The sequence below is a fragment of the Stenotrophomonas sp. YJH_SMC_4 genome, assembly GCF_059371575.1.
In genome coordinates this window covers 1-54,910 of record NZ_JCAFUR010000014.1, presented here as the reverse complement: position 1 = coordinate 54,910, position 54,910 = coordinate 1, and the positions used below count along the sequence as shown (strand labels likewise).

The 54,910-nt window shown below is 67.7% G+C and carries 55 protein-coding genes; 32 read left to right on the top strand and 23 right to left on the bottom strand.

The window, feature by feature from the left end:
- Positions 1–221 precede the first annotated feature (221 nt).
- The 9 genes from rpoE to recO all read left to right on the top strand — a co-directional run bounded on the left by rpoE (position 222) and on the right by recO (position 8,890).
- Positions 222–842: an RNA polymerase sigma factor RpoE gene (rpoE, locus tag AC5P9F_RS16490; RefSeq protein WP_005414197.1), complete on the top strand. Its 621-nt coding sequence runs from the start codon at positions 222–224 to the stop codon at positions 840–842.
- The gene (locus AC5P9F_RS16485; protein WP_076739745.1) at positions 839–1,720 is read left to right on the top strand and encodes a sigma-E factor negative regulatory protein; all 882 of its coding nucleotides are present in this window, start codon (positions 839–841) and stop codon (positions 1,718–1,720) included. Before rpoE ends, AC5P9F_RS16485 begins: the two co-directional genes overlap by 4 nt.
- Before the next feature lie 74 nt (positions 1,721–1,794).
- Positions 1,795–3,330 (top strand): DegQ family serine endoprotease, encoded by a 1,536-nt coding sequence (locus tag AC5P9F_RS16480; RefSeq protein ID WP_005410604.1) that lies wholly within the window; start codon positions 1,795–1,797, stop codon positions 3,328–3,330.
- Between the two features lie 180 nt (positions 3,331–3,510).
- Positions 3,511–5,304: a translation elongation factor 4 gene (gene lepA / locus AC5P9F_RS16475; protein ID WP_005410603.1), complete on the top strand. Its 1,794-nt coding sequence runs from the start codon at positions 3,511–3,513 to the stop codon at positions 5,302–5,304.
- A gap of 54 nt (positions 5,305–5,358) precedes the next feature.
- Positions 5,359–6,153, top strand: coding sequence for a signal peptidase I (lepB, locus tag AC5P9F_RS16470; protein WP_005410602.1), 795 nt, complete (start codon positions 5,359–5,361; stop codon positions 6,151–6,153).
- 52 nt (positions 6,154–6,205) lie between these two features.
- Positions 6,206–6,589, top strand: a complete 384-nt coding sequence (locus AC5P9F_RS16465; protein ID WP_005410601.1) for a DUF4845 domain-containing protein — start codon at positions 6,206–6,208, stop codon at positions 6,587–6,589.
- Positions 6,579–7,259 (top strand): ribonuclease III, encoded by a 681-nt coding sequence (rnc, locus tag AC5P9F_RS16460; RefSeq protein ID WP_005410600.1) that lies wholly within the window; start codon positions 6,579–6,581, stop codon positions 7,257–7,259. Before AC5P9F_RS16465 ends, rnc begins: the two co-directional genes overlap by 11 nt.
- On the top strand, positions 7,256–8,152 hold the full coding sequence (gene era / locus AC5P9F_RS16455) for a GTPase Era (RefSeq protein WP_005410599.1): 897 nt from the start codon (positions 7,256–7,258) through the stop codon (positions 8,150–8,152). Before rnc ends, era begins: the two co-directional genes overlap by 4 nt.
- An 18-nt stretch (positions 8,153–8,170) precedes the next feature.
- Positions 8,171–8,890, top strand: coding sequence for a DNA repair protein RecO (gene recO, locus AC5P9F_RS16450; RefSeq protein WP_005410598.1), 720 nt, complete (start codon positions 8,171–8,173; stop codon positions 8,888–8,890).
- A 672-nt stretch (positions 8,891–9,562) separates the two neighbouring features.
- Here recO and AC5P9F_RS16445 read toward each other — a convergent pair.
- A complete protein-coding gene (locus AC5P9F_RS16445; RefSeq protein WP_005410597.1) occupies positions 9,563–10,291 on the bottom strand; it encodes a response regulator in 729 nt (242 codons plus the stop codon).
- Positions 10,292–10,418: 127 nt separating this feature from the next.
- On the opposite strand from AC5P9F_RS16445, the gene rlmD reads away from it, so the two are divergent.
- The 9 genes from rlmD to AC5P9F_RS16400 all read left to right on the top strand — a co-directional run bounded on the left by rlmD (position 10,419) and on the right by AC5P9F_RS16400 (position 17,747).
- Positions 10,419–11,753: a 23S rRNA (uracil(1939)-C(5))-methyltransferase RlmD gene (rlmD, locus tag AC5P9F_RS16440; RefSeq protein WP_043035433.1), complete on the top strand. Its 1,335-nt coding sequence runs from the start codon at positions 10,419–10,421 to the stop codon at positions 11,751–11,753.
- Positions 11,754–11,787: 34 nt separating this feature from the next.
- Positions 11,788–12,273, top strand: a complete 486-nt coding sequence (locus tag AC5P9F_RS16435) for a CYTH domain-containing protein (protein ID WP_005414202.1) — start codon at positions 11,788–11,790, stop codon at positions 12,271–12,273.
- 113 nt (positions 12,274–12,386) lie between these two features.
- Positions 12,387–13,082, top strand: a complete 696-nt coding sequence (locus tag AC5P9F_RS16430) for a DsbA family oxidoreductase (protein WP_495231999.1) — start codon at positions 12,387–12,389, stop codon at positions 13,080–13,082.
- Positions 13,083–13,242: 160 nt separating this feature from the next.
- Positions 13,243–14,250 (top strand): beta-N-acetylhexosaminidase, encoded by a 1,008-nt coding sequence (gene nagZ, locus AC5P9F_RS16425; protein ID WP_005414204.1) that lies wholly within the window; start codon positions 13,243–13,245, stop codon positions 14,248–14,250.
- Positions 14,250–14,804: a hypoxanthine-guanine phosphoribosyltransferase gene (locus AC5P9F_RS16420; protein WP_005410592.1), complete on the top strand. Its 555-nt coding sequence runs from the start codon at positions 14,250–14,252 to the stop codon at positions 14,802–14,804. The genes nagZ and AC5P9F_RS16420 overlap by 1 nt, the downstream gene beginning before the upstream one ends.
- A gap of 82 nt (positions 14,805–14,886) precedes the next feature.
- Entirely contained in the window at positions 14,887–15,633 is a 747-nt protein-coding gene (locus tag AC5P9F_RS16415; protein ID WP_043035434.1) for an S-methyl-5'-thioinosine phosphorylase, read from the top strand.
- A gap of 88 nt (positions 15,634–15,721) precedes the next feature.
- Entirely contained in the window at positions 15,722–15,928 is a 207-nt protein-coding gene (locus AC5P9F_RS16410; protein ID WP_005410590.1) for a cold-shock protein, read from the top strand.
- Between the two features lie 103 nt (positions 15,929–16,031).
- Positions 16,032–17,300: an FAD-dependent oxidoreductase gene (locus tag AC5P9F_RS16405; protein WP_043035435.1), complete on the top strand. Its 1,269-nt coding sequence runs from the start codon at positions 16,032–16,034 to the stop codon at positions 17,298–17,300.
- Positions 17,301–17,477: 177 nt separating this feature from the next.
- Positions 17,478–17,747 (top strand): hypothetical protein, encoded by a 270-nt coding sequence (locus tag AC5P9F_RS16400; protein WP_024958257.1) that lies wholly within the window; start codon positions 17,478–17,480, stop codon positions 17,745–17,747.
- Position 17,748: 1 nt separating this feature from the next.
- Here the strand turns inward: AC5P9F_RS16400 and pdeM are convergent, their stop codons facing one another.
- From pdeM to AC5P9F_RS16380, 4 genes are read right to left on the bottom strand one after another with little or no spacing between them, the layout of a single operon-like run.
- Positions 17,749–18,390, bottom strand: a complete 642-nt coding sequence (pdeM, locus tag AC5P9F_RS16395) for a ligase-associated DNA damage response endonuclease PdeM (protein WP_012480965.1) — start codon at positions 18,388–18,390, stop codon at positions 17,749–17,751.
- The gene (locus AC5P9F_RS16390; protein ID WP_076739748.1) at positions 18,380–20,839 is read right to left on the bottom strand and encodes a ligase-associated DNA damage response DEXH box helicase; all 2,460 of its coding nucleotides are present in this window, start codon (positions 20,837–20,839) and stop codon (positions 18,380–18,382) included. Before AC5P9F_RS16390 ends, pdeM begins: the two co-directional genes overlap by 11 nt.
- Entirely contained in the window at positions 20,836–22,443 is a 1,608-nt protein-coding gene (locus tag AC5P9F_RS16385) for an ATP-dependent DNA ligase (protein ID WP_076739749.1), read from the bottom strand. The genes AC5P9F_RS16390 and AC5P9F_RS16385 overlap by 4 nt, the downstream gene beginning before the upstream one ends.
- Complete coding sequence (locus AC5P9F_RS16380; protein WP_005414211.1) at positions 22,440–23,438, bottom strand: ligase-associated DNA damage response exonuclease; 999 nt, start codon at positions 23,436–23,438, stop codon at positions 22,440–22,442. The genes AC5P9F_RS16385 and AC5P9F_RS16380 overlap by 4 nt, the downstream gene beginning before the upstream one ends.
- 113 nt (positions 23,439–23,551) lie before the next feature.
- Between AC5P9F_RS16380 and AC5P9F_RS16375 the strand changes: the two genes are divergently transcribed.
- A complete protein-coding gene (locus AC5P9F_RS16375; RefSeq protein WP_076739751.1) occupies positions 23,552–25,189 on the top strand; it encodes an acyl-CoA dehydrogenase family protein in 1,638 nt (545 codons plus the stop codon).
- A gap of 236 nt (positions 25,190–25,425) precedes the next feature.
- Here the strand turns inward: AC5P9F_RS16375 and AC5P9F_RS16370 are convergent, their stop codons facing one another.
- The 3 genes from AC5P9F_RS16370 to AC5P9F_RS16360 form a co-directional block, all read right to left on the bottom strand.
- Positions 25,426–25,836 carry a hypothetical protein gene (locus tag AC5P9F_RS16370; RefSeq protein WP_005410582.1) on the bottom strand — a complete coding sequence of 137 codons (411 nt, stop codon included), beginning with the start codon at positions 25,834–25,836 and terminating at the stop codon, positions 25,426–25,428.
- Between the two features lie 157 nt (positions 25,837–25,993).
- On the bottom strand, positions 25,994–26,335 hold the full coding sequence (locus tag AC5P9F_RS16365) for a hypothetical protein (protein WP_005410581.1): 342 nt from the start codon (positions 26,333–26,335) through the stop codon (positions 25,994–25,996).
- 124 nt (positions 26,336–26,459) lie between these two features.
- Positions 26,460–27,635, bottom strand: coding sequence for a thiolase family protein (locus tag AC5P9F_RS16360; protein ID WP_005410580.1), 1,176 nt, complete (start codon positions 27,633–27,635; stop codon positions 26,460–26,462).
- 183 nt (positions 27,636–27,818) lie between these two features.
- On the opposite strand from AC5P9F_RS16360, the gene AC5P9F_RS16355 reads away from it, so the two are divergent.
- Positions 27,819–30,665: an autotransporter serine protease gene (locus AC5P9F_RS16355; RefSeq protein ID WP_012480961.1), complete on the top strand. Its 2,847-nt coding sequence runs from the start codon at positions 27,819–27,821 to the stop codon at positions 30,663–30,665.
- 45 nt (positions 30,666–30,710) lie between these two features.
- Here the strand turns inward: AC5P9F_RS16355 and AC5P9F_RS16350 are convergent, their stop codons facing one another.
- Positions 30,711–31,808 carry a Glu/Leu/Phe/Val dehydrogenase dimerization domain-containing protein gene (locus AC5P9F_RS16350; RefSeq protein WP_005410578.1) on the bottom strand — a complete coding sequence of 366 codons (1,098 nt, stop codon included), beginning with the start codon at positions 31,806–31,808 and terminating at the stop codon, positions 30,711–30,713.
- Between the two features lie 279 nt (positions 31,809–32,087).
- Here AC5P9F_RS16350 and AC5P9F_RS16345 point away from each other — a divergent pair, with 279 nt between their 5' ends.
- Positions 32,088–33,164 carry an HDOD domain-containing protein gene (locus AC5P9F_RS16345; RefSeq protein ID WP_049396637.1) on the top strand — a complete coding sequence of 359 codons (1,077 nt, stop codon included), beginning with the start codon at positions 32,088–32,090 and terminating at the stop codon, positions 33,162–33,164.
- A 3-nt stretch (positions 33,165–33,167) separates the two neighbouring features.
- On the opposite strand, the gene AC5P9F_RS16340 is transcribed toward AC5P9F_RS16345, so the two are convergent.
- The 3 genes from AC5P9F_RS16340 to AC5P9F_RS16330 form a co-directional block, all read right to left on the bottom strand.
- On the bottom strand, positions 33,168–34,760 hold the full coding sequence (locus tag AC5P9F_RS16340; protein WP_043035441.1) for a phospholipase D family protein: 1,593 nt from the start codon (positions 34,758–34,760) through the stop codon (positions 33,168–33,170).
- 130 nt (positions 34,761–34,890) lie between these two features.
- Positions 34,891–35,589 carry an RNA pseudouridine synthase gene (locus AC5P9F_RS16335; RefSeq protein ID WP_043035442.1) on the bottom strand — a complete coding sequence of 233 codons (699 nt, stop codon included), beginning with the start codon at positions 35,587–35,589 and terminating at the stop codon, positions 34,891–34,893.
- 47 nt (positions 35,590–35,636) lie between these two features.
- Positions 35,637–36,137, bottom strand: a complete 501-nt coding sequence (locus tag AC5P9F_RS16330; protein WP_043035443.1) for a M48 metallopeptidase family protein — start codon at positions 36,135–36,137, stop codon at positions 35,637–35,639.
- A 62-nt stretch (positions 36,138–36,199) separates the two neighbouring features.
- On the opposite strand from AC5P9F_RS16330, the gene AC5P9F_RS16325 reads away from it, so the two are divergent.
- Together AC5P9F_RS16325 and AC5P9F_RS16320 are read left to right on the top strand one after the other, a co-directional pair.
- Positions 36,200–36,757 (top strand): DUF2058 domain-containing protein, encoded by a 558-nt coding sequence (locus tag AC5P9F_RS16325; protein WP_043035444.1) that lies wholly within the window; start codon positions 36,200–36,202, stop codon positions 36,755–36,757.
- 170 nt (positions 36,758–36,927) lie between these two features.
- Positions 36,928–37,194: a DksA/TraR family C4-type zinc finger protein gene (locus AC5P9F_RS16320; RefSeq protein WP_043035454.1), complete on the top strand. Its 267-nt coding sequence runs from the start codon at positions 36,928–36,930 to the stop codon at positions 37,192–37,194.
- Positions 37,195–37,705: 511 nt separating this feature from the next.
- Here AC5P9F_RS16320 and AC5P9F_RS16315 read toward each other — a convergent pair.
- Both AC5P9F_RS16315 and AC5P9F_RS16310 read right to left on the bottom strand, forming a co-directional pair.
- Positions 37,706–38,299, bottom strand: a complete 594-nt coding sequence (locus AC5P9F_RS16315) for a mechanosensitive ion channel family protein (protein WP_005410571.1) — start codon at positions 38,297–38,299, stop codon at positions 37,706–37,708.
- A 36-nt stretch (positions 38,300–38,335) separates the two neighbouring features.
- Complete coding sequence (locus AC5P9F_RS16310) at positions 38,336–38,515, bottom strand: hypothetical protein (RefSeq protein WP_005410570.1); 180 nt, start codon at positions 38,513–38,515, stop codon at positions 38,336–38,338.
- A 126-nt stretch (positions 38,516–38,641) separates the two neighbouring features.
- Between AC5P9F_RS16310 and AC5P9F_RS16305 the strand changes: the two genes are divergently transcribed.
- Genes AC5P9F_RS16305 through AC5P9F_RS16295 form a run of 3 tightly spaced genes read left to right on the top strand, consistent with a single transcriptional unit; the run spans position 38,642 to position 40,642 of the window.
- Positions 38,642–39,220, top strand: a complete 579-nt coding sequence (locus tag AC5P9F_RS16305; RefSeq protein WP_033834331.1) for an RNA polymerase sigma factor — start codon at positions 38,642–38,644, stop codon at positions 39,218–39,220.
- Positions 39,217–39,750, top strand: coding sequence for a hypothetical protein (locus tag AC5P9F_RS16300; protein WP_005414222.1), 534 nt, complete (start codon positions 39,217–39,219; stop codon positions 39,748–39,750). Before AC5P9F_RS16305 ends, AC5P9F_RS16300 begins: the two co-directional genes overlap by 4 nt.
- A gap of 10 nt (positions 39,751–39,760) precedes the next feature.
- On the top strand, positions 39,761–40,642 hold the full coding sequence (locus tag AC5P9F_RS16295; protein ID WP_043035445.1) for a DUF4097 family beta strand repeat-containing protein: 882 nt from the start codon (positions 39,761–39,763) through the stop codon (positions 40,640–40,642).
- A gap of 49 nt (positions 40,643–40,691) precedes the next feature.
- Here AC5P9F_RS16295 and AC5P9F_RS16290 read toward each other — a convergent pair whose 3' ends face one another.
- The 3 genes from AC5P9F_RS16290 to AC5P9F_RS16280 form a co-directional block, all read right to left on the bottom strand.
- Complete coding sequence (locus AC5P9F_RS16290) at positions 40,692–40,874, bottom strand: hypothetical protein (protein WP_005410566.1); 183 nt, start codon at positions 40,872–40,874, stop codon at positions 40,692–40,694.
- A gap of 11 nt (positions 40,875–40,885) precedes the next feature.
- Positions 40,886–41,179, bottom strand: coding sequence for a YkgJ family cysteine cluster protein (locus tag AC5P9F_RS16285; protein WP_053462562.1), 294 nt, complete (start codon positions 41,177–41,179; stop codon positions 40,886–40,888).
- Positions 41,180–41,408: 229 nt separating this feature from the next.
- The gene (locus AC5P9F_RS16280) at positions 41,409–42,770 is read right to left on the bottom strand and encodes an Hsp70 family protein (RefSeq protein ID WP_012480950.1); all 1,362 of its coding nucleotides are present in this window, start codon (positions 42,768–42,770) and stop codon (positions 41,409–41,411) included.
- A 182-nt stretch (positions 42,771–42,952) separates the two neighbouring features.
- Between AC5P9F_RS16280 and AC5P9F_RS16275 the strand changes: the two genes are divergently transcribed.
- A complete protein-coding gene (locus AC5P9F_RS16275; protein ID WP_005414225.1) occupies positions 42,953–43,288 on the top strand; it encodes a zinc ribbon domain-containing protein YjdM in 336 nt (111 codons plus the stop codon).
- Positions 43,289–43,294: 6 nt separating this feature from the next.
- Here the strand turns inward: AC5P9F_RS16275 and AC5P9F_RS16270 are convergent, their stop codons facing one another.
- The gene (locus tag AC5P9F_RS16270; RefSeq protein WP_043035446.1) at positions 43,295–44,446 is read right to left on the bottom strand and encodes a transglutaminase-like domain-containing protein; all 1,152 of its coding nucleotides are present in this window, start codon (positions 44,444–44,446) and stop codon (positions 43,295–43,297) included.
- Positions 44,447–44,686: 240 nt separating this feature from the next.
- On the opposite strand from AC5P9F_RS16270, the gene AC5P9F_RS16265 reads away from it, so the two are divergent.
- The 4 genes from AC5P9F_RS16265 to AC5P9F_RS16250 all read left to right on the top strand — a co-directional run bounded on the left by AC5P9F_RS16265 (position 44,687) and on the right by AC5P9F_RS16250 (position 47,551).
- On the top strand, positions 44,687–45,289 hold the full coding sequence (locus tag AC5P9F_RS16265) for an HD domain-containing protein (RefSeq protein WP_005410561.1): 603 nt from the start codon (positions 44,687–44,689) through the stop codon (positions 45,287–45,289).
- 34 nt (positions 45,290–45,323) lie between these two features.
- Entirely contained in the window at positions 45,324–45,512 is a 189-nt protein-coding gene (locus tag AC5P9F_RS16260; RefSeq protein WP_012480947.1) for an oxidoreductase-like domain-containing protein, read from the top strand.
- Complete coding sequence (locus AC5P9F_RS16255; protein ID WP_043035448.1) at positions 45,509–46,126, top strand: DUF998 domain-containing protein; 618 nt, start codon at positions 45,509–45,511, stop codon at positions 46,124–46,126. The genes AC5P9F_RS16260 and AC5P9F_RS16255 overlap by 4 nt, the downstream gene beginning before the upstream one ends.
- A 78-nt stretch (positions 46,127–46,204) precedes the next feature.
- A complete protein-coding gene (locus AC5P9F_RS16250; RefSeq protein ID WP_005414229.1) occupies positions 46,205–47,551 on the top strand; it encodes a virulence factor family protein in 1,347 nt (448 codons plus the stop codon).
- Between the two features lie 98 nt (positions 47,552–47,649).
- Here AC5P9F_RS16250 and mprF read toward each other — a convergent pair whose 3' ends face one another.
- Positions 47,650–50,214, bottom strand: coding sequence for a bifunctional lysylphosphatidylglycerol flippase/synthetase MprF (gene mprF, locus AC5P9F_RS16245; RefSeq protein WP_005414230.1), 2,565 nt, complete (start codon positions 50,212–50,214; stop codon positions 47,650–47,652).
- A 192-nt stretch (positions 50,215–50,406) separates the two neighbouring features.
- Here mprF and AC5P9F_RS16240 point away from each other — a divergent pair, with 192 nt between their 5' ends.
- A complete protein-coding gene (locus tag AC5P9F_RS16240) occupies positions 50,407–50,754 on the top strand; it encodes a RidA family protein (protein ID WP_005410556.1) in 348 nt (115 codons plus the stop codon).
- Between the two features lie 140 nt (positions 50,755–50,894).
- Here the strand turns inward: AC5P9F_RS16240 and rnfB are convergent, their stop codons facing one another.
- The 4 genes from rnfB to AC5P9F_RS16220 all read right to left on the bottom strand — a co-directional run bounded on the left by rnfB (position 50,895) and on the right by AC5P9F_RS16220 (position 54,614).
- Positions 50,895–51,308, bottom strand: coding sequence for an Rnf electron transport complex subunit RnfB (gene rnfB, locus AC5P9F_RS16235; protein WP_012480943.1), 414 nt, complete (start codon positions 51,306–51,308; stop codon positions 50,895–50,897).
- A gap of 24 nt (positions 51,309–51,332) precedes the next feature.
- On the bottom strand, positions 51,333–51,923 hold the full coding sequence (locus tag AC5P9F_RS16230) for an HAD family hydrolase (protein WP_005414141.1): 591 nt from the start codon (positions 51,921–51,923) through the stop codon (positions 51,333–51,335).
- 78 nt (positions 51,924–52,001) lie between these two features.
- On the bottom strand, positions 52,002–54,068 hold the full coding sequence (gene metG / locus AC5P9F_RS16225) for a methionine--tRNA ligase (protein ID WP_043035451.1): 2,067 nt from the start codon (positions 54,066–54,068) through the stop codon (positions 52,002–52,004).
- Between the two features lie 102 nt (positions 54,069–54,170).
- The gene (locus tag AC5P9F_RS16220; protein ID WP_043035452.1) at positions 54,171–54,614 is read right to left on the bottom strand and encodes a DUF2147 domain-containing protein; all 444 of its coding nucleotides are present in this window, start codon (positions 54,612–54,614) and stop codon (positions 54,171–54,173) included.
- Positions 54,615–54,910 lie beyond the last annotated feature (296 nt).

Below are 54,910 nucleotides of genomic sequence, written 5' to 3'. Positions count from 1 at the left end.
GTTGTGTATGGAGAAGCGGCTATGATCCAGAGGTTGTTTCCCCCGCGTCAAATCCCAATAGCAGGGGAGTGGCGACCCCGGATCCATGGCCGTGGACCGGAACGCTAACGGAACGGTGGTTAAAAGCTGGTGCGGCGCCGGGTGATCGGCGACTGAACTTTTCCCGGGATTGGCAGTCTCATTGCCCGACGTCGGTTGGGCTGACAGGAGTGCGGCCCCTCATGGCCGAGGTTGATACACCACAGGAGCTGGATCTGGAACTGGTCCGGCGCGTGCAGCACGGCGAGAGCGCCGCGTTCGATGTCCTGGTGCGCAAGTACCAGCATCGCGTGGTGGCCCTTGTCGGCCGCTACATCGCCGACTGGAGCGAATGTCAGGACGTCGCCCAGGACACTTTCATCCGCGCCTATCGCGCGATCGGAAGTTTCCGTGGCGACGCCCAGTTCTCAACCTGGTTGCATCGAATCGCCGTGAATACCGCCAAAAACTACCTGGCTTCACACAATCGACGGCCACCGACCGATGACATCGACATCGGCGATGCCGAACAGTTCGACAGTGGTACGCGCCTGCGCGACACCGACACGCCCGAACGCGAGTTGATGCGCCAGGAGCTGGAACAGACGGTGATGAAGGCCGTCAACGCGCTGCCGGAAGAGCTCCGGTCGGCGATCACCCTGCGCGAGGTGGAAGGCCTGAGCTACGAGGAAATCGCGCAGAAAATGGGGTGCCCGATCGGCACCGTGCGTTCACGGATCTTCCGGGCGCGCGAGGCGATCGACACCGAACTCCGGCCGCTGTTGGACATCGGCAGCGCCACCCGTGAGAAGAGCCGCGTATGACCAGTAACCCGTTCAACGAATCGCAGAACCATCAATCGCCCGCCGGGCAGCGCCTGGACCAGCGCCATCGCGAGCAGCTGTCGGCCCTGGTCGATGGCGAGCTGGGCGCCGATGAAGCGCGCTTCCTGCTGCGGCGGATGGAGCATGACCCCGAACTGGCCGGCTGCCAGGAGCGCTGGCAGCTGCTGGGCGACGTGATGCGTGGGCAGGCGTCGGCACTGGCCCCGGCCGGGTTCAGTTCCGCCGTGGCTGCTGCCATCGCCGCCGAGCCTGCGCCGCAGGCCGCGCCGCGCCGTCAGGTGCGTCGCAGTGGCTGGCGGGCCTGGGGCGGTGGTGCCGCACTGGCCGCTTCAGTGGCAGCGGTGGCGCTGTTCATGGGCGGTGAGAAGCTGAAGGAAGCCACCCCGGGCGAGCCGTTGGCACCTCAGGTGATCGCCAGCCAGGCGGAGCTGCCGACCGTGCCGACCGATCCTGCCCCGGTTACCGAAGCCTCTGCAGACACGGCCGCGATGGCTGTGGCGGCGACTCCCGCCCTGGCGATGGCCACTGCCGGTCGCCGCCAGGACACCCGCCGCGCCAGTGCCACCCGCAGCCAGCAGGCCGCGCGTGCCGCCCAGCGTGAGGACGTGCCGCAACGCGCGGTGGCTGCTGCGCAGGCGCCGCTGACCCCGACCATACCGGCCAATGGCAGCCGCAACATGCCGTTTGGCGAGGTCGGTGGGCTGCAGGCGCGGCCGTGGCCGCGTTCCAGCCTGGCGCCTGCCGCCGGCGGCGCGCTCAATGCCAGCTTCCCGGCCCATACCGGTGGCGCCGCCTTCTACCCGTTCGAGCCGCGCCTGCAGGACGACCTGCCGGTGCCGCCGCGCCCGCGCGACTGAGCCGGGCGCTTTCACGCCCCGCCGTCAGCGGGGCCCGTATTCCTCTTTCCATCCGATCCGGAGGTTGCCGTCCGATGACTCCCCGACTCCGCACGCAGGCCATGGGCCTGTTGGCCCTGACCCTGCCGCTGGTGGCCTGCGCGCAGGCACCGGCTCCGGCCGCCCCGACCCAGGCTGCTCCAGCCACCGCGCCAAGGGCACCGGCACAGCCGCTGGTTACCGGCCTGCCCGATTTCACCAACCTTGTTGAACAGGTCGGGCCGGGTGTGGTCAACGTCGACACCACCATCGTCCGCACCAACCGCCAGGCTTCGCGGGGCCCGATGGGTGGTGACGACGACATGCCGGAATTCTTCCGTCGCTTCTTCGGCCCGGACTTCCCGATGCCGGGGCAGGGCCCGGGCGGCCCGGACGGTGGCCCCAGCATCAAGGGCCGCGGCATGGGCTCGGGCTTCATCATTTCGCCCGATGGCTATGTGCTGACCAACTACCACGTGGTGGCCGATGCCAGCGACGTGAAGGTCAAGCTGGGCGACAGCCGTGAGTTCAACGCCAAGGTGGTGGGCAGCGACCAGCAGTACGACGTGGCGCTGCTGAAGATCGATGGCAAGAACCTGCCGACCGTGCGCGTGGGTGATTCCAATACGCTGAAGCCCGGCCAGTGGGTTGTCGCGATCGGCTCGCCGTTCGGGCTCGACCATTCGGTCACCGCCGGTATCGTCAGTGCACTGGGGCGTAGCACGGGTGGCGCCGACCAGCGCTACGTGCCGTTCATCCAGACCGACGTGGCGATCAACCAGGGCAACTCCGGCGGTCCGTTGTTGAACACCCGCGGCGAAGTGGTCGGCATCAACTCGCAGATCTTCTCCGCCTCCGGCGGCTACATGGGCATCAGCTTCGCGATCCCGATCGACCTGGCGATGAGCGCGGTCGAGCAGATCAAAAAGAGTGGCAAGGTCACCCGTGGCCAGCTGGGTGCGGTGGTCGAGCCGATCGATGCGCTGAAGGCGCAGGGCCTGGGCCTGCCCGACAGCCGTGGCGCGCTGGTCAACCAGATCGTCGCCGGCAGTGCCGCAGAGAAGGCCGGTGTGCAGATCGGCGACGTGGTGCGTTCGGTCAACGGCAGCCCGGTCAACAGCTGGTCCGACCTGCCGCCGCTGATCGGTGCGATGGCACCGGGCAGCCGGGTCACGCTGGGGGTGATCCGCGACGGCAAGCCGCGCGACCTCAGCGCCACGCTCACGGCGCTGAGCGAAGACGGTCAGGGCAATGCCCGTGCGGCGTCTGCCGCCAGGCCCGATGCGGCACCGCAGGCCGGCGCCAATGCCCTGCTGGGCCTGGACGTGAGCGACCTGACCGCACCGCAGCGCAAGCAGTTCGGCCTGGATGGCAACGAAGGCGTGCGTATCACCGGAGTCAAGGGCCAGGCGGCGCGTGATGCCGGCCTGTCTCCGGGCATGGTGATCCTGCAGGTCGGCCGCACCCCGGTCGGCAGCGTGGAGAGCCTGAACCGGGCGCTGTCCAGCTACAAGAAGGACGACGTGGTGATGCTGCTGGTGCGCACCGGCAACGGCAACAGCGCCTTCGTGGCGGTCAAGGCCGGCCAGTAAGGCCTGCCGGGGCCGCTTCGGCGGCCCCTGTGTCTCCCCTGAAGCCCCGCCCTGGCGGGGCTTCGGCCTTTCCGGGCGGGGCCCGAGCAGTCCGCTTTCGCGGTGGGGCGCCGGGCATGCGATAATCGACCGTTACCCTGACGACGCCGCGCGCCGCCGCCACCTATGTCTTCTGATTCGATGCGGAACATCCGCAACTTCTCCATCATCGCCCATGTCGACCACGGCAAGTCCACGCTGGCCGACCGCATCATCCAGCTCTGTGGTGGCCTGCAGGCCCGCGAGATGGAAGCGCAGGTGCTCGACTCCAACCCGATCGAGCGCGAGCGCGGCATCACGATCAAGGCGCAGTCGGTGTCGTTGCCGTACCTGGCCAAGGACGGGCAGACCTACCATCTGAACTTCATCGACACCCCCGGCCACGTCGACTTCTCCTATGAAGTCAGCCGCTCGCTGGCCGCCTGCGAAGGCGCGCTGCTGGTGGTCGATGCGGCCCAGGGCGTGGAAGCGCAGTCGGTGGCCAACTGCTACACCGCGGTGGAGCAGGGCCTGGAAGTGGTGCCCGTGATCAACAAGATCGACCTGCCGACCGCCGACATCGAGCGCGCCAAGGCCGAGATCGAGGCCGTGATCGGCATCGACGCCTCCGACGCCGTGCCGGTCAGTGCCAAGACCGGCCTGAACGTGCAGGACGTGCTGGAAGCGATCGTGCATCGCATCCCGCCGCCGACACCGCGCGACACCGAGAAGCTGCAGGCGCTGATCATCGACTCCTGGTTCGACAACTACCTGGGCGTGGTCTCGCTGGTACGCGTGATGCAGGGCGAGATCAAGGCCGGTGACAAGCTGCAGGTGATGTCCACCGGCCGCAACCACCAGGTCGACAACGTCGGCGTGTTCACGCCGAAGCGGAAAGTGCTGCCTGCGCTGCGTGCCGGTGAAGTGGGCTGGGTCACCGCCAGCATCAAGGACGTGCACGGTGCGCCGGTCGGCGACACCCTGACCCTGGCCGGCGACCCGGCACCGAAGCCGCTGCCGGGCTTCCAGGAAATGCAGCCGCGCGTGTTCGCCGGTCTGTTCCCGGTCGATGCCGAAGATTACCCGGACCTGCGCGAAGCGCTGGACAAGCTGCGCCTGAACGATGCCGCGCTGCGTTTCGAGCCGGAAAGCTCCGAGGCGATGGGCTTCGGCTTCCGCTGCGGCTTCCTGGGCATGCTGCACATGGAAATCGTGCAGGAACGCCTGGAGCGCGAGTACAACCTGGACCTGATCAGCACCGCGCCGACGGTGGTGTATGAAGTCCTGAAGACCGATGGCTCGATCATCAACATGGACAACCCGGCCAAGCTGCCGCCGGTGAACCAGGTCGAGGAGATCCGCGAGCCGATCATCCGTGCCAACGTGCTCACTCCCGAGGAGTACATCGGCAACATCATCAAGCTGTGCGAAGAAAAGCGCGGCAGCCAGATCGGCATCAACTACCTGGGCAGCCAGGTGCAGATCAGCTATGAGCTGCCGATGGCCGAGGTGGTGCTGGACTTCTTCGACAAGCTGAAGTCGGTCAGCCGTGGCTACGCCTCGCTGGACTACCACTTCGTCCGCTTCGACGCCGGCCCGTTCGTGCGCGTGGACGTGCTGATCAACGGCGACAAGGTCGACGCACTGTCGCTGATCGTGCACCGCAGCCATGCCGACCGTCGTGGCCGTGAGCTGTGCGAGAAGATGAAGGACCTGATTCCGCGCCAGATGTTCGACGTCGCCATCCAGGCTGCGGTCGGCTCGCAGATCATCGCCCGTACCACGGTCAAGGCCATGCGCAAGAACGTGCTGGCCAAGTGCTATGGTGGCGACGTTTCGCGCAAGAAGAAGCTTCTGGAAAAGCAGAAGGAAGGCAAGAAGCGCATGAAGCAGGTCGGCCGCGTGGAGATCCCGCAGGAAGCGTTCCTGGCCGTGCTGCAGATGGACAACAAGTAATCCCGCACCGGCCCTGCGGGGCCGGTCGTCCGGTGACGTTGCAAAGGACCCTGAATGAAACTGTTTGAGATCCTCCTGGTCGTGCTGACCCTGGCCTCGGGCCTGATCCTGCTTGCGGACAAGCTGTACCTCGCCAAGCGTCGCGCCCAGCGCGCCGGCCTGCTCGATTCCGAGCCGGTGCTGGTGGATTACTCGCGTGCGTTCTTCCCGGTGCTGGCGATCGTGCTGATCGTGCGCAGCTTCATTGCCGAACCGTACAAGATCCCGTCCAGCTCGATGATGCCGAACCTGCTGATCGGCGATTTCATCCTGGTCAACAAATTCTCCTACGGCCTGCGCCTGCCGATCAGCAACACCAGGATCGTGCCGTTCGGCGAGCCCTCGCGTGGCGACGTGGTGGTATTCCACTTCCCCGGCCACAGCGACAACGACCCGGCCAAGGGCGAGAACTTCATCAAGCGCGTGATCGGCGTGCCGGGTGACACCGTGGTCTTCGAAGGCGACGGCGTGATCCTCAATGGCGAGCCGCTGAAGTACGACAACAAGGGCATCTACGCCGGCCACAAGGGTCAGGGCGAAGGCGCCAACCTGCTGGTCGAGCACCTGCCGGGCCGCACCCACACCGTGCTGGAGACCGACTACCCGCGCGGCCAGGGCCAGTGGACGGTGCCGGCCGGCAAGTACCTGGTGATGGGCGACAACCGCGACAACAGCGACGACGGCCGTTTCTGGGGCCTGCTGCCGGAGGAGAACCTGCGCGGCAAGGCCTTCCTGATCTGGCTGAACTGCCAGGGCTGGTTCTGCAAGGATGGCTTCGAGCCGTCGCGGATCGGCTCGAGCATCAACTGATCGGGCATCAACTGAGTACCTTCACATCCAACGCGTATCTGGGGAGAACGCAATGAAGACGATGAACACGCAGCGCGGCATGACCCTGACCTCGTTCCTGACGGTCCTGATCGTGGTCGGTTTCTTCCTCTACATCGGCATGAAGCTGTTCCCGATGTACCAGGAGTACTACGCCGTGCGCTCGGCGATGAAGAGCCTGGCCAACGAGCCGGGCGTGGGCAGCATGGAGCCGTCGCGGATCCAGGACCTGTTCTTCAAGCGCCTGTACATCAACTACTCGGACAATGTGAAGCCGGCCAACGTGAAGTTCGACCGTCGCGACAATGGCTGGACCCTCAAGGTCAACTACGAAGTGCGTCGCCAGCTGATCGGCAACCTCGATGTGGTTGGCAAATTCGATTCTTCCCAGGACCTGACACGAAGCGGTGCCCAGTAAATTCATCCAACGTGGCGACCTGATCGGTCATGCCTTCAGCGACCCGGCCCTGCTCAAGCAGGCGCTGACGCATCGCAGTGCCGGTGCGCCGCACAACGAGCGCCTGGAGTTCCTCGGCGACAGCATCGTCAACATGATGGCGGCCGAGGCGTTGTACCGACGCTGGCCCAAGGCTGACGAAGGGGCGATGACCCGTGCCCGTGCCGAGCTGGTGCGCGAAGGTGCGTTGGCGGTGATCGCGCGCACCCTGCAGTTGGGCGAGCGGCTGACCCTGGGCCCGGGCGAAATGAAGTCCGGCGGTCATCGCCGCGACTCGATCCTGGCCGACGCAGTGGAAGCCGTGGTGGCTGCGATCTACCTGGATGCCGGCTTCGAGGCCTGCCGGGCGGTGGTACTGCCCTGGTTCAGCGCTTCGATCGAGGCGCTGCCGGCCTCCGGCCGCCCCGAGAAGGACCCCAAGACCCGCCTGCAGGAATGGCTGCAGGCCCGACAGAAGGCGTTGCCGCAGTATGAACTGGTGTCAGAATCCGGTGACGACCATGCCAAGCACTTCCGGGTACGCTGCAACGTAGCCGACCCGGCCGCCAGCACCGAGGGCGAAGGCGCCTCGCGGCGGCTTGCCGAACAACAGGCGGCTGCGGCCGTCCTAGAACAACTGGATTCCAAGTGAGCGAACAAACTCCTCATCATTGCGGCAGCGTGGCCGTCATCGGCCGCCCGAACGTGGGCAAGTCGACCCTGACCAATGCCCTGGTCGGTGCGAAGGTCAGCATCGTTTCCAACCGTCCGCAGACCACGCGCCATCGCCTGCTGGGCATCGCCACCTACCCGGAAGGCCAGCTGGTGCTGGTTGATACCCCCGGCCTGCACAAGGTGCAGAAGCGGGCGATGAACCGGGTGATGAACCGTGCCGCGCGCGGCTCGCTGGAGGGCGTCGATGCCGGCCTGCTGGTGATCGAGGCCGGTCGCTGGGATGAAGAAGACAGCCTGGCCTTCAATGTGCTGCGCGATGCCGGCATTCCGGTGGTGCTGGTGGTCAACAAGATCGATCGCCTGAAGGAAAAGGGCGCGCTGCTGCCGTTCCTGCAGCAGGTGACCGAAGGCCGTGATTTCGCTGCCGTGCATCCGATCTCGGCGCAGAAGCGCAATGGCCTGGAAGCGTTGGTGCGCGACGTGCTGAAGCTGCTTCCGGAAGCGCCGCCGATGTTCGGCGAGGACGAGATCACCGACCGCAGCCAGCGTTTCCTGGCCGGCGAGCTGGTACGCGAGCAGCTGATGCGCCAGCTCGGCGAAGAGCTGCCGTACGCCACCACCGTTGAGATCGAGCGCTTCACCGAGGACGGCAACCTGCTGCGCATCGGCGCGGTGATCTGGGTCGAGCGCGAAGGCCAGAAGGCCATCGTGATCGGCAAGGGCGGCGCCCGCCTCAAGGAGATCGGCGCCAAGTCCCGCCTGCAGATGGAGCGTCTGTTCGGGGCCAAGGTGTTCCTTGAGACCTGGGTGCGCGTGCGTGAAGGCTGGTCCGATGACGAGGCCGCGCTGAAGGCCTTCGGTTACGAGTAAGCCGTTGCGGTCGCTTCGATGATGATCGAGGACGACACCGGCTTCGTGCTGCATGCGCGGGCCTACCGCGAGACCAGCCTGCTGGTCGAGGTGTTGAGCGCGCAGCATGGCCGCGTTGGCCTGCTCGCGCGTGGTGTGTCAACCGCGAAGGGCCAGGTGCTGCGCGCTGCCCTGCAGCCATTGCAGTGGATCCGCTTCAGCGCCCAGCAGCGCGGTGAACTGGCCCAGTTGCGCGGCGCTGAAGCGCTGGATGCGGCCCCGCGCCTGGTCGGCCAGGCGATGCTGGCCGGCTTCTATCTGAGTGAACTGACCCTGCGCCTGGCACCTCGCCAGGATCCGTTGCCTGAGTTGTATCTGGCCTATGGCGAAGCGCGCGCACGGCTGGCGGTCGGTGCCGGCCTGGCCTGGACGCTGCGTCGTTTCGAGCGCGAGCTGCTGACCGCGCTGGGCCTGGGTTTCGAACTGGACAGTGCCAGCGACGGCCAGCCGATCGACCCGGCCGCGCGCTACGAGCTGGACCCACAGGAAGGCGCGCAGCGCCTGCTCAGTGAGCGCGGTGGGGAACGCCGGGCGGCGGCCACTGGCTCGGCGCTGCTGGCGTTGGCGGCCGACGAAGAGCCCGCTGCCGCCGACCTGGCCAGCCTGCGCCTGCCGATGCGGCGGGTGCTGGCCCATCACCTCGGGCCACGCGGCCTGAAGTCCTGGGAAATGCTCGAGCAGCTCGCGCCCCGCAGGTAGGGGGTGTTCGGCAGGGCTTGCAGCCCTGCACCTGCCGAGGCCAAAGCAACAGCAACAACATGCATTCCGTGGGATGGCGGGGTGGGTCCGGTTGAGGGGGACGCTGCAAGTCCCCCTCCGGGGTCCGGCCCAGCCGCTGGCGGCTGTGCGTTCGGGCGCTTGCGAAGCAGTGCTTCGCAAGCAAAGCGCCCTCACCCATGTAAGCTCGGTCGCCGCTTGCTCGTGTGCGCTGTCCTGCGCACACGGCAAGACCGGGGTTGGGGGTCCTGCCCAACCCGCCCGAGGCATGCCTCGGGCCCATGCGGCTCACGCCCCCGCAACCGGACCCACCCGCCTTCGACAGATTCTTGCGAGCTGTGGGAATGGCATGGGGTCGGATCCGTTCTCCACAGGAAAACGGATCCGACCCCAGATTGATTTCGATATCTGACAGAGATTCATCCACGCGTGGCGTGGATCTACCAGACACCGGGAAATTGTCAGGGGTGGGGCGGTGTCGGAGGGCGGGGTGTCAGCCGCATGGATGCGGCTGCCAAGCCCCCATGGACGGGTTTACGGCGTCCCCGCACTCCGATACCGCCCCGCCACCCCACGGAATGCCAGCTTTTGCTTTTGCTGTTGCCTTGGCCTGAAGCCTCTGCGGGTGCAGGGCGCAGCCCTGCCGAAAAACCCTCAATGCAGCAGGGCCGCCACCGCGTCGCGGAACCCCGCCTGGGCCTGCCCGGACTCGGGCGCATGATGCAGCTGCCGCACCGCCCGTCCCAGCCGTGCCGCGCCGACAAACCCACAGCTCGCCTGCAACCGGTGCAGCTGGCTGCGCAGCTGGCGCTCGTCGTGCTGGTCCACGGCCTGCTCGACCGCGTCGCGTACGCCCGGCAACTCGGCCAGGAACAGCTCGCGCAGCGCGATCAAGTGGTTGCGCTGGCCATTGAGCGCGGCCAGTGCCGCGGTCTCGTCCCAGTCCTGCACCTGCAGCTCGACCGCTGCCGGAGCCGGGGCAACGGAGATCCCCGCCGGGCTGTTCACCAGTGCCCGGCGCACGGCCTTCAGCAACTGGTCGCGGCCCAGCGGCTTGACCAGCGTGTCGCTGAAGCCAGCTTCGCGCAGGCGGGCATGGATGGAGGTGTCGCCATCGGCGGTATGCGCCAATGCCGGGGTATCGGGGTGTGAACGGCGCAGTTCACGCAGCAGCTGCGCGCCATTGCCGTCCGGCAGGTTGACGTCGATCAGCCACAGGTCATGCGCGCCGGGCTCGGCGCTGGCCAGCGCGCTGGCCAATGAATCTGCGGTGTCCACGTCCGCCGGTAACGTTTCCAACGCCGCTTTGAAAAAACCGCGGCTGATGATGTCGTCCTCGACAAGCAGGAAGCGGGGCCGGCTGGCCCGCGGGGTCATCTGCATCAGGGCTGCCTCCATGTCAGCTGCTGCAATCATCAAGCACGGCGGCGGCGGGCGCAAGCGGGTCCGGACCCTGCCAGTCAGGATCTGCGACAATGTGCCCCCATTTTTGCCCGCAGCCTGTTGCCACGTGGCCCGATCCCGCTCCCGCATCGACCGTACCCCGTTCCAGACCGAGATCCTCGACCTCAGCCATGATGGTCGCGGTGTCGCCCGCCGTGAAGGCGAGGGCGGCAAGGTCACCTTCGTCAGCGGCGCCCTGCCGGGCGAGGTGGTCATGGCCGAACAGACCGCCCGCAGCCGCCATTTCGACGAGGCACGCACGGTGGAAGTGCTGCAGGCCTCGCCCCAGCGCGTGACCCCGAAGTGCCCGCATTTCGGTACCTGCGCCGGCTGCGTGCTGCAGCACCTGGACGAAGACCAGCAGATCGTCGCCAAGCAGCGCGTGCTGATGGACAACCTGGAGCGGATCGGCCATGTGAAGCCGGGCACGGTGCTGGCGCCGCTGGTCGGCGAGAGCTGGGGTTATCGCCGCAAGGGCCGCTTCTCGGTGCGCCGGGTCGAGAAGAAGGACAAGACCCTGGTCGGTTTCCGTGAACAGGACCCGCGTTTCGTCGCCGACCTCAGCCAGTGCCTGACCGTGATCCCCGAGATCGGTACCAAGGTCGAGGCGCTGTCCACCTTCATCGAATCGCTCGATGGCAAGCGCGACATCCCGCAGATCGAGTTCATCGCCGGCGATCAGGCGGTGGTGCTGACCGTACGTCACCTGCAGCCGCTCAGCGATGCCGACCGCGCCGCCTGGGCCGCCTTTGGCCAGCAGCATGGTTTCGTGATCTACCTGCAGTCCGGCGGCGTGGACACCGTGCAGCCGCTGGACGGGCAGGGCGTGCCGCTGTCGTTCCGGTTGGCGCCTTGGGACGTGGAACTGGCGTTCCGCCCGCTGGACTTCATCCAGGTCAACGCCAAGCTCAACGAAAAGATGATCGCCCACGCCCTGGACCTGCTTGAGCCGGGCGAGGACGAACGCGTGCTTGACCTGTTCTGCGGCCTGGGCAACTTCACCCTGCCGCTGGCGCGCCGCGTGCGCGAAGTGGTGGGTGTGGAAGGCGATGCCGGCCTGGTCGCGCGTGCCCGTGAGAATGCCGTGCGCAACGGGCTGGCCAACGCCCAGTTCTTCAGCGCCGACCTGACCCAGGACCAGCGCAGCACGCCGTGGATGCGCCAGGGCTTCGACAAGCTGCTGCTGGACCCGCCGCGCTCGGGCGCCATCGAAGTGCTGCAGCAGCTGCCGCTGAAGCAGTTCAAGCGCATCGTCTACGTCAGCTGCCACCCGGGTTCGCTGGCGCGCGATGCCGGCTATCTGGTCAACGAACAGGGCTTCACCCTGGTCAGTGCCGGTGCGATGGACATGTTCCCGCACACCGCGCACGTGGAGAGCATCGCGGTGTTCGAGAAGCGCTGAGCGGCTGTCATCACCCATGGCGCATAATCGCGCCATGGGCATTGAAATCGAACGCAAATTCCTGGTCATCAACGATGGCTGGCGATCCGCTGCGCACCGGGTGATCCCGATGGCGCAGGGCTACATCAACGACATGGGCGCGCTGGATCGCGGTACCCAGAACGCCTCGGTGCGCGTGCGTATCGAGGGCGACCATGCTGCGCTAAACCTGAAGTCGCGCACCATCGGCCACACCCGGCAGGAATTCGATTACCCGATTCCGGTGGAGGACGCGCGCGCGCTGCTGGCGCTGTGCGTGGGTGGCCTGATCGACAAGCGCCGCCATCTGGTCGAGCACGCCGGCCTGACCTGGGAAGTGGACGAGTTCCTCGGCGACAACGCCGGCCTGGTGGTGGCCGAGGTGGAACTGGACAGCGCCGACCAGGCCATCCAGCTGCCGGACTGGGCCGGCGCGGAAGTCACCGACGACGCCCGCTACTACAACGTCGCGCTCGCCAGTCATCCCTATTCACAGTGGTGAAACCCTGAAAAGGGGACGGAGGGGATTAAGTCGTCTTTACCCCGCCTGTGCGGAAAGCGACTTAATCCCCTCCGTCCCCTTTTTTCGGCGGGGGCGGGCCCCATGTCGGTGGGATGAGAATCGACATCTACTCCGACGTGGTCTGTCCCTGGTGCTGGATCGGCAAGCATCGTTTCCAGCAGGGCGTGCAGTTGCTGGGCGCCGATGCGCCTGAACTCGATATCCACTGGCAGCCGTTCCAGCTGGACCCGGACGCGGACGACACCCCGGTGCCGCTGCGCGAGGCCTATGTGCGCAAGTTCGGTGGCGTCGAGCGCACCGAGCAGATCCTCGGCCAGACCCAGACCACGGCGCGTGCGGAAGGCCTGCGGATGGACTTCAGCCGGGGCCAGGTGCGGGTGACCACGCTGCCGGCACATCGGGTGCTGTGGCTGGCCGGCCAGCACGGCGTGCAGGACGCGGTCGGGGAGGCGCTGTTCCGCGCCCACTTCGAGCTTGGCCAGAACCTGGCGGACAGCGCGGTGCTGATCAAGGCCGGTGTGGCGGGCGGCCTGGACGGCGGCGAAATCGCGCAGATGCTGGCCTCCGACCGCGGCCTGGCCGAGGTCGAAGCCAAGCTGGCGGAGGCGCATGCGCTGGGCATCTCCTCGGTGCCGACCTTCGTCATCGATGGAAAGTGGGCCATTTCCGGGGCGCAGCCCCCCGAGGCCTTCGCCAACGCCCTGCGCCAGATTGCCGCCGAACAGGGCGCCCCGGCCACCCCGGCTGGCGACGACGAGGCCTGCGGCCCGGACGGCTGCAAGGTCTGAGCAGATCGGGGTCAGAGCCCCTGCGGGGATCCGGCCCCGGGGTCAGATCCCCGCAGGGGCTCTGACCGCACACTCCCCTTTTTCTGACCACTGCGCCTGTCGGCCGGTTCTGCGACAATGCGGCACTGCGCCATGCGGGCGCGCGTTGTGGAGATCGACCATGCTGCTGATCGGCGTTGCCGGCACCGAACTGACCGCCCAGGAACGTGACTGGCTGCAGCACGATGCCGTGGCCGGGGTGGTGCTGTTCAAGCGCAACTTCGCCTCCCGCCAGCAGGTGACCGATCTGAGCGCGGCGATCCGCGCCGCCGCGCCGCGCCCGCAGCTGATCTGCGTGGACCAGGAAGGCGGTCGCGTACAGCGTTTCCGCGAGGGTTACAGCGATCTGCCGCCACTGCAGGACATTGGTGCCCTGTATGCCACCGACCCGCAGCAGGCCTTGGCATTGGCCGAACGGCACGCCTGGCTGATGGCCAGCGAGGTACGCGCCAGCGGCCTGGACCTGAGCTTCGCGCCGGTAGTCGATCTTGGCCGTGGCAACCGGGCCATCGGCAACCGCGCCTTCAGTGAAGACCCGCAGGTGGTGGCCGCGTTCACCGCCGCCTACGTGCGTGGCATGCACTCGGTCGGCATGGCCGCCACGCTCAAGCATTTCCCCGGCCACGGCACCGTGCTGGAAGACACCCACGTCGATACTGCGATCGATCCGCGCGCGCTGGACGAGCTGCGCGCGCAGGACCTGGTGCCGTTCCAGGCCGGCATCGCCGCCGGTGCCGATGCGGTGATGATGGCGCACGTGATCTACCCGCAGATTGCGCCTGAACCGGCAGGTTACTCGCCGCGCTGGATCCAGGACATCCTGCGCGGCGAGCTCGGCTTCCGTGGCGTGGTGTTCTCCGACGACATCGGCATGGCCGCCTCGCACAGCGCCGGCGGCGTGCCGGCGCGCGTGCACGCCCATCTGGACGCCGGCTGCGACGTGGTGCTGGTCTGCCACCCGGAGCTGGTCGATGAAGCCCTGCACGCGGTGCAGGGGCGCTCCCTCAATACCGCTGCGCTGCTGGGCCTGATTGGCCGCGGCGCGCTTGGCTGGGATGGCCTGCTGGCCGATGCCCGCCATGGCGACACCCAAACCCGTCTGCTTGAAACCCTTGGAAGAACCGTCTGATGCCCAACCTCACCATTTCCCAGGCCCTGGCCCAGGCTGACCTGCTGGTCGACCGCCCCACCATCGACAAGGCCATCGCTGGTATCGCCGACGCCATCGCGCGCGACTACAAGGGCGAGGTGCCGCTGTTCCTGTCGATCATGCACGGCGCGCTGCCGTTCGCCGGCCAGCTGGCGCTGGAACTGGGCGCGCGCGGCCAGGACGTGCAGTTTGATTACCTGCACGCCACCCGTTACCGCGGTGAAACCACCGGCGGCGACCTGGTCTGGAAGCACAAGCCGGCCACCTCGCTGTTCGGCCGCCGCGTGCTGCTGGTCGACGACATCCTTGACGAGGGCTACACCCTGCAGGGCGTTCGCACCTGGTGCCTGGAACAGGGCGCAACCGACGTGCGCATCGCCGCGATGACGGTGAAGAAGCACGACCGCGCGCTGCCGGACGTGACCGCCGACTACGCCGGCATCGAACTGCCGGACCGCTACGTGTTCGGCTTCGGCATGGACGTCAACGAAACCCTGCGCTGCGTGCCGGCCATCTACGCGATGAAGGAATAACGGCGCAGCCGCCCGCGGCGCGTCTTCTTCTGCCGCCGGCATCCTCGGGTGCCGGCGTTCGTCTTTTCATGGAGTGCTTCGAATGCAACAGATCGCCCTGGCCGTGATCGGCGGTACCGGTGTCTACAACCTGGCCAAGCTTGACGACGTGCAGACCCACGAGGTCGACACCCGCTTCGGCCGCCCGTCCGGTCCGGTGCGCGTGGGCACGCTGCTCGGCCATCGCGTGGCGTTCCTGGCGCGCCATGGTGAAGGCCACTCGCTGCCGCCGCACAAGATCAACTACCGCGCCAACCTGGCCGCGCTGCAGCAGCTGGGCGCGCAGCGCGTGTTGGCGTTGAACACGGTCGGTGGCATCACCGAGAACTTCGGCCCGCGCGTGCTGGCCTGCCCGGACCAGATCATCGACTACACCTGGGGCCGCATCAGTACCATCTGTGAAGAAGAGGGCACCAATGTGGTCCACGTCGATTTCGGCCACCCGTACACGCCGATGCTGCGCAGCAAGATCCTGGCGGCGGCCAAAGTGACCGGCGTCACGGTCCATGACGGTGGCTGCTACGGCGCAACGCAGGGCCCGCGCCTGGAAACCATCGCTGAAATCGCCCGCATGCGCCGCGACGGCTGCGACCTGGTGGGCATGACCGGCATGCCGGAAGCCGCGCTGGCACGCGAACTGGGGCTGGATTACGCCTGCCTGGCGATCATCGCCAACTGGGCTGCCGGCTGTGGTGATGGCGAGGAGATTACGATGGCCGAAGTGCTGGCCAACGTACAGGCGGCCAGCAACGGACTTCCGGAACTGGTGGGCGAATTGGCGCGGGGGTGATTGTCTTCCCCGAGCAAGCTTTGCATACTCAGCTTGTGCGCGGGTTCAGCGTACACCACCCATTCATTGCATAAGGTCTCGCATCACCATGCCGAACGGTACCGTCAAGTGGTTCAACGACGCCAAGGGATTTGGCTTCATCTCGCCGGAGGATGGCAGCGCCGACGTGTTCGCGCACTTCTCCGCCATCAACTCCAAGGGCTTCCGCAGCCTGCAGGAAGGCCAGCGTGTCACCTATGACGTGACCCAGGGCCCGAAGGGTGCCCAGGCTTCGAACATCACGCCGGCCGAGTGATCCACTCGACAGTGCGTTGAAAACCCCGCTTCGGCGGGGTTTTTTTTTGCGCGGCGTGCCCGCGGCCGGTTCGCGGTCCACCCGCCTCGGGCACAATGTGGCCATGACGGAACGACTGCGTATCGCCGTGATCGGCTACGGCACCGCTGGACAGGCGGTGTCCATCCTCCTCACCCGTGACGGCCACGAAGTGGAGATATTCGAACGCGTGCCGACGCCGGGACCGGTGGGTGCCGGTTTCCTGCTGCAGCCCAGCGGCCTGCAGGTGCTGTGGCAGATGGGCCTGCTGGATGCGGTGCGCGCGCATGCCGCGCCGGTGCACCGCCTGTATGGCGACACGCCATGCGAGCGCGCGGTGATGGACATGCGCTACGACGGTCTGGATGCGCGCCTGCATGGCCTGGGTATGCAGCGTGGGGCGTTGTTCTCGCTGTTGGACCAGGCGCGCGCGGGGGCAGGCAATCTGCATGCGGGCGTCACCATCGCCGCCGTGGATGCCGAGCAGGGCCGCCTGCGCGACAGCGAAGGGCGCCTGCATGGCCCGTTCGACCTGGTGGTGGCCGCCGATGGCGCGGCCTCTACGCTGCGCAGCACCATTGCCGGCGGTGCCGGGCTGGACCGCGTGTATCCGTGGGGAGCGCTGTGGTGCCTGTTGCCGGCCGAAGACTGGCCGCATGTGCAGGAGCTGCGGCAGCGCTACGTGGCCGCGCGCAAGATGATCGGCCTGTTGCCGGTCGGCACGCGCCCCGGCGATGACACGCCGCGCCTGAGCTTCTTCTGGAGCCTGCCACGCACCGACTTCGAGCGCTGGCAGGCCGATGGCATGACGCCCTGGCTGGACGAGCTGCATGCGCTGTGGCCGCAGGCCAGTGCGCGCTTCGCCCACCTGCGCGATGCCGGCCAGCTGGCGCGCGCGGTCTATCGCGATGCAGTGATGACGCGCTGGCACCAGGGCCGCATGGTGCTGGCAGGTGATGCGGCGCACGCGATGAGCCCGCAGCTGGGACAGGGGGTGAACATGGCGCTGCTCGATGCGCTGGCGCTGCGCGATGCGGTGCGCACGCATGGCGGTGGTGCCGCTGCATTGCAGGCCTACCAGGCGCAACGCAGGGCCCACGTGGCGGTCTACCAGCGCTGGAGTCGCTGGCTGACGCCGCTGTTCCAGTCCGATCGCGATGCCTGGGCGAAGACGCGCGACGTGCTGCTGGGCCCGATGGGGCGCCTGCCGGGAGGCCGTGGCCACATGCTGCGCGTGCTCAGCGGCACGCAGCAGGGGTGGTTCGGTTCGCTTACGCTGGATCCGGCCTTCATCGACGCATTGGCGACGACGATGGAAATACCTCGCAGCAACGCGATCACGGCCAGCGCGTGAAGCGTGCCGTCACGTGAATTAACGGTTGCCTCACCGCGGATGTGCGAGAAGTAGGTTGCACGCGACTGCGCGTCGCCCGTTTTCCTTTCCGTGATCAACATCGCGCGTGGCTCGGGCAGCGCTGCTGTTGCGGCCTGTTGCGGCCCAGACGTGCCGCTTGATGAAGAGGAGGACGCCATGTTGTTCGCGGTCGAAGAGCTGGAATCGGAAATCTGCAAGCTGCGTGGACTGCTGCAGATGCTGCACGAGGACCAGCCCGACGTACTGGAGGATGTATTCGAGTTCCATGTCGGCAGCCTGGTCAGCCATGCGTCGCCGGAACACCACGCACGCATCCGGACCTGCGCGCAGGAGATGCTGGCGGCAATCCAGGCCTTGCCGCGGCGGCGTGAGAATGACACCCCTGATTTCCAGTTGATGCCGCAGCTGGGCATTGGCCCGGCCTGAGTCAGGCGACGGGCAGTTCCACCAGTCCGCTTTCCACGCAGGCGATCATCTGTTCGCCGCGGGCGGGGGCAGGCACGATGCCTGCAGTGAATGCGGAGAAGGCCGGCAGGACCGTCATCCGGTCACGCAGCCAGAACGCGGGGAAGCGCCGTCGCAGTGGCCTCAAGGCAACCTGCGGGTGCAGATGCCCGGCGATCACATGCAGCGCCGCATCGGGCATCGGCTCATGCCGAAGCAGGAACGGCCGCAGTCGTACTTCATCGTGGATCTGGACCTGCAACTGCGCATGCGGCAGCTGGCGGTCGTGATTACCGCGCAGGACATGCACGTCCAGCGAAGCATTGCGTTCACGCCATCCCAGCCATTGCTGGTACCACGCAGCGCGATGCGCCGGCCCATGCAGGATGTCGCCCAGGATCCACAGCTCGCGGCAGGCATGCAGGTCCAGAAGCCGCTGCAAGCGTTGCAGGTCTTCGCCGGTGCCGCCGCTGGGCAACGCGATGCCGGCGCGACGGAACACATCGGCCTTGCCCAGGTGGAGGTCTGCGATCAGCAGTGCCTGCCGCGCGGGCCAGTACAGCGCACGCGCGCCCACCAGGACCACGGACTCACCAGCAAGCAGCAGCGGCAATTCATCGGTCATGGCGGCGCTCCAGTTGCTGGGCCGCGCGCTGCACGCGCATACGCCAGTCTTCATTGCTGAACTGACCGCGCAGGCGTTCGGCCCACAATGGAAAGCCCAGCGGCGTGAGTGATGACGGTCGCTGCAGCGACAGCTGCTGCGTGCCGATCCGCTCCAGTACCTGCTGCACCCCCGGCAGGTCGAGGCTGTCATACAGCACTTCATGTTCCGCCAGCGCCAGCAGCAGGTGTTCCGGATCGTGCTCGCGCAGCACGTCGTACAGCAGGCCCGCGGACGCCTGCAGCTGGCGCAGCGACCGTGGCATGCCACCGGGCAGGCTGGGCACCAGCAGGCCTGCTACGCGTGCGATGCCCCGGAACTGACGTCGCGCCAGCTCGCCCAGGTTCACTGCCTCGCGCAGATCGGCCAGCAACCGGTCATTGCCGAACAACGCACGCCATTGCGCCTCATCCAGATCGATCGGCCGCGCCGGCGCCAGCACCAGGCCATGATCGTTCACCGCATAGCCAATGCTGTTGCGTTGCTGGCGGGTGCAGCGCAGCGCCAACAGCGCGGCCAGTGCCTCGTGTACGTGGCGGCCGGCAAAGGGGTAGACGAACATGAACTGGCCTTCGCGGCGCCGCACCTCTTCCACCAGCAGGTGCTCTGGGCCGGGAAGCGCCGACAGCTGTTGCTGCAGTGCCAGCAACGGTGACAACCAGCGGGATTCGGCACTGTCGTCGGCGCCGGACAGCACCCACTCCAGCTCACGGCCGAGTGGCATCGACAGCGGCAACTGGCCTCCCTGCCAGCGCGGCACCACACCATCACCGCGCCCTCGTGCCAGCCGCACGAAAGCGGTCATGTCGCGCAGCTGCACCAGTTCCAGCAGGCGCCCGGCGAACTGGAAACGGTCGCCGCGACGCAGGCGGCTGGCGAACTGCTCCTCCACTGCACCAAGCCCGCCACCGCGCAGGAACTGCACGCGCACGCTGCCATCGCTGCTGATGGTGCCGATCGACAGGCGGTGCCGCAGCGCCTGGCGGCGATCGTGCATGCGGTAGCTGCCATCGGCATCGCGCACGACCTTGTGGAAATCGGGGTACTGCGCCAGCGCCTGCCCACCCTGCACGATGAAGTCCAGCACGGCCCGCCATTGTTCATCGCCCAGCGTGGCGAAGGCATGGGTGCGACGCACCTGCGCCAGCAGCGCATCACTGTCAAAGCCGCCAGCGAGGGCGCGGCTGACCGCATGCTGTGCCAGCACGTCCAGTGACAACGTCGGCGGTCGACGCGCTTCGACCACGCCTTCGTGCAGTGCGCGGCGCACCGCTGCATATTCGGCCAGTTCCAGTGCGTGGCTGGGTATGCAGACGATGGCCCCCTTGGCGCCGGGACGATGGCGTGCGCGCCCGGCGCGCTGGCGCAGCCGCGCCACGCCCTTGGGGCTGCCCAGCTGCAGTACCTGTTCAACCTCCGGGAAATCCACGCCGAGGTCGAGGCTGGAGGTCGCCACCACGCAGCGCAACGCGCCTGCGCGCAGGCCGTCTTCCACCTGCTGCCGCAGTGCTGGATCCAGCGAGCCATGATGCAGTGCCAGCGTGTCCGCGTCTTCCGGCCATACCGCCGCCAGCGCCTGGTGCCACAGCTCGGCCTGCGCGCGGGTGTTGGTGAACAGCAGGCTGCTGCGTACGGCCATCAGTGCGTCCAGCACGCGCGGCAGCTGCGCCAGGCCGAGATGCCCCGCCCAAGGGAAACGTTCACCGGGTTCCGGCAGCAGGCTGCGCACGCTGATCGCGCGCGGACGAACGCCCTGTACGATCGGTGCATCCTGTTGGCCAGGCAGCAGCACGTCGCGGGCCTGCGGCAGGTTGCCCAGCGTGGCCGACAGTCCCCAAAGCTGCAGGGAAGGAGCGGCGTCGCGCAGCACCGCCAGGTTCAGCTGCAGCAGGACGCCGCGCTTGTTGCCCAGCAGTTCATGCCATTCGTCCACCACCACGCAGCGCAGCTGGCGCATGCGTGGCAGTGTGTCGGGATAGCTCAGCAGCAGTGCCAGCGATTCCGGCGTGGTCACCAGTACGTCGACGCGGCCTTCGCGGGCCTGCCGGCGCTCGCGGTTGCTGGCATCGCCGCTGCGCAGGCCGACCCGCCAGCCCAAGCCCAGCCCGTCGATCACTGCCTGCAGCGCACGTGCGGTATCACTGGCCAATGCCCGCAGCGGCGTCACCCACAGCACCTGCAGCGGCCGCACCGCGCTGGCCCGGCGCGGTGCCGACGGTGGATCGAGCATCGCCTGCAGCAGCGGGCCGCCGAACATGGCCAGCGTCTTGCCGCTGCCGGTGGGGGTGTGCAGCAGCCCGGAGTCGCCCGCCAGATAGTGCCGCCACATCGTGCGCTGGAACGGCAGTGAGCGCCAGCCGCGCGCAGCGAACCAGTCTTCCAGCCGGCGCAACGCCTCGCGGCGGTTCATCGCGCCAGCGCCTGCAGCGTGGCCAGCTGGTCGGCTTCGGCGGCGGGCTTGTCGTGGCGCCAGCGCAGGATGCGGGGAAAGCGCACGGCGATGCCGGATTTGTGCCGGCTGCTGCGGTTGACTGCCTCGAAGCCCAGTTCAAACACCTGTTCGGCACGCACGCTGCGCACCGGGCCAAACCGTTCACGGGTGTTGGCGCGGATCCAGCGATCGAGGGCCAGGATTTCCTTGTCATCCAGGCCCGAATAGGCCTTGGCCACCGGCACCAGCGTATCGCCGTCCCAGACGCCGAAGGTGTAATCGGTGTACAGCGTGCTGCGCCGTCCATGGCCGGCCTGCGCGTACAGCAGCACGGCATCAATGGTCAGGGGGTCGACCTTCCATTTCCACCAGTCGCCGCGCCGTCGCCCTGACTGGTAGGCGGACGTCCGGCGTTTCAGCATCAACCCTTCCACGCCCCGCTCACGGGCGGCCTCCCGCAACGTGGCCGCCTGCAGCCAGTCTCCAGCGGGTACGTCGGGCGACAGCTGGATGCGTGTATCGCCCAGGGCACCGATGACCTCGGCCAACTGTGCACGCCGTTGCCGCAGTGGCAGCCCGCGCAGATCCTCGCCATCGCGTTCAAGCAGGTCGTAGGCAAGCACGCGTACCGGGGTGTTGCGCAAGGTCGCTGCACCGGGCTTGCGACGCTGGATGCGGGTCTGCAGCGCGGTGAAGGCGCGCGGCAGGTCGTCGCTCTCGTCCCAGGCCAGCAGTTCTCCGTCCAGCACGCAGCCGTCGGGCAGCGCCATCGCGGCCTGTTCAATTTCCGGGAAGCGGCCATCCAGCCGTTCCTCGCCACGTGACCACAGCGCCACTTCACCGCGTCGGCGCAGCAGCTGCAGACGGATTCCATCCCACTTCCACTCCAGCAGCCAGTCTTCGACCGGACCCAGCCGTTCGCCCGGTTCGCCCTCCAACGGTGAGGCCAGGAAGAACGGGTACGGCTGCTGCCGGTCCAGTGGCAGTTCATCCGGCGACAGCAGCTGCCCCAGCAACGCGGGAGAGGGCACCCACTCGCCGAGCATGCGCTGGGCGATGCGCGCGATGTCCAGGCCGGACCATTCTGCCAGCGCCTGCTGCACCAGCCGTTGCGAGACACCCACGCGCAGCGCGCCGGTGAGCAGCTTGTTGAACACCAGGCGCTCGCCGCTGCACAGCTGCCGCCAGCCGGCGACGACCGCCGCACGGCGCACCACTTCGGGCTGGTTGGCCACCGCCAGCAGATGCTGTTCGATCCAGTCCGACAACGGCCGGTCGGCGGCGGGATGCAAGGGGTCATCCAGCAGCAGTGTCAGTGTTTCGGCCAGATCGCCGACCTGAGCGTAGCTGTCTTCCACCAGCCAGGCGGGCAGTCCGGATTCCTCGGCAATCCAGATGCGCAGCTCACCACTGGCGGCGATCCTGCGGCGTGCGCCGCCGACCTTGCCGCCGCTGAGCAGATACAGCGCCCACGCCGCATCGTGCGCCGCTGCGTGGCGGAAGTAGTCGACCAGTGCGGCGCGCTTGTCCAGCGTCGCAGTACTGCGGTCCAGGCGCTGGTAGAGCGCGGCGAAGGCCTTCATTCCTCGCTCCCGAAGTCGGTGCGAAAGGCTTCAGCCGCCACGCCGCGCTCGCGCAGGAACGGAATCAATGCATCGGTATTGCCATGGGTGGCGATGACCCGCTGCGCGCCGGTCTGTTCGATGGTCTGCAGCAGCGCGGGCCAATCAGCGTGATCGGAAATGACGAAGCCCCGGTCGACGTTGCGGCGTCGCCGGTTGCCGCGCAGCTGCATCCACCCCGAGGCGAACCCCAGTTGATGCGGCCCGAAGCGGCGCATCCACGGCGTGCCTGCGGCCGAGGGTGGGGCCAGGATCAACTGGCCGGCGGCATCGGGTTGACGCCCCTGTTCGGCGACGGTGAGCGTCTCCAGCATCGGGATGTTGGCCTGCCGGTAGACCGACACGCCATTGGCGATGGCGCCGTGCAGCCACGCGGGGCGGTCGTCCAGTGGCAACAACTCGGCCAGCACCCGCTGCGCCTTGCCGAGTGCATAGCACAGCAGGATCGCCGCTTCGCCACGTTGTTCGCATTCGCGGCGCCACGCCACGATCTCTGCGGCGACCGCCGGGGTGTCCGGCCAGCGATAGATCGGCAGCGCGAACGTCGCTTCGGTGATGAACGTATCGCAGGGCACCACTTCGAAGGGCGTGCAGGTCGGGTCGGGTTGGCGCTTGTAGTCGCCGGACGCCACCCACACCCGTTCACCATCGTCGATGCGCACCTGCGACGAACCGAGCACATGACCGGCCGGATGCAGCGATACCTGCACCCGGCCCAAGCGGAACGGCACCCCCTCGGCGTGCGCCTGCACGCCAACATCGCCCAGCCGCCAGCGCAGGATCGGCAGGCTTCCTTCGCTGCAGTGGTATTCGCCCATGCCCGGGCGCGCGTGGTCGCCGTGGCCATGGGTGATGACCGCGCGCGGCACCGGGCGCCAGGGATCGATGTGGAAATCTCCCGCGGCGCAGTACAGCCCCTCCGGACGCAGCACCACCAGATCGTCATTGCCTTCCATGCGGCCACTGTGGCCTGCGCTTCGTGCAGGCGGTGAGAACCGGCCTGAACACGGGCTTGGCGGGGCATGCGGCACAATCGGACCGCATACCTCTTGCCGCCAGGATGGACCGGATGAGTGGACCCAGCTTCAGCAGCAACGCGCCGTTTGAAACCCATGTGGTGCTGAACCAGCCGCCACCGTTCGCGGGACGCCAGCTGTGGACCGACGATGTGGCGTTGGCGGAGGCGGTGCATCGCGAGGGTGCCGGTGCCTTAGCGCCACGCCTGGCCGTGTACGGAGCCTTGGCCGGCGACGAGCTGTACCGGCTCGGCTTCGATGCCAACCGTGATCGCCCGCAGCTGCGTACGCACGATGCGCAGGGCCACCGCATTGATACGGTCGAGTTCCACCCTGCGTACCACCAGCTGATGTCCGCAGCGAAGCAGCATGGCGTGGCGGGTTTGTCCTGGCACGAGCCGCAGCCCGGCGCACACGTCGCGCGTGCGGCGCTGAGCTACCTGCACCACCAGGCCGAAGCCGGCACCAGTTGCCCCTTGACCATGACCCATGCGGCGGTGGCAGTGCTGCAGTCGCAGCCGCACCTGGCCGAATGGGCGCGCAAGGCCGCCGCGCCGGTCTATGACCCGCGCGACGTGCCGGTGGCGGACAAAAACGGCATCACGCTGGGCATGGGCATGACCGAGAAGCAGGGCGGCTCGGATGTACGTGCGAACAGCACGCGCGCCGAGCCGATCGATGGCGAACGTTACCGCCTGGTCGGCCACAAGTGGTTCTTTTCCGCGCCGATGTGCGATGGCTTCCTGGTGCTGGCGCAGGCGCCGGGCGGGCTGACCTGCCTGCTGATGCCGCGCCGGCTGGCCGATGGCGACCGCAATGCATTCAGGCTGATGCGGCTGAAGGACAAGCTGGGTGACTGGTCCAATGCGTCCAGCGAGGTCGAGTTCTGTGGCGCGCAGGCATGGCGCGTGGGCGAAGAAGGGCGTGGCGTGGCGACCATCATCGGGATGGTGATGATGACCCGCCTGGACTGCATGCTGGGTGCGGCCGCGGAGATGCGCATGGCGCTGGCGCAGGCGCTGCATCATGCACGCCATCGGCGCACCTTCGGCAAGCTGCTGGTGGAGCACTCGCTGATGACCAACGTGCTGGCTGATCTGGCGCTGGAGTCGGAAGCGGCCACGGTGTTGGCGATGCGCATCGCACGCGCGGTGGATCGTGCCGGTGTGGATGCCAATGAAGCGGCGATGGCGCGGTTGGGGACGGCGCTGGGCAAGTACTGGCTGTGCAAGCGTGCGCCGGCCTTCGTCAATGAAGCGCAGGAATGCCTGGGCGGTGCCGGCTACGTGGAGGAGTCGATGCTGCCCCGACTGTACCGGCAGGCACCGTTGAATTCGATCTGGGAGGGCAGCGGCAACATCCAGTGCCTGGATGTGCTGCGTGCGCTGGCGCGTGAACCGGAGGCGATGGCGGCGTTGCGCGGTGAGCTGGCGTCGGTGGCTGACCGTGATGCGCGCTATGCAGCAGCATTGCAGCGTTGGGCAGCGGCGCCGCCACCGGAGGAAGCGCAGGCGCGGCTGTTCTGCGAGCGCACTGCGCTGCTGCTGCAGGCGGCGCTGCTGCTGCGTGCGCGCAGTCCGATGGCGGAGGCGTTCGTGCGTAGCCGGCTGGAAGGGGAGCATGGGTTGGCGTTCGGGACGCTGCCGGCGGGGCTGGAGCTGACGGCGATGCTGGCGCGCGCGCTGCCGTAGGGGCGGCCCACGCCGGCTCTCGACACCTACGCTGACAGATTTTCATCAGATAAGGCTCGGGCGCGCCATCCATGGCGCTTACGCCCCTGCGCAACCTACCCGCGCGTCCTTGGACACTTTCCGTGGGCGCACACCACGGAATCAACAGAAGAAGCAGGGAGCGAAAAGCAGAAAAGCCGCGGCAGTGCCGCGGCTTTTCCTGTAGCGCCGAGCCGGTGCTCGGCTGCCGGTAGGGCTTAGTGCTTGGCTTCTTCCTTGGCGGCGTTGGCCTTGGCGTCATTGGCGACATCGCGGGCCTTGTCGGCGACCTTCTGCGCGGCGTCGGCGGTGGCGTCGCTGGCGTGCGCGGCGGCGTCGGTTGCGGCGTCCTTGGCCTTGTCGGCGGCGTTGGCAGTGGCGTCTGCGGCCTTGTCCAGCGCCTGCTGGGTATCGGCGGCGGCCTGCTCGGAAGCGGCGGCGGTCTTGTCGGCGGCTTCGCGGGTGGCGGCAGCAGCCTTGTCGACGGCGTCGCGGGCGGCAGCGCCGGCGCTGTCGGCCGCCTGCTGCGCGTCCTGCTTGGCCTGTTCGGCTTCCGGGCCCTTGCAGGCGGCCAGGGCCAGCAGCAGGGAGGCGGCCAGCAGGGTGGTGGTGATCGGACGAATCTTCATGGCGGTCTCCGGCACTGCAATGGATGGGGACGCCAGCCTATTCATGCCGTTGTGAAGACCGGGTCGCGATGCAGGGGCTTGATCGCCGGCATCCACGCAAAGAAAAAGCCGCTGGCGAACCAGCGGCTTTTCCAGAACAGCGTGAAGAAAGAAGTTATTACTTCTTGGCTTCTTCAGCAGCGTCCTTGGCCTTCTCAGCGGTGCCTTCAGCAGCCTTGGCAGCGTCAGCAGCAGCGCCGGCAGCAGCGTCGGTGGCAGCACCGGCGGTCTGGGCAGCGGCGTCGGTGGCGGCGTCAGCAGCGGTGGCGGCGGTGTCAGCGGCCTGCTGGGCAGCGTCGGCGGTCTGGGCGCCAGCAGCGGCGGCCTGGTCGGCAGCAGCCTGGGCTTCGGTGGCGGCTTCGTTGGCCGAAGCAGCGGCGTCCTGGGCAGCTTCCTGCTTCGAGCAGGCGGCCAGGGCCAGAGCCAGGGACATCGCGACCAGCAGCTTGTTGATGCTCATTGTGTAAATCCTCGTCGTTAGAATTAGGCAACGCGCATGCTGCGCGCCGACAACATGATGACAAGCCAAGATTGGGTGTCAAGCGATCCCGCATTCATTTTTGCGAAATCATCGTTAAATCTTTTTAAATCAATTCGATGGCGATTGCCGTTGCTTCGCCGCCGCCGATGCAGAGGGTGGCAATGCCGCGCTTGCCACCACGCGTGCGCAGAGCGTTGACCAGCGTCACCACAAGACGTGCGCCGGAGGCACCGATGGGGTGACCCAGTGCGCAGGCGCCGCCATTCACGTTGAGCTTGTCGTGAGGGATGCCCAGTTCGCGCATCGGGGCCATCGCCACCACGGCAAAGGCTTCGTTGATTTCGAACAGATCGACTTGGTCCAGCGACCAGCCGGTCTTGCCCAGCAGCTTGTGCAGCGCGCCGATCGGCGCGGTGGTGAACCACTCCGGTTCCTGCGAGTGGGTGGCGTGGCCGACGATGCGGGCCAGTGGCGTGATGCCTCGCGCGGCGGCATCCTCTTCGGTCAGCAGCACCACCGCGGCGGCACCGTCGGAGATGCTGGAGGAACTGGCGGCGGTCACGCTGCCGTCCTTCTTGAAGGCCGGACGCAGGGTCGGGATCTTGGCGATGTCCGAGCGCCCCGGCTGCTCGTCGATGGCGACCTCGACCTCACCCTTGCGGGTGGCTACCTTCACCGCGACGATCTCGTCGGCGAACGCACCATTGGCCTGGGCAGCCTGCGCGCGCTTGACCGACTCGATCGCATAGGCGTCCTGCTCTTCGCGGCTGAACTGGTACTTGTCCACCGCGCACTCGGCGAATTCGCCCATGGCCTTGCCGTCATAGGCGTTGACCAGGCCATCGTGGGCCATGTGGTCGACCGCCTGGAAGTTGCCGAAACGGTTGCCGGTACGGGAGTTCGGCAGCATGTGCGGGGCGTTGGACATCGATTCCATGCCGCCGGCGACCACGATGCTGGCCGAGCCGGCCTTGATCAGGTCATGGCCGAGCATGATGGTCTTCATGCCCGAGCCGCACACCTTGTTCAGCGTGGTGGCACCGGCCGACAGCGGGATGCCGGCGGCGATCGCCGCCTGGCGGGCGGGCGCCTGGCCGAGGTTGGCCGGCAGCACGCAGCCCATCAGGACTTCGGAAACGTCGCTGGCCGGGACACCCGATTGTTCCAGCGCGGCGGCGATGGCTGCGGCGCCGAGGGTCGGGGTCGGCACGCCGTTGAACTGGCCGAGGAAGGAGCCGATGGCGGTGCGCTTGGCGGCGGCGATGACGATGTTGGACATGGCAATCTCGTTGATGCGTAAGCAATGTTCGGAAAGGAGACCGGAGGCCGTTGGATGCGCCCCGGTTTCCCGGCAGACTGCGTGGGGGTCGGCCCAAGTATAGAGGGTCGGGGAGGGCTGCCGCTGTGCGGCGCCGAACGCCTGCCGGGATGAAGGCAGGCCAACGTTCACGGGAAGGAATCGATGGAGCGAACGATGATGGTGAGGTCTGTGCTGGCAACCGCGCTGGCGATGGCGCTGACGGCCTGTGGTGGAGGCGGCGGAGGCGGCAGCAACGTGCGCGTCGACCCGCCCCCGACCACGCCGACACCTCCAACCACGCCTCCGCCGACGACACCACCGCCGGCCAAGCCGCAGGAGCCGGCCTTTGACGCGCATCTTTCAGTCACCAACGCGCGTGCCGCACAGGCCGCCGGCCTGACCGGGCAGGGCGTGCGCATCGGCATCGTCGATTCGGGCGTGCAGCGCAACGCGGTGGCCTTGAATGGTCGCGTGCTGGCCAACTTCAATTACATCGATCCCGCCAGGAACAACCTGGCGGTTGATGACGTGGTCGGGCATGGCACCGCCGTGGCCAGCCTCGCCGCCGGCGCAGCAGTGGGGACCTGGCCGGGCGGTATCGCGCCAGGCGCCCAGATCGTCTCGGCAAGAATCATTTCCGACAAGCCGCCGACCGACGACGGCAGTGGCCAGGGCAATGCCTTCAGTGGGCCGCTGGGCGTGGCCCAGGTCCACCAGGACCTGATCAGCTACAACGTGAAGGTGATGAACAACTCGTGGGGCGGCCTGTACTGGACCGATCTGCCGACCACCGCGCAGGTAGCCGCCGAATACCGGCCGTTCGTGATCAACCACGGTGGCCTGGTGGTGTTCGCCGCCGGCAATGACGGCCGCAGCGAGCCGAGCAGCCTGGCCGCGCTGCCCAGCCAGAAGGGCGTGGCAGGCACGCTTCCGGCGGCCGATCTGGAGCGCGGCTGGCTGGTGGCCACGGCGGTGGACCCGTTTACGCCGGGCGCGCTGGCCAGCTATTCGAATGCCTGCGGCCAGGCGGCCCGCTACTGCCTGGCAGCGCCGGGCAGCGCGGTCTACCCGGATGCCAACGGTGGCAGCTACTACTGGAACTACGGCACCTCGTTCGCCGCGCCGCTGGTCTCCGGTGCGGCGGCGCTGGTCTGGCAGCGCTTCCCCTACTTCAACAACGATCTGGTGAGGCAGACCCTGCTGGGCACTGCCAAGGACATCGGTGCGCCTGGCGTGGATCCGGTGTTCGGCTATGGCCTGCTCGACATCGGTCGCGCGATCAACGGTCCCGGCCGCTTCGACTGGGGCGATGTGGTTGCCAACGTTGATGCCGGCTCGACCAACTCGATGTGGAGCAACGACATCACCGGCAGCGGTGGCCTGGTCAAGCAGGGCGGAGGCAAGCTGGTACTGGCCGGCAACAACAGCTATTCCGGCGCCACCCGCATCGAGCGCGGCATCCTGACGCTGCAGAACGGTGGCGTGATCCGTTCAAATGTGACGATCCTCGCCCAGCCCGACCCGGACTCCACCGGTCTGCAGTTCAACGGTGGCACGCCGCGGGTGATCGGCAATGTGGTCAACGGCGGCAGCGTGTTCCTCACCACCGGCAACACCACCGGCACCATCGAGGGCAACTACACCCAGCAGCCCGGCGCGCAGCTGATGATCGCGCTCGGTGCCAACGCACTTCAGGTCACCGGCAACGCAACGATCAATGGCGGTGTGCGTGTGCACGGCTTTGTCTCCGGCTATGTGCCGCAGAACGGAACGCGCCAGGACCTCATCCACGCCGCGGGTGGCCTGAACGGTACCTTCAGTACCCAAGCCACTTCCACCGGCCTGCAGGGGCTGACCCTGGTGGCACCCACGTATGGCTACGACAGCAACAACGCCTGGTTGAACGTGAACCAGGTCAGCGTCACCGCCGCAGCCAGTGGCCTGAGCGCCTCCGCACAGGCCGCAGCGCAGCGCCTGGAAGGCGCATTCGCAGTGCTCGACGGCAACACCGGCCTGCAGGGATCGCCCTTCGGTACGGCAGCCGGTGCGCTGCAGTGGGCCGGAGGCGGCCAGCAGGGCCTGGCCGACAGCCTGCAGAGCCTGTCCGGCCAGGCGCATGCCCGCGCCGAGGCTGCCACCTTCGACAGCATCGACATGTCGCGGCGTGCGATTGCCGAGCGCTTCGATCGTGTACAGGCCACCCCGCGCCTGCGCGGGAGCTGGCAGAGCGCGCTGGGTGAGGCGGGGCAGGGCAGCTTCGCCGGCAACGCCGCCGACAGCCGGGGCTGGATGGCCGGCCAGGATCTGCCGCTGGGCGGCAACGGCCTGATGGGCGTCGCCTTCGGCGAGACCCGCAGCAATGGTGGCAGCAGTTTCGGCGGTGATCGCGGCCGTGACCGCCAGGCGCAGGCGCAGTTGTACGCTGGCTGGAGCCTGGGGCGTGGCTATGCGCTGGCCCAGTTCGGCAGTGGCCAGTTCACCCGCGCGCTGGATCGCCAGCTGCTGCTGGGTGCGGGCGCCTACGGTGTCTCGGCGCGTTACGGCGGGCGTTTCAGCAGCGCCAGCGTGGAAGGCGGATATCGCCTGGGCCGCGCAGGCGCTTCGTTGACGCCCTACCTCGGTGCCAGCACCACGCGTGTCGATACCGATGCGTTCAATGAGCTGGGCGGTTTCGGCTTCGGCCTGCGGGGTGATGCCACCCGCGCGCAGCGCAGCCAGATGCTGGCCGGCGTCCGCGGCGAGCGGGGCTGGGGGCGTTGGAACCTGCGCGGACACGCCGAGTGGCAGCAGCGGCTGGACGGCGGTGACGCCGATTGGCAGGCCAGTTTTGTCGGCGTGGATGCCTGGGCGCCGCTGGCAGGCTGGAATGCGCCGCGCGGCAGCGCGCTGATCGGCGTCGCGCTGGAATCGTGGTGGGGCCGCAATGGCCGCTTGAGCCTGGGCTTCGACCAGCGTATCGGTGGCGAGGGCGCGCGGCAGGCTGCGTTGCGCTACAGCACCGGGTTCTGAGCAATCGGTCGCGCCGGGAAGGCTCCCGGCGCGACGTCTGCAGCCTCAGCCGCCGCGCAGGTTGCCCAGGCGAGGAGTGCTGCGGCCCAGCGGCATCTTCAGCTTGCCGATCGACAGGATGCGGCTTTCCGCAATACGATCGGCCGCCCGCTGCGGCGCGATGTTCTCGCGCTGCGACAGTTCGAAGATGCGGGTGAGGTTGTGGTAGATGCTGCGGATCAGGCGCATCGCGCGTTCGCGGTTGTAGCCGTCGATCTCCAGCGACACGTTCATCACACCGCCGGCGTTGACGGCGTAGTCTGGGGCGTAGAGGATGCCGCGCGCATGCAGTTCGTCGCCGATCTCCAGGCTCGACAGCTGGTTGTTGGCAGTGCCGCAGATGATCTTGGCCTTGATCCGCGGCAGCGTGTCGGCGTTGATCGCGCCTTCCAGCGCACACGGTGCGAACACATCGGCGTTCACTTCGTGGATCTCGTCCGGCTTGACCGCCTCGGCGCCGAAATCGCTGACTGCACGATCAACCAGCGCACTGTCCAGGTCGGTGACATACAGCTTGGCGCCGCGGTCACGCAGCAGTTTCACCAGTTCCATGCCGATGTGGCCCAGGCCCTGCACCGCGATGCTGGTCTTGCCTACTTCCTCATGGCCGAACTTGAAGCGCATCGACGCCATCAGTGCCTGCAGTGCGCCGTAGGCCGTGAAAGGCGCCGGATCGCCGGAGCCACCATGGACCTGGTGCACGCCGGTCACGAACTGGCTCTCCAGGTAGATGTTCTCCATGTCGTTGACGTCGGTGCCAACGTCCTCGGCGGTGATGTAGCGGCCGCCCAGCGAATCGACGTAGCGGCCGAAGGCGCGGAACAGTACCTCGGTCTTGTCCGTCTTCGGATCGCCGATGATCACCGCCTTGCCGCCGCCCACGTTGAGCCCGGCCAGCGCATTCTTGTAGGTCATCGTCCGGCTCAGCCGCAGCACATCGGCCAGCGCCTCGTCGGTGCTGGCGTAAGGGCGCATGCGCACGCCGCCCAGGGCGGGGCCCAGGGTGGTGTTGTGGATGGCGATGATCGCCTTCAGGCCGGCATCGTGGTTGTGGCAGAACACCACTTGTTCGTGGCCGGTGGTGGCGAGGGTTTCGAATAGCATGGCGTCTCCGATGGCGCGAACAGCGGCGAACTGCAGCGAACGGCCAGTGAACGATAGGGTCCCAAAAACAAAAAAAGCGACGTCGTCAGTGCAGGGGGACGGGTCGCGCGGCGCCATTCTAGTCCATTCCCCCGGTCGCTGCCGTCGACATCGGCGCCCTTCCGGTTAAAGAAGATGAAAGTGCGGCCGATGCTGCGACGACGGCGGGTGGCCGGATTCGCGTGAAGAGGCAGGGCGGTCAGTGACGGCAAGGGCACCACAACGACAGGGCAGGCGGCGATGACGCCGGCCTGGTGGCGATCGCTGCGCGGCTGGCTGGCGCGCTCGACCGGGGCGGCTCCGTTGCGCCTGGCGGCCGTATCGCGACAGGCGGTCGCTGCTGCCGCAGCCAGCCTTCAGGGCGAGGCGCTGCAGGCCGGTGAGATCGCCGCCCACCTGCAGCGCGGCCTGCATGCACTTGCCCTGTACCCACGGCTGGCCGGCGAGCCTGCCCCCGTGCAGGATCCGGCACTGGGCGAAGCGGTGGCGCGCGCGCTGCAGGACCGTGACTGGGCCGCCCGGCACCTGCCGCGGCGCCCGCAACTGCTGCCGCAGCTGATCCAGACCGTCAACGACGATGCCGCCTCGGCACGGGTGATGGCGGCGATCATCGGCCAGGACCCGGTGCTGACCGGAAATCTGCTGCGCATCGCCAACAGCCCGGCCTACAAGGTGCATGAGCGGCCGGTGGAAAGCCTGCAGCGTGCGGTGACCCTGGTCGGTACCGAGGGCGTGCGCCAGATCATCAGCGCGGTGCTGGTGCAGCCGGTGATGCAGGTGCAGTGCGGCATGTTTCCGCAGTTCAGCACGGTCATCTGGGAGCACGCACTGCTGGCTTCGCGTGCGGCCGCCGATCATGCGCGCACGGTCACCTTCGGTGATGCCTTCGCTGCGCAGTGGCTGGGCCTGGTGCAGGGGCTGGGGTCAGCGCTGGTGATGCGCCAGTTGCTGCAGGAAGCGCAGGCACGCGACGAAACCGTGGAGCCGGCGCTGGCCCTGCAACTGCTCCAACAATGGTCGTTGCCGCTGGCACAACGCGTGGCTGCAGCCTGGGAGCTGCCCGAGCCCGTGCACCAGGCACTGGCGCCGGAGGCCGATGGCCCACTCGCCGACAGCCTGCGTCTGGCCAGCGCTGCGGCGGCAGCCAGCCTGCTGTGCCGGCATGGACATGCCAGCCAGAGCCGCATGCTGGCCCTGCTCGAACAGTTGCCTTCAGCGCCGCCGCATGCCCTGCGTTGGATCTGGCGGCGCCTGCATGGACGCAGCGTGGAAACACGTGATGAGGCCGGACAGGAAGAGGCGGGTCCAACGCCCTGAGCGCTACAGCTGCGATTCGACCGGCAGCCAGCTGATCACCCGCGACAACCAGCGTTTGCGCGCCGTTGCCCCCGGCTCGGCCTCCACCCAGTGCGGTGGCGGTTCGCGCTCCAGCCAGCGCAACCGGCGACGGTCATCCAGCGCCAGCCACCAGCTGTGCCTGGGATCAGCCAGGCGCAGGTACTCGTCCCGCAGCTGTGCGCCCAGCACCGGATCGTCGAACAGCACGCCCATCTCGGTGTTCAGATAGGCCGAGCGCGGGTCGAGGTTGAACGAACCGACAAAACCGCGGCGGTCATCGACCAGGAACGCCTTGGTATGCAGGCTGGCGCCGCTGCTGCCGAACACGCCGGCATCGCCGGACTGCCCTTGTGCCTTCAGTTCGTAAAGGTGGACGCCGGCTTCGAGCAACGGCACGCGGTGGCCCATGTAGCCACCATGTACGGCGGCGACGTCATTGGCGGCCAGTGAGTTGGTGACCACGCCGACCTGCACGCCCCGCCCGGACATGGCCGAAAAGCCATCCAGGCCCTCGTTGCCGGGAACGAAGTAGGGCGAGATCAACAGGGCCTTGTGCCTGGCGGCCTGCAGCTCGCTGATCAGGGTCGACACCAGCCAGGCAGCGCGATCGTCCTTGCGGTGCTTCATCGGCGGGTCGGACACGATGCGCACTGCACCGCTCCAGTGCAGCGGCTCGGGGCTCGGGCGCTGCCGCTTGCGCGATTCGGCCACGCGCGCCAGGTACGGCCGGGCCACGTCCCGCTGCGCCTCATGGTCCGATTCGCGCACCAGCAGGCGCAGCTGTGCGTCGGTATGGAAGGCAAGCGCGGATACCGGAATGGCGGTTTCGCTGTTCCAGTAGTCGTCGAAGATGCGGTTGGCCTGCTCCACGGCGGGGCCGGCGACCAGCAGGTCCAGATCCTGGAAGTTCACATCGGTGCGCGCGCTGAAATACTCCTCGCCGATGTTGCGGCCACCGACGATCGCGACGCGGCCATCGGCGATCCAGCTCTTGTTGTGCATGCGGTGGTTCACGCTGAAGAAGCGCTGCACCATCTCCACCATGCGCAGGATGCCGGTCCGGTTGCGGAACGGGTTGTACAGGCGGATCTCGATGTTCGGATGCGCATCGAGCGCCATCATCAGCGCGTCCTTGTCCTTGGCATTCATGTCATCAAGCAGGATGCGCACGCGCACGCCGCGCTCGGCGGCGTCATACAGCGCCTTGGCCATCAGGTGGCCGATCAGGTCGTCGTGCCAGATGTAGTACTGCAGGTCCAGGCTGCGGCCTGCGTGCGTGGTGATCATCGCGCGTGCGGCGAAGGCATCCATGCCATCACTGAGGAAGGCCACGCCGGACTGGCCGGGATGGGCCTCCTGCAATGGCACGATCTGCTGGTCGATGCGGGTCTGCGCCGGCTGCAGTGGCAGCACATGCGAACGCGTGCCCCGTGCCTGCGGCGTGAGGTGGTCGGCCAGCAGCAGGCCGGACAGCACCAGCAGCACCAGCGCAGCGAGAATGATTGCAGCGATGCGCAGCAGGCGTCGCCACAGCGGCTTGGGCAGGCTCATGCCCCGATGGTAGAGCCACGCCATGCGTGAAGGAATGCCTGCACGATCGACAGGGGGTCAGAGCCCTTGCCTTCGGCACGGGATCCCACCCCGAGGGGGCGTCACCGATGGGGTCGGATCCCATTCCACAGGAAAGGGCTCTGACCCGCACACCTCAGAACCGCTCGTCGCTGCCCAGGTAGCGCCACTGCCCCGGCGGCAGCGGCCCCAGCGCCACGCGTCCGATACGCAGGCGGCGCACCCCGGTCACCTGCAGCCCGGCGGCCGTCACCGCTGCACGCAGGCCCTTGGCGGTAAGCCCCTTGCCGGCAAAGCGCAGGCGTTGTTCGCTCTGCCAGCTGACCTTGCCGCCGCCGGCCTCCTGCTGCAGACGCGCCATCAGCCATGGCCCACGCTCCGGGCCGCCTTCGGCCACTTCGATCAGGTATTCCTGTTCGGTGCGGCCAAGATTGCGCTGCAGATGGGCCAGCGTGGCCGGATCCTGGCTGACCACCACCAGGCCGCTGTCGCTGGCCGGAAGCGAGGCGGCCAGCTGCAGGCCATGGAAGTGACGCTGCAGCGGACGGATGTCGCTGGCATCGAGTTCGCTGCGGCTGTCACTGCTGACCAGCGCACACAGGGTCTCAGCGGCAACGCCGGCCGGCTTGTTCAACAGCATGCTGACCCGCTCGGCCTTTTCATCGCTGGCCTGCTCGGCCACAACGATCACCGCGCTGTCATCGACCGGGCGCTGCGGCTGCTCCACCACGTCGCCGTTGACCGTGACCCAGCCGCCTTCGATGTAGCGTCGCGCTTCGCCGCGCGGGATGCCGAGCAGGGCGGACAGGCGTTTGTCGAGACGGATCGGTTCCATGGCGGCAAGGTCGGGCAGGGGGCGCGCAGTGTAGCTGCTGCGGCCGGTCAGCGCTGGCCGCGGTTGGCCAGCTCGGTCAGGTACAGGCGGGTATCGAACTCCAGCTGCAGGTAATCTGGCTCCATGTGCTGGCACAGCTGGTAGAAGGCCTTGTTGTGGTCGGCTTCCTTCAGGTGGGCCAGCTCATGCACCACGATCATGCGCAGGAACGCTGCTGGTGCCTGGCGGAACACGGTGGCGATGCGGATCTCGCGGCTGGCCTTGAGGCGGCCGCCGTGCACGCGGGAAATGGCGGTATGAGTGCCCAGCGCGTGCTTGATCACTTCCAGCGTGTTGTCGTAGCAGACCTTGTTGAGCGGCACCGACTTGCGCAGGTAGCGGTCCTTCAGTTCCTGGGTGTAGTCGTACAGCTGGCGGTCGCTGCGCACCTCGTGGGGGTCGGGATAGCGCTGCTGCAGCCAGGGGCCGAGCTTGCCCTGCGCCAGCAGTTCGCTGACCTGGGCGACCAGGGGTTCGGGATAGCCGGTGAGGTACTTCAGGACTGCCATGCAGGGGCGGCGGGGCGTCGGTAGAATGGGGCATCCAAGATTACACGCGGTACGCACCGACCATGGCAAAGCCCAACGCGCTGCAGGAACAATTGCTCAAGGCCGGCCTGGCCAAGAAGTCGCAGGCCAGCGCCGCCGCGCGCGAGCAGGCCAAGGCCCGCCAGGGCAAGGCCGAATCGACCTCGGCCGAGGTCCAGCGCGAGGCTGAACGCGTCCGCGCCGAGAAGATCGAGCGCGACCGCGCGCTGGCCGCCGAGCGCAATGCGCAGGCCAGGCAGGCTGAACAGAAGGCGCAGGCGAAGCAGATCATCGCGGCCCATGCCGTGTCCCACAAGGGCGATGACGAGTACCGCTTCAGCGATGGCACGGCGATCCGCACCCTGCTGATCGACCCCAAGCTGCGCAAGGCGCTGTCGGTCGGCGTACTGGTCATCGTTGCCCACGGCGACGGTTACGCGCTGCTGCCACGTGCTGCTGCCGAGAAGGTGCGTGAGCGCGCCCCGGAAGCAATCATCGTCGACCACGGCCAGCCGGGCTCGACCGCCGAGATCTCCACCGGCAACGCCGAGGACGACGCCTACTACGCGCAGTTCCAGGTGCCCGACGACCTGGTCTGGTAAGCGAAAAGGGGACGGAGGGGATTAAGTCGCGATCGACCTGATTGAAGCCCTCCACGTTCTGCTCAGATTGCTGAAGATCAGCCGGGCATGGCTCGGCTCAACACAGGTCCGCTCCTTTGTGCGCGGGTGTATCGTCCCCATATCAGGCGACACACCTGCGGAGGATGGCCATGGCCACCGGTTGGGCGGGAGACGGCGCGGTCCAGGACCAGATCGACGCCACCGTCGACGATGCGATTGCCCGCGCGCGGCGCCAGCTGCGGCAGGGCCCTGGTCTGGAAAACTGTGAGGAATGCGACGCGCTGATTCCGCTGGCGCGGCGCCAGGCCGTGCCCGGGGTACGGCTGTGCGTGGCGTGCCAGCAGGCGCATGACGACGAAGAACAGGCGCATGCCGGCTACAACCGGCGTGGCAGCAAGGACAGCCAGCTGAGGTAAGGGGTGTTTTATTGGAGGGCTGCGCCCTGCACCTGCAGAAGCAACGTCAACATCAAAGGCTGGCATTCCGTGGGTTGGCAGGGCGGTGTCGGAGTGCGGGGACGCCGTGAACCCGTCCATGGGGGCTTGGCCGCGGCATCCATGCCGCGGACACCCCGCACTCCGACACCGCCCCGCCTCTGACAGATTTCCGCGATCTGTTGGAACCCGCTGCTGATGCCGACCGTTGGTCGGCACGGGGTCGGATTCAATTTTGACTATCGATATCTGACAGATGTGCCGACCAACGGTCGGCACCCACCAACAGCGCGCGGAATCTGTCAGAGGTGGGGCGGTGTGGGTGGGCAGGACCGTTGGCGCCATGGATGGCGCCATCGAGCCCCCATGGACGGGTTTACGGCGTGTCCTGACCACCCACACCGCCCCGCCATCCCACGGAATGCCGCTCTTGATCTTGCTTCGGCTTCGGCCTCTGCAGGTGCAGGGCGCAGCCCTGCAAAGGAAGACCCCCTCAGCCGTCGCCCTGGATGCCGCCGGGGGCCTGTGCCGGGTCGCGCCAGCGCCGCACCGTGCGCTGGAAGAACAGGTTGTTCGGCAGCTGCAGCACCGTGCCCTCGTGGCCGTCGCCGGTCTCCTGCAGCGTGGTGTAGATCAGGTTCACGTCGATCACCCGGCCCTTCAGGCCCGGTTTCTCGCCGTTCTCCAGCACCTCGATGTAGTCATGCAGGCGGAATGGGCGCGTGGTGAAGATCAGCAGCGTGCAGAAGATGTTGGAGAGCACGCTCCAGGCCGCGAAGAAGGCCACCGCACCCACCGCCGCGAAGCCGGTGAACGCGGTCCACAGTACCGACGGCGATGCGCCGAGCAGGCTGAGGATGTACAGGACCGCGCTGAAATAGACCACGAAACTGGTGATCCGGCGCGCGCCCATCACCATTTCCGGTGGCAGCGTGTAGTGCTCGGCGAAGCGGCGGATCAAGCGCCGTGCCAGCACCCGCAGCAGCCACGCGGCCAGCAGGGTGAGCAGGATCTTCACGGCGATACCCGCGTCGTGGAGCCAAGGGTAGGTCCAGGCCGGCAGGTGATCCTTCAGCGACAACATCATGGGGGCGACGACGGGTGGCAATAACGGCCCTCGATGTTACCCGGCGCGTGCGGGGGATTCGACCGCCGGGGTCCAGGCCAGGCAGACCAGCTCCTGGCGGTGCTGCTGCAGGCAGGCGCGGCCGTTGTCGGGGCGCAGCTGCAGTGACAGGCCCAGCGCCTGCAGCAGGACGCAGGCAGCGATCACCAGCAGGGCGGCGCAGGAAGGGCTGGACATGGCAGGACTCCCGGACGGCAGATTCGCGAAGGACCTTCCATGGATGCAGCAGCCGTCGAAAAGGTTGCATGGCATCGGCCGTCGATCGGCTCTAAACCTTTTCCCGGGTCGCCGCATCCAAGCGATATGCTCGACACCACCATGCCCGCGCCGCCCGCCGCCAACGACGCCGTCGACGAACCCGCTCTGGTACGGGCGGCGGCCGCCGGCGACACCGCTGCCTACGAACTGCTGTACCGGCGTCACGCGCCGCGTGTATTCGCTGTCCTGTGGCGGTTGTGTGGCGGCCAGCAGGCACGTGCCGAGGATGCGCTGCAGGAGGCCTTCCTGCAGGCCTGGAAAGCCCTGCCAGGGTTCCGTTTCGAGAGCAGCCTGTCCACCTGGCTGCATCGGCTGGGGGTCAACGCCGCACTGATGGAACTGCGTGGTCGCGCCGCAGGGCAGGATCACGACAGTCTGGAGGATGTCGATGGCGGCCTGCTGGAACTGGCGGTGCATGACCGTTGCGCGGGTACCGAGCGTGACCTGGAGCGCGCATTGTCGACACTGCCACCACGGGCGCGTGCGGTACTGGTGCTGCACGATATCGAAGGCTGGAAACACCAGGAAATCGCCGAGCAGCTGCAGATGGCTGTCGGCAGTTCCAAGGCACAGCTGCATCGTGCGCGCGGCCTGTTGCGCGCACGGCTGGGAGACATGACATGAGTACACACGAACACGATTCCGATCACGACCTGCTGGCCCGGCTGCGCGCGCTGCCGAACGAGCGCGATGTACCCGCCGATGGCTGGGCACGCCTGTCCGCCCGGCTGCCGCCGCGTGAATCGCAGGCAGCACCCGCGCCAACGGACAACGTGGTGGTCCTGCCGGTGCGTTCGCGGCGCCGCTGGTGGTGGCCGGCCGGCGCTGCCCTGGCTGCCAGCCTGGCACTGTATGCGGTGGCGCCGTGGCGGCATGCGCAGCCGGATACGCCGGCGCCGTCCGCCCTGCAGCTGCAGGCCGCGGCGATGACCGAGCAGTACCAGCAGGCCGTGGCCGCGCTGCCCGATGGACGGGCGCCGGAATGGCAGCCGGCCCTGCATGAACTGGATGAAAGCGCGGCGCAGATCCGTGCCGCCCTGGCGCAGGACCCGCGTGCGCCGCACCTGCTTGGCCAGCTCAAGCGCACCTATGCGCTGCGGCTGGAACTGACCCGGCAGGCGGCCTATGCCGCCGAGTCCGGCTTGACGACCTGAGGAGACCCCCATGACCCGAACCCTGATTTCCTGTTGCGTCGCGCTGCTGTTGGCCCCTGCCGTGGCGCTGGCCGACACCCGCATCGACGAGCGCCACACCTTGGCTGCGGGGGGGCGCATCGAGCTGAGCAACGTGGCCGGCAAGGTGACCGTGCGTGGCTGGGACCGCAATGACGTGCAGCTCACCGGCACGCTCAGCGACGGCCTGCAGTTGCGTCAGGAAAAAAGCGCCAACCGTGTGCGCTGGGAGATCGAATATCCGCGCCGCAGCAACAACGGCGGTGCAACGCTGGTGCTGAACGTGCCGCGATCTGTGGAGCTGCTGCTGAGCACGGTCAGCGCCAGCCAGGACATCAGTGGTATCGATGTGCGACGGCTGCAGGCCGACACGGTCAGCGGCAGCCTGAGCGCGGCTGGCCGCAGTGGCGACAGCAAGCTCAACACGGTCAGTGGCAGCGTCAGCGCACGCCTGCAGACGCCGAAGCTGGATGTGAACACCGTCAGTGGCCGCATCGAGGCCGGCGGCGGCGTGTCCGGTGATATCGGTGCGCAGACGGTGTCCGGACGGGTCCAGGTCGACGCCGGGCGCGTGCAGCGACTGGCGGTGGAAACCGTCTCTGGCAGCATCGATCTGGCAGCGGCCGGGCTGGCGCCCGGCGGCCGCATCAATGTCGAATCGGTCAGTGCCTCGGTCACGCTGAGCCTGCCACGCACGGTGTCGGCACAGCTGTCGGTGAACAGCTTCAGCGGCTCGATCAACAGCGACGCCGGTCAGGTGGAGCGGCCGCGCTATGGGCCGGGCAGCCATCTCGATACGCGTCTGGGGGGCGGTGATGGAGACATCCGCATCCAGTCGCATTCGGGCAGTGTGCGGGTACGCCTGGATCGCTGAGCACGGTCCGGCAGGCCGCGGCGGCAGCGCCGCCGCGGTCGGTACTGGGTCAGCTGGCTTTCTTCAGCGCCCAGGTGGTGCCGAGGACTTCGATCTTGCCACCGGCCTTGCGGAACGCTGCCAGGTCCGAAGCGATCGAATCGCTGCTGACCACGGTGCTGGCGGCCGCGCCCTTGCGTTCGCTGCGGATGCTGTTGCTGGCCTTCGCGGGGGTCTTTGCCTTGCGGGGCATGGTTGCTCCTGTCAGGTGGAAGGGGAGGAAAGCGCCCAGGCGTCGGCCTGGCGCAGGTAATCCTGCCGCTCGCGGCGGCAGTCATCGCCGCCCATCGAAAACTGGCGGCAGATCGCCGGGCGCTGCGAATAGATCGTGCAGCGCAGGTGATAGGGATCGATCGCCGCGCACCAGCCTTCCTCGTTGCGCGCCATCACGGCACGGCCGTGGGTGTCGCGTGACAGGAACTGGCCAGGCACGTGGTCGCCGGGCTGCAGCAGCACGGGCAGCCGGCAACAGACCGCGTCACAACGGCGGCAGTCGATGGGTGCAGGTGCTGCGTCAGGTTGTAAGGCCACAGGGGCCTGGCGGGTGCCCAAAGCGGGTCTCGATGGCGGCTCAGGTGCTGCGCGGACCATGAACGAGCCAGGAAGGCATGGCCGCTAGGCCCGCAGGGCGGGCCAGGCTGCACCGTGGACACACACCGGCGTGGCCGGTGGAAGGTGCAGCGGGGTTCTAGCCGACCAAGAGTAACTTAGACCGCGTAACGTTTTGTTAATCCTGGCTGGCTGCCGCCAACGCCAGGCCTTGGACCACGCCCAGCGAGGGCTCGCCGTGGACCATGCGGGCCCCCGGGAAGGCCTCGGCCACGGCCTGGCGCAGGTAGCCGGCACGGGACATGCCGCCGGTCAGGAACACCGCATCCGGGTCGCCCCCGATGTCGCTGCGGACTTGGGCCAGCAGTTCCCGGATCTGCTCCAGGTAGCCGTGGGCGGCGGCGGCCAGGCCATCGGCGCTGCTGTCGGCATGCAGGTCGCGGGCGATGTAGTCCAGCGTGCTGCGGTGCTCGCTGGCGGCGCTGAGGGCGATCTTGGCGCGTTCGACATCGCGGTACAGGCGGGCGGTATTGCCGGTGTCCTGCAGGGCCTGCAGGCGCCCGCCCCACGGCTCGTCGACGTGATCGTATTTGTGCTGGCGGAAGTCGCGCTGGCGCGTCATGTCCTGCACGGTGGCTGCTTCCACATAGTGGTGGGCGGGCACGCGGGTGATGCCGCGGCCGAACAGCGGCATGTAGCTGGACAGGCTCAGCGCCAGATCAATGTCGGTACCGCCGCGGGCGATACCCCACGCGCGGTGGATACGCGGGGCGTCGTCGCCACCGACTTCGGCATGCGCGATATCGGTGGTACCGCCGCCGATGTCGACGATCACCGCCTGGTGCCGCTCGCGGCTTTCGGCGTGGTAGTGCATGGCCGCCGCGGCGGGTTCTTCGAGGAAATCGATCTGGTCGAAGCCGGCCTGGGTGGCGGCCTCGCGCAGGATATCCAGTGCCTGGTCATTGCCGGCCGCGCCGATCGAGCTGCGGAACTGCACCGGGCGGCCGAGCAGAGCGGCACGCAGCGGCTGGCCAAGCTGGGCGCTGGCGGTCAGGCGGATGTGTTCGAGGATGTGCGCGGCGATGCCGGTGATGGTCTGCTTCGCGCGTGGGTGCAGGTTGTAGCCCAGCATCGACTTCGGGCTCTGCACCAGGTTGCCTTCGTGTTCCTCGAAATAGGCTTCCAGCGCGTCGTCGCCGTAGACCGCGTTCTGCAGCAGGTCGCTGGCGCTGCGTTCCTTGCCGGCGCGGGCCTCCATCCATTCACGGCGCAGGGCGCGCAGGGCTTCACGGCGCAGCGCCTGCGGGGTGCGTTCCTGGCCGGCGGCACGGGCTGCACGCGCGGCGCTATCGATCATCTGCTGCAGCTGGTGTTCCTGGCCGTCGTCGAGCTGGAAGTCGTCCGGGTCGGGCACCACGCCGGGGAAGTACACGCTGGTGCGGAACTGTTCGGCGTCACCGAAACGGATCGGCAGCAGTTTCCCCTCATGCACGATGGCGGCGGCGGAGTTGCTGGTACCGAAGTCGATGCCGAGGCGCATGGGGAGTTCCGGGGGCGGTCAGGGGCCGCGCACTCTGCTGCAGTTCGTCGCCGACTGCAAGTTCCAGCGTCACGGCTGCTCCAGCCGCGGTCATGGCGGCGGCCGGGCACCTGCCAGGGAGCCGGGGCCCCGGACCGGGCGGTTACAATGGCGGCTGTTGATTCACTTTGAGGTACTTGCCGATGTCGTCTGTTCCCGCCTGCCCGCAGTGCACCCTGGAAAACACCTATGCCGATGGCGCGCTGTGGATCTGCGCCGATTGCGGTTTCGAATGGACCGCCGAGGAAAGTGCCGGTTCGACCCTGGTCGTGCGTGACAGCAACGGCAATACCCTGCAGGCCGGCGACACCGTCACCGTGATCAAGGACCTGAAGGTGAAGGGGTCTTCGATCCCGCTGAAGCAGGGCACCGTGATCCGCAACATCCGCCTGGTCGAAGATGATGCCGAGCACATCGAAGGCAACTCGGACAAGATCAAGGGCCTGGTCCTGAAGACCTGCTTCCTCAAGAAGGCCTGATCGGTCTCAGCGCCTGGCCTGCTGCTGCGCGCGCCAGCGGGCCAGGCTGTCGAGCTTGGCCTGGTAGCGTGCCTGCTCCGGTGCACCACCCAGCAGCTGCGCGCGGGTCAGTTCACGGTCGGCGCGTTCAAGCTGCCCGGACAGGAAATACACGCGCGCCAGCCCGAAGTGGAACTGGTGCGCGGTGTCATACAGGCGCACGGCCTGCCGGTAATAGCGGATGGCTTCGGCCAGCTTTCCGGCCTGCTCGGCCTGCGTGCCCAGCATGTACTGCGCGAACGGGTCCTCACGCTGCACCGACTTCAAGCGTCGCTCCAGGGCCTTGGCCTGCGCATCCAGCCCAAGCTGCCGATACAGCGCGCTGGCATTGGTCAGCGCCGCATCCTGGCGACCGTCCAGGCGCAGGGCGCGGTCCAGTGCCTGCCGCGCCGCATCGGTGTTGCCCTCACGGTTGTCGAGCACACCCAGGTTGTTCCAGACCGAGGGGAACGCGCGATCCTGCACGACCGAGGCATCGAAGAACGCGCGGGCGCCGACGAGGTCTCCTTCGGCCATGCGTTCGGCACCTCGATTGTTGTAGAAATGGGCCAGTGCACGCGCGCGGCTGACCGGCTGCGGGCCGTGGCGGTCGTAGAGTACGTTGCGATCGAGGTCGACCGTGGCGTAACGCCCCGCGATCTCCACGCCCGCGTTGACGTGGCCCACACTGTAGACCACGCCGGCGTCCTGGTCCTGGTACCAGGACACGACCTGGCCGACTTCCTGGACGCGGGCCTGGATGCCAGCCTCGCGCGCCAGTGCCACGAACATCAGCGTGAAGGCGAGGCAGTTGGCGCGGCGCTGCTGCCAGACTTCGTCCACGGTGTAGGTCGCGTTCGCGTCGTACTGCAGGTCCAGCCCCTGGCGGCCGAAGATCATTTCCACCAGTGCCTGCAGCCGCTGCTCGCGCGATGAACTGCGGTCGATCACCTGCGCCTGCAGCATCGCGCGCATTGCGGGAGGAATCGCGAAGACCTGTTCCGGTGAGGGGACCTCCACCGGGGTGACGCTTCCGATGGGCGGGAGTGCATCGGTGCGCGGGTGGTTCTGTGCGCAGAGCGGCGCGGCCATCAAAGCGGCCAGGACCACGACGAAGATGCGGGCGGCAGGGCGGTACATGACAGTTCCCGGCAGCGGCGGGCGCTCCCGCCTGCAGCGAGTGTAGACCCGGCGGCGCCGCGCTGCAGTGACCGTTGGTCGGCGCGTGGCCGGTACGGCGTTTCATCCACAACCGATGTGGACCAGCGCTCGACAAAGCTGTGGACAACCGCGTCCAGGCCTCACCGGGCAAGCGTTGTGAGTATGTGGTGAAAAAACCATCAGCTTGCCGCGGGGCTGCGCAGGCGGGATGATCCGGGTATGGATTTCTCTCCGCTGACGCTGGCTCCTGCGCAGTGGCAGGCGCTGCAGGACAGCTACGCAACGCCGCCCCGCGCCTACCACCACTTCGGACACGTACGCGCGGTGCTGCAGCACTGCCAGGACGTGGCTGACGGCCCGGGCTGGCAGAGGCCCGCCGAGGTGTACCTGGCCGTGCTCTACCACGACGCGATCTATGTGGCGGGCCGCAAGGACAACGAAGCGCGTTCGGCGGCGCTGGCCCTGCAGGCAATCGCACGGGCCCCGGAACTGGCCGGCGTCGACGCCGCGCGGGTCGAGCAGTTGATCCTGCTGACAGCCCGCCATGGCGATCTGGGCCCGGACGACGTTGATGCCGAGGCCGCGCTGTTCCTGGACTGCGACATGGCGATCCTGGCCGCGCCCGAGCCGGTGTTCGCTGCCTACGATCGTGGCGTGGCCGAAGAGTACAAAGGGGTCGTGCCGGGCTTCCTGTACCGCGCCGGGCGTCGCCGTTTCCTGCAGGGGCTGCTGCGGGCGCCGCGCATCTTCCTCAGTGACTTCTTCCACCAGCGTCTGGATGCGGCGGCTCGGGAAAACCTGCGTCGACAGCTGGCCCGCTGAGCTGGACCGGTACACTTGGGCCTGCTCTCACCGATTGTCGCTTCCCACTGTGTCCGTCCCTGATCCCGACCCCCGCCCGCTGCCCCCCGAAGAGCCCGGTCCCAACGAGTGCTGTGGCAGCGGCTGTCCGCTGTGCGTGCTGGATCTGTATGCCGATGAGCTGCAGCGCTATCGCAAGGCGCTGGCCGAGTGGAAGACGCGGCATCCGGAGGCAACGCCATGAGCCGTGCGCGTCCGGCGGCGGTGCTGGCACTGGTGGCGCTGCTGCTGTTCGTGACCACCGCGCTGTGGACCCAGGTCGCGCGCAGTGATCTGGACTGGGTGCGGGCAACCTTGAGCCTGTACCTGCACGGGCCGTGGGGCCTGGCATTGCGCGCTGCCTACTGCCTGCTGGCGCTGGCCATTGCGGCGCTTGGCATTGCGCTGTATCGCGGCAGCATCGGGCCGCGCCGCAGTGCGGCGGCGCCGCTGTTGTTCACTGTCTCTGCGCTGGGGCTGGCGACGGTCGCCATCGGTGACAGCTGGCTGCCTGAAGCGACCCCGCTGCTTGCACCGTTCATCCATGGACTGGCAGCCAACACCGCGTTCCTGTGTGCCAGCGTCGGCATGCTGCTGCAGGCCTGGTACCTGCGCCGCGAACCGGGTTGGCAGTCCGCCGCGGGCCTGCTCTGGGGCTGGGCATGGCTGGCCTTCGTGCTGCTGTGGCTGCATGTGCTGTGGCGTGGTGGACCACCGCGTGGGCTGGGACAGAAAGTGGTGATCGCGGTGATCGTTGGCTGGCTGCTGTATCTGGCGATGGCCCTGTACCGGCGCAGCCGTCGGGCCGTAGCCCACTGAATCCCCAACGGCCTGCGCCGGTACGTGCCGTGCACGCGGCGGCGGCGTATCGTGTGCGCATTCCATCGGGGATGCGACATGAAGCGTGCAGGGCTGGGCAGGGCAATGGGTGTGGTTCTGGCGTTGGCAGCACTGCCGGCAATGGCGGCGGCCAACGTGCAGCAGTTCAGCCACGGGCGGTTCGAGCAGATTCCGGTGCACATGCCGGCTGGCACGCCGCAGCGTGTGGTGATCTGGTTCCATGAACCCACCGCCGGTGGTGATACCAGCCGCCTTCCGATCGAGGCCCTGCGTGCCGATGGCGCGATGGTCGCTGCCGTGGACATCGCGCATCTGCGCAGCGTGCTCAAGCGCGAGGGGAATCCGACCTGTTCGTTCGGTTCCGGCGACGTCGAGAACTTCTCGCGCTGGTTGCAGGCCTCCCTGCACCTGCCTGGCTACCACCTGCCGCTGGTCGGTGGTGATGGTGAAGGCGCCGAGATGGCCTACACGCTGGCCGCACAGGCCGACACCCAAGTGTTCGCCGGCCTGCTGACCACTGGCTTCTGCCCGGATCGCAGCCACGAGCGCATGGTCTGCGGCGATGGCGTGAAGCACAACAAGCTGCAGCCTGCCGAGTTGAATTCCCCGTGGCTGAGCGCCGCCGGCGACCATGGCTGCAAGGTTGGCGAGGCCAGCCGCTTCGTGCAGCAGGTGGCGATGGCACGCGAGTTCAAGCGCACCGCGCGCGGCGATGCTTCACCCGGCCTGGTGGCGGCGGCGCGGGTGATCGGCGCGCAGGCCGGCGTCAGCCTGGCACCGCCACCAGCCGCGCTGAAGGGCCTGCCGATAGTGGAAGTACCGGCGACCGGCAGCGGCGACACGCTGGCCGTGTTCGTTTCCGGCGATGGCGGCTGGGCCGGCCTGGACAAGGACGTGGCATCGTCGCTCAACGAGCATGGCGTGGCCGTGGTCGGCATCGACTCACTGCGCTACTTCTGGAGCGAGCGCACGCCGAAGGGATTTGCCACTGACCTGCAGAAGATCATCGATCACTACCGCCAGCAGTGGCACCGCGACAAGGTGATGCTGATCGGTTTCTCGCAGGGTGCCGACGTGCTGCCGGCCACCATCAACCAGCTCGATGCCGATACCCGCGCAGCGCTGGATCGTATCGTGCTGTTGTCGGTAGGCAGGAAGGCCGACTTTGAATTCCACGTCAGCAACTGGCTGGGTGGTGGCGGCGATGGTCTGCCGATCGCGCCGGAAGTGGCGAAGCTGCCGGCGGCGAAGACCCTCTGCGTGTATGGCGACAAGGATGACGACGCGCTGTGCCCCGGCCTGCCGGCCAACGACGGCGTGCAGAAGGTGAAGCTGCCGGGCGACCATCACTTCAATGGTGATTACGACCGATTGGCCGAAGTGATCCTCAAGGGCGGGGCGTAGCGCCGGGCCACGCCCGAACGCTGTCGCCGCCGTGTCGACCAAGGTCGACACCTACCGGGTGGTTTGCAGCGCCGGGCCATGCCCGGCGGCTCAGGGCTTCAGTTACGCCGCGGGTCCAGCGAGATCAGGCGCGTGGCATCCAGCAACGCGGCCGGCAGATGCATGCCGCCGGGTGCTGCCAGATAGCGCGGTCGCCACTGCGGGTCGAACTTCGACTTGAAGCGGCGCAGGCCACTGAAGCCATAGAAGCGTTCGCCATGCCGCGCGAGCAGGCCGGCCAGTCGGTTCCAGCGACCAGCAAGGCGATGCTGGGCCAGCCCGGACAGCGGCGCCATGCCCAGCGAGAAGCGCGCATAGCCCTGCGCGCGGCCCCACAGGAACAGCTCGATGAACAGGAAGTCCATCGTGCCCTTCGGTGCCTCGTTGACGTGGCGCATGAGGTCCACCGACAGCTCGGCACCGGCCGGTGCCTGCCACAGGTTGGCGAATGCCACGATCTGGCCCTCGGCTTCGACCAGCGCCACCGGGAAGCGCGCCAGGTAATCCGGATCGTAGCTGCCCAGCGAGAAACCCTTCTCGTCGCCGGCCTTGTCTTCCAGCCACGCGTTGGAGATCGCGTGCAGGCGGGGAAGCAGGCTGGGAATCTCTTCCACCGGTGCCACGCGGAACGAAAGGCCCCCGCGCTTGCCACGGTTCCAGGCCTGGCGCAGATCGGCGCGTTCGCGGCCTTCCAGGCCGAAGTCGTGCAAGGGCACGATCGCTTCCTCGCCCAGCTTGACCAGGCCCAGGCCCAGGTCGAGATAGGTCTGCCAGTAGGTCTCGCCCACCTGGTAGAACACCGGGCGCAGGCCGAGCCGGTCAGCTTCCTCGCGGAAGCGCCATATCAGCGCGCGCGCCACATCAGGCGGGCCGACCGGATCGCCCATCGCGATCAGCGAACCGCCGTAGCGCTGCATCATCACGAAGCCCTGTTTCGCATCATCGCGCAGCACCGCCTTGTCGGCGGTCAGTACCAGGCAGGCCTGGGTATCGGTGGCACCGGCCAGTACCGGCGCCAATGATTGCAGCGTGGCCTCGTCGGCGGCTGGCAGCGGGCTGCGCGTACTGTGCAGCAGCCGCGCCAGGCCGAACATCACCAGCGCGATCGCCACCACCAGCAGCGCACGCAGCGCACGCGGTGCGTTGCCGGATATCGCAAACTGCCACCACAGCTCGTTCTGGTACTCGACATGGCTGTAGGTGAAGAACAACAGCCAGGTGACCGCCACCAGTACCAGGCCGAGGTTGCGCAGCCATGGCCACGACCATGCTTCATCCAGCAGCGCGCCCTGGCGGTAGAACTCGCGGCGTGCGGCCCACAGCGCCATCGCCACCAGCAGGGCGGAGACCGCGATCAACGGTTGGCCACCGCGCAGCCACAGTGGCAACGGGGTGATCACGCACACGGCCATCGCCAGCATCCATGCGGCATGGCTGCGCCGGGCCAGGCCCTGGCCGATCAGCAGCAGGGCGACGCCGCTGAGGCTGCCGATCAGATGGGACGTTTCCAGGATCGGCAGTGATGCGTTGACCAGGTGACGGCGCGGCGTGGGCAACGTGCCGTCGATGACCAGCGCAGCACCGATGCTGAACACCGCCAGCGCGATGATCTGCGGCAACCATGGGCGCAGCGCGTTCCAGCCGGCACGGGTTGCCCCGGCACTGGCCTGCAGCGGCTGGCGCAGCGCGGGTGCAAGCGCGAGCAGGGTGGCCAGCAGCAGGGGCAGCACGTAGTAGGTGACGCGGTAGATCAACGCCGCCGCCAGCACCGCAGCCGGTGCCACCTGTGGCAGCAGCTTCAGCAGGCTCCATTCGAACACGCCGAGGCCGGCGGGCACGGTCGAAACCAGGCCGGCCAGCACCGCGACCAGGTACAGGCCGACGAAGCCGGGCAGGCCGGTCGGCGTCGAGTCCGGAAGCAGCACATAGAACGCGGCACTGGCCAGCACCAGCTCGATCACGCTGAGCACGGTCACCCCGATCATCGTGCGCCGGTCGGGCAGCCACAGCGCATGGCCGAACACGCTGAACTGGCGTCCATCGCGGCCGACCAGCAGCAGGGTGGCCGCATAGGCCAGCAGCGCGACGATGCCGACCACGCGCACCGCATCCGGGTCCAGCGGCAGGGCAAGCGCCGCTGCCGCCGGTTCCATGCACAGCGCCACGCTGATCAGCAGCCACGCACCGAACACGAAGCCGAGCGTGCTCATCAGCACGACCTGGCCGATCTGCGCCAGGTCGAGGCCGGCGGTACGGTAGCCGCGCAGGCGCACCGCACCGCCGGTGAGCGCGGCAAAGCCCACGGTCTGGCCGAGCGTGTGTGCCAGGAACGCGGTGATGCCGATGCGCGCCGGATGCACGCGGATGCCGCTGCGGCGCAGGCCGATGGCATCAAAGCCGATCAGGCAGGCATAGCTGGCCAGGCCCAGCACGACAGTAAGCGCGATCTGCGTGCCACTGAGCTGGTGGAAGGCATGGCGGATGGCGCGGTAGCCGTTCTCATCGAACTCGTTGGCCAGGCCGTGCAGCGCCAACGCAAGGATCAGCAGCGGGATGACGATGGTGAGGACCCGCTTCCATGCCGGGGTGGAGGGAGCGGTGGCGGGGTCGGTGGTTTCGGTCATCGGCGCAAGGGTGCGTCAGGGAGGGCGAGGGCGGTGTCAATGCAGCCGTGGCGCATCGTGCGCCTGTCGCTGGCATTTGACCAGCGTCGCTGTCGGAAGCCGGTAGTGACCGTGTGTGGATGGCTGCCCTGCACCCATCGTTGACCGGTTTGGAGGACAATGCAGGCCTGATCACCCGCAGGAGCCACGCCCATGATGGAGCGTTACGACGTCGGACCGCGCATGTCCGAAATGACCGTGTACAACAAGGTCGCCTACCTTTCCGGCCAGATTCCGGAAGACACCAGCCAGGACATCACCGGGCAGACCCGGCAGGTGCTGGCCGAGATCGACAAGCTGCTGGCGCTGGTGGCCAGTGATCGCCAGCACGTGTTGCGCGCCGAAGTGTTCCTGGCCGACATGGCCGATTTCGACGGTATGAACAAGGCATGGGATGAGTGGGTGGTGGAAGGTGCGACCCCGGCGCGCGCCACGGTCGAGGCCAAGCTGGCCCACGCCGACTGGAAGGTCGAGATCGTGGTGACGGCGGCAGTGCCGTAACGGCAAGGTCACCTCCCAGCAGTGGAGGGGGGGTAGAGTCGACTGTCGCGCGCAGCGCGGGGTTTTGCGCCGCCGGAACGAAGAGCAGTCGACTAACAGCCGACTCTACCCCGCCGCTCCACCGCCGGTTGGTCTGGTGGCTAGGCCGGCACCAGCTCGATGCAGTCCACCGGGCACGGCGGGATGCACAGCTCGCAGCCGGTGCACAGATCGGCGATCACCGTGTGCATGTACTTGGCGCCGCCGACGATGGCGTCCACCGGGCAGGCCTGGATGCACTTGGTGCAGCCGATGCAGTCGGCTTCCACGATCAACGCCACCTGCGGCGCCTTGTGCTCGCCGCGCGAACGATCAAAAGGAATCGCCGGTACGCGCAGAACCTGGGCCAGCGCGCGTGCACCGGCATCGCCACCGGGTGGGCAGCGGTCGACGCCTGCCTCGCCGCGCGCCATCGCCTGCGCGTACGGTCGGCAACCGTCGTAGCCGCATTGCCCGCATTGGGTCTGCGGCAGCAGGCGGTCGAGGCGTTCGGTCAGGGGCGGGATCAGGCTCATGCGTGGCGAAGGCTGCGCGTCGGGTTACTTCAGGGGTTTGCCGCGGAACCAGCGCTCGTGGGCCAGCGCCAGCATCGGCTTGTCTTCGGAACTGTCACCGTAGGCATGGATGCGCACGTAACGCGACAGATCGAACTGGCGACGGATGTGCTCGACCTTGCGCGGGCCACAGTCGCCACCGGCGTAACGGCCGGTCAGGCGTCCGTCCTGACATTCCAGCCGGTTGCAGATCAACTGCAGGCCCAGCTGCTCGCACCACGGCCGCAGGTACAGGTCCAGCGAGCCGGACACGATCACCACGGTGTGCTGCTGTTCCTTGTGCCAGCGGATCTGCTCCAGCATTTCCGGGCGCACCACGTCGGGCAGGAACTCACGCGAGAAGCCGGCGGCCAGGGTGGCGATGTCGTCACTGTGGCGGTCGCTGAAGGTCAGGCGGGTGACGCGCGCGCGGATGCGTTCGGCCGAGATCAGCTTCAGCTTGTACGCGAGCAGCCACGGGCCGACCTTCCACCACGCCTGCGCCAGCTGTTCGGCGGTGGCCACGCGGCGCAGGAAACGGCCATAGGTATCGCAGGTGGTCACGGTGTGGTCGAAGTCGAACAGCGCCAGTTCCATTCCGTTGCCTCCCATCGCGTTGCCTCCGCTGGCCAATGCTGCCGGCGGGCGCGGCCGAGGCCACGCCCGCTGCGGGCATCAGCGGACCGGCATGCCCGGCTGCGCGCCGCTGTCGGCGTCCAGCAACGCCAGCGCACCGCCGTCGAAGCCGGCCGACAGGATCATGCCTTCGCTCAGGCCGAAGCGCATCTTGCGCGGGGCCAGGTTGGCGATGAACACCACGCTGCGGCCGACCAGCTTCTCCGGCTCGCCGTAGCTGCCACGGATACCGGAGAAGATCTGGCGCTTGCCCAGTTCACCTGCATCCAGCTCGAAGCGCAGCAGCTTGTCCGATCCTTCCACGAACTCGCAGACCAGCACCTTGCCGATGCGCAGGTCGAGCTTGGCGAAATCGTCGATGCCGATGTAGGCCGGCGCGTCGGCGCTCTTTGCTTCGTCCTTGGCCGGGGCCGGGGCGGCCGGCTTGGCGGCGGGGGCAGCGGCAGCCGCCGGCTGCAGGGTGTCCTTGGAGGCGTCGATCATGGCGTCAATCTTCTTCGGGTCGATACGGGTGAACAGCGGGGTGTAGTCGGTGATGCGGTGGCCCAGCAGCGGCTGTGCCAGTTCGGTCCAGTCGTTCACCGGCGCGGCCAGGAAGGCTTCGGCCTGCGCGGCGGTGGCCGGCAGCACCGGCTTCAGGGCGGTGACCAGCACGCGGAACAGGTTCAGGCCCTGGCTGCATACGGCCTGCAGTTGCGCATCGGCGCCTTCCTGCTTGGCGATGACCCACGGCTTGACGTCGTCGATGTAGCGGTTGGCTTCGTCGGCCAGGGTCATGGTCAGGCGGATCGCCGCGGCCGGGTCGTTGCGCTCGTAGGCTTCACGGATCGGCGCCAGGCCATCGACGAAGCGCTGGTACTGCGCCGCATCGGGCAGCTGCGCGGCCAGCTGCCCGTCGAAGCGCTTGCTGATGAAGCCGGCGCAGCGGCTGGCCAGGTTGACGAACTTGCCGACCAGGTCGGCGTTGACGCGGGCGATGAAGTCACCCAGGTTCAGGTCGAGATCGTCGACGCCACCGCCGGACTTGGCGGCGTAGTAGTAGCGCAGCGCTTCCGGCTCCAGGCCGACATCGAGGAAGGTACGCGCCATCACGAAGGTGCCGCGCGACTTGCTCATCTTGGCGCCGTCCACGGTCAGGTAGCCGTTGACGTGCAGGCGGGTCGGCGCGCGGTGACCGGTGCCGTGCAGCACCGCCGGCCAGAACAGGCCGTGGAAGTTGACGATGTCCTTGCCGATGAAGTGGTGCAGCTCGGTGCTGGTACCGGCGCGCAGGTGCGCTTCGAAGTCCTCGCCGATCCTGCCGCACAGGGTCTGGAAGCTGGACAGGTAGCCGATCGGTGCATCCAGCCAGACGTAGAAGTACTTGCCCGGCTGTCCGGGAATCTGGAAGCCGAAGTACGGCGCATCGCGCGAGATGTCCCACGCGCGCAGGCCACCTTCGGCATTGAGCCACTCACCCAGCTTGGCCTTCACGCCCGGCAGGGCGACGTCGCCGGCCAGCCATTCGCGCAGGAACGCGTCGAAGTGGCCCACCTCGAAGAAGAAGTGCTCCGAATCGCGCATTTCCGGCGTGGCACCGGAGATGACCGAACGCGGTTCCTTCAGATCGGTCGGCGCATAGGTAGCGCCGCACACTTCGCAGTTGTCGCCGTACTGGTCGGGGCTGCCGCAGTTCGGGCAGATGCCCTTGACGTAACGGTCGGGCAGGAACATGCCCTTGGCCGGGTCGTAGAACTGCGCCACCGAACGGCGGCTGATGTGGCCGGCCGCTTCCAGCTTCAGGTAGAACTGCTCGGTCAGCGCCTTGTTGGCCGCCGAATTGGTCGAGTCGTAGTGGTCGAAGGCCACGCCGAAGGCGGCGAAGTCACGTTCGTGGCTGGCCTGGATGTTGGCGATGAAGGTTTCCGGGGTGACCCCGGCCTTTTCCGCGGCCAGCATGATCGGCGTGCCATGGGTATCGTCGGCGCAGACGAACCAGGCCTTGCCGCCACTCATTCGCCGCGCACGCACCCAGATGTCGGCCTGGATGTAGCCGACCAGGTGGCCCAGGTGCAGCGGGCCGTTGGCGTAGGGCAGGGCGGTGGTGACGAGCGCGGTACGGGTCATGGTCGCGGGGTGAAGCCGAGGGGAACCGCAGAGTATCGCATGCCCGCAACGAGGTGACCCGGCCGGGGCCGGGTCACGGGGATGAAGCGGGGGCCGGAGCGCTTATTCGCGCTGCCAGGTCTGCGCGCGGCAGATGAAGGCGATGCAGCCGGACACGTCCAGCCGGGTGCCGCCGGGCTGCAGTTCCATCTTCGACTTGTAGGTCTTGCCGTTGGCCGGGTCGAGGATGGTGCCACCGGACCACTTGTTGGCGCCGTCGGCCTTCAGGTTCCAGAGGATGGTCATGCCCTTCACCGGCTTGTTCCTGTTGGCGCCTTCACAGCCGTCACAGATCGGGTTGGGGCCCTTGTCCGAGTGCAGGATGTCGACCACCTTGCCGGTCAGGGTGCCGTTGGCGGCCTGGGTGATCTCGACGATCGACTTCACCTTGCCGGTCTTGTCGTCGATGGTCTTCCAGCGGCCGGCGGCGCCGTCGGCGGCCTGCGCCGAGAGCGCGGCCAGGCACAGCGGCAGTGCCAGCAGCAGGGTCTTGAAGGTCTTGCGCATGGTCCCCTCCCAGGGTTCATTCCGGCACGATGCCGGTACGGGTCGACTGTATACCCATTCGGCGGGGTATGGGGAAGGGGGGCTTTGCAGGGCTGCGCCCTGCACCCGCGGTAGTGCCGGCCGCTGGCCGGCAACCTCAAAAGCAAAGGCGGCTATCCGTGGGATGGCGGGGTGGGTCCGGTTGCGGGGGGCGCTGCAAGTCCCCCTCCGGGGCCCGGCCCAGCCGCTGGCGGCTGTGCGTTCGGGCGCTTGCGAAGCAGTGCTTCGCAAGCAAAGCGCCCTCACCCATGTAAGCT

Bases quoted from the DNA above. Each gene is read 5' to 3' on its own strand.
- recO (WP_005410598.1), top strand. From the start codon at position 8,171: ATGATGATCGAGGACGACACCGGCTTCGTGCTGCATGCGCGGGCCTAC.
- AC5P9F_RS16325 (WP_043035444.1), top strand. From the start codon at position 36,200: ATGGCAAAGCCCAACGCGCTGCAGGAACAATTGCTCAAGGCCGGCCTG.
- rnfB (WP_012480943.1), bottom strand. From the start codon at position 51,308: ATGAGCCTGATCCCGCCCCTGACCGAACGCCTCGACCGCCTGCTGCCG.
- AC5P9F_RS16435 (WP_005414202.1), top strand. From the start codon at position 11,788: ATGGGCATTGAAATCGAACGCAAATTCCTGGTCATCAACGATGGCTGG.
- AC5P9F_RS16305 (WP_033834331.1), top strand. From the start codon at position 38,642: ATGCTCGACACCACCATGCCCGCGCCGCCCGCCGCCAACGACGCCGTC.
- AC5P9F_RS16220 (WP_043035452.1), bottom strand. From the start codon at position 54,614: ATGCGCAAGACCTTCAAGACCCTGCTGCTGGCACTGCCGCTGTGCCTG.
- AC5P9F_RS16405 (WP_043035435.1), top strand. From the start codon at position 16,032: ATGACGGAACGACTGCGTATCGCCGTGATCGGCTACGGCACCGCTGGA.
- AC5P9F_RS16420 (WP_005410592.1), top strand. From the start codon at position 14,250: ATGCCCAACCTCACCATTTCCCAGGCCCTGGCCCAGGCTGACCTGCTG.
- AC5P9F_RS16380 (WP_005414211.1), bottom strand. From the start codon at position 23,438: ATGGAAGGCAATGACGATCTGGTGGTGCTGCGTCCGGAGGGGCTGTAC.
- AC5P9F_RS16240 (WP_005410556.1), top strand. From the start codon at position 50,407: ATGATGGAGCGTTACGACGTCGGACCGCGCATGTCCGAAATGACCGTG.
- AC5P9F_RS16330 (WP_043035443.1), bottom strand. From the start codon at position 36,137: ATGGCAGTCCTGAAGTACCTCACCGGCTATCCCGAACCCCTGGTCGCC.
- AC5P9F_RS16400 (WP_024958257.1), top strand. From the start codon at position 17,478: ATGTTGTTCGCGGTCGAAGAGCTGGAATCGGAAATCTGCAAGCTGCGT.
- AC5P9F_RS16345 (WP_049396637.1), top strand. From the start codon at position 32,088: ATGACGCCGGCCTGGTGGCGATCGCTGCGCGGCTGGCTGGCGCGCTCG.
- AC5P9F_RS16270 (WP_043035446.1), bottom strand. From the start codon at position 44,446: ATGTACCGCCCTGCCGCCCGCATCTTCGTCGTGGTCCTGGCCGCTTTG.
- pdeM (WP_012480965.1), bottom strand. From the start codon at position 18,390: ATGACCGATGAATTGCCGCTGCTGCTTGCTGGTGAGTCCGTGGTCCTG.
- mprF (WP_005414230.1), bottom strand. From the start codon at position 50,214: ATGACCGAAACCACCGACCCCGCCACCGCTCCCTCCACCCCGGCATGG.
- AC5P9F_RS16375 (WP_076739751.1), top strand. From the start codon at position 23,552: ATGAGTGGACCCAGCTTCAGCAGCAACGCGCCGTTTGAAACCCATGTG.
- AC5P9F_RS16230 (WP_005414141.1), bottom strand. From the start codon at position 51,923: ATGGAACTGGCGCTGTTCGACTTCGACCACACCGTGACCACCTGCGAT.
- AC5P9F_RS16385 (WP_076739749.1), bottom strand. From the start codon at position 22,443: ATGAAGGCCTTCGCCGCGCTCTACCAGCGCCTGGACCGCAGTACTGCG.
- AC5P9F_RS16415 (WP_043035434.1), top strand. From the start codon at position 14,887: ATGCAACAGATCGCCCTGGCCGTGATCGGCGGTACCGGTGTCTACAAC.
- AC5P9F_RS16335 (WP_043035442.1), bottom strand. From the start codon at position 35,589: ATGGAACCGATCCGTCTCGACAAACGCCTGTCCGCCCTGCTCGGCATC.
- nagZ (WP_005414204.1), top strand. From the start codon at position 13,243: ATGCTGCTGATCGGCGTTGCCGGCACCGAACTGACCGCCCAGGAACGT.
- AC5P9F_RS16410 (WP_005410590.1), top strand. From the start codon at position 15,722: ATGCCGAACGGTACCGTCAAGTGGTTCAACGACGCCAAGGGATTTGGC.
- AC5P9F_RS16355 (WP_012480961.1), top strand. From the start codon at position 27,819: ATGGAGCGAACGATGATGGTGAGGTCTGTGCTGGCAACCGCGCTGGCG.
- AC5P9F_RS16315 (WP_005410571.1), bottom strand. From the start codon at position 38,299: ATGATGTTGTCGCTGAAGGATCACCTGCCGGCCTGGACCTACCCTTGG.
- AC5P9F_RS16370 (WP_005410582.1), bottom strand. From the start codon at position 25,836: ATGAAGATTCGTCCGATCACCACCACCCTGCTGGCCGCCTCCCTGCTG.
- AC5P9F_RS16300 (WP_005414222.1), top strand. From the start codon at position 39,217: ATGAGTACACACGAACACGATTCCGATCACGACCTGCTGGCCCGGCTG.
- AC5P9F_RS16485 (WP_076739745.1), top strand. From the start codon at position 839: ATGACCAGTAACCCGTTCAACGAATCGCAGAACCATCAATCGCCCGCC.
- AC5P9F_RS16360 (WP_005410580.1), bottom strand. From the start codon at position 27,635: ATGTCCAACATCGTCATCGCCGCCGCCAAGCGCACCGCCATCGGCTCC.
- AC5P9F_RS16390 (WP_076739748.1), bottom strand. From the start codon at position 20,839: ATGAACCGCCGCGAGGCGTTGCGCCGGCTGGAAGACTGGTTCGCTGCG.
- AC5P9F_RS16295 (WP_043035445.1), top strand. From the start codon at position 39,761: ATGACCCGAACCCTGATTTCCTGTTGCGTCGCGCTGCTGTTGGCCCCT.
- AC5P9F_RS16430 (WP_495231999.1), top strand. From the start codon at position 12,387: ATGAGAATCGACATCTACTCCGACGTGGTCTGTCCCTGGTGCTGGATC.
- AC5P9F_RS16350 (WP_005410578.1), bottom strand. From the start codon at position 31,808: ATGCTATTCGAAACCCTCGCCACCACCGGCCACGAACAAGTGGTGTTC.
- AC5P9F_RS16340 (WP_043035441.1), bottom strand. From the start codon at position 34,760: ATGGCGTGGCTCTACCATCGGGGCATGAGCCTGCCCAAGCCGCTGTGG.
- AC5P9F_RS16320 (WP_043035454.1), top strand. From the start codon at position 36,928: ATGGCCACCGGTTGGGCGGGAGACGGCGCGGTCCAGGACCAGATCGAC.
- AC5P9F_RS16280 (WP_012480950.1), bottom strand. From the start codon at position 42,770: ATGCGCCTCGGCATCGACTTCGGTACCAGCAACTCCGCCGCCGCCATC.
- AC5P9F_RS16365 (WP_005410581.1), bottom strand. From the start codon at position 26,335: ATGAGCATCAACAAGCTGCTGGTCGCGATGTCCCTGGCTCTGGCCCTG.
- metG (WP_043035451.1), bottom strand. From the start codon at position 54,068: ATGACCCGTACCGCGCTCGTCACCACCGCCCTGCCCTACGCCAACGGC.
- AC5P9F_RS16465 (WP_005410601.1), top strand. From the start codon at position 6,206: ATGAAGACGATGAACACGCAGCGCGGCATGACCCTGACCTCGTTCCTG.
- lepB (WP_005410602.1), top strand. From the start codon at position 5,359: ATGAAACTGTTTGAGATCCTCCTGGTCGTGCTGACCCTGGCCTCGGGC.
- AC5P9F_RS16275 (WP_005414225.1), top strand. From the start codon at position 42,953: ATGTCGTCTGTTCCCGCCTGCCCGCAGTGCACCCTGGAAAACACCTAT.
- AC5P9F_RS16445 (WP_005410597.1), bottom strand. From the start codon at position 10,291: ATGCAGATGACCCCGCGGGCCAGCCGGCCCCGCTTCCTGCTTGTCGAG.
- lepA (WP_005410603.1), top strand. From the start codon at position 3,511: ATGCGGAACATCCGCAACTTCTCCATCATCGCCCATGTCGACCACGGC.
- AC5P9F_RS16480 (WP_005410604.1), top strand. From the start codon at position 1,795: ATGACTCCCCGACTCCGCACGCAGGCCATGGGCCTGTTGGCCCTGACC.
- rpoE (WP_005414197.1), top strand. From the start codon at position 222: ATGGCCGAGGTTGATACACCACAGGAGCTGGATCTGGAACTGGTCCGG.
- AC5P9F_RS16290 (WP_005410566.1), bottom strand. From the start codon at position 40,874: ATGCCCCGCAAGGCAAAGACCCCCGCGAAGGCCAGCAACAGCATCCGC.
- AC5P9F_RS16255 (WP_043035448.1), top strand. From the start codon at position 45,509: ATGAGCCGTGCGCGTCCGGCGGCGGTGCTGGCACTGGTGGCGCTGCTG.
- AC5P9F_RS16265 (WP_005410561.1), top strand. From the start codon at position 44,687: ATGGATTTCTCTCCGCTGACGCTGGCTCCTGCGCAGTGGCAGGCGCTG.
- AC5P9F_RS16310 (WP_005410570.1), bottom strand. From the start codon at position 38,515: ATGTCCAGCCCTTCCTGCGCCGCCCTGCTGGTGATCGCTGCCTGCGTC.
- AC5P9F_RS16250 (WP_005414229.1), top strand. From the start codon at position 46,205: ATGAAGCGTGCAGGGCTGGGCAGGGCAATGGGTGTGGTTCTGGCGTTG.